Source organism: Pectobacterium zantedeschiae, assembly GCF_004137795.1.
GTDB lineage: Bacteria > Pseudomonadota > Gammaproteobacteria > Enterobacterales > Enterobacteriaceae > Pectobacterium > Pectobacterium zantedeschiae.
Genome location: NZ_NWTM01000001.1, coordinates 919,229 through 976,899, shown reverse-complemented (window position 1 = coordinate 976,899; position 57,671 = coordinate 919,229). Strand labels below are relative to the sequence as shown.

Here is a 57,671-nt window from a genome sequence, read left to right as displayed (position 1 = left end):
GGCTGGAACGTGGTCACATCGCCGCTGGAAGGATCGGCAAAGAACTTTTCCCGTGAGCAGCACCCAGAACACGCGCTGCGCTACCGTATTGCCGATGAATTTCTTCAGGTGACGAAAGGTCTATGGGATTCCTGGGAAGACGATGCCTTTATTCGTGACAAAGCCAGCGGACAGTTCTTCGATCCTGAGAAACTGCACACGCTGAATCATCAGGGAGAATTCTTCTCGGTACAGGGCCCGCTGAACATTGGCCGCTCAGCACAGGGTCGCCCGATTGTGTTTCAGGCAGGCGCTTCTGAGGACGGGCAAAAACTGGCAGCTAAACATGCCGATGCCATCTTCACCCACCAACACACGCTGGAAGACTCGCAGCGTTATTACCGCGAAGTTAAGCAGAAGCTGGAAGAAAACGGTCGCCGTGCCGATCAACTTCACGTCTTCCAAGGTGTCAGCGTGATTGTCGGCAACAATGCAGAAGACGTAGAGCGCCAGTATCAGGAAACGGCGCAGTTAGTCACGATTAAGGACGCGCTCAATTATCTTGGACGCTACTTTGAGCACTACGACTTCTCACAGCATCCGCTGGATGAGCCCTTCCCTGATATCGGCGATCTAGGGAAAAATAGCTTCCGCAGCACCACCGATGAAATTAAACGTAACGCTCAGGAAAAAGGCTTAACGCTGCGGCAAGTGGCACTGGAGGCCGCGTCACCCCGCCCTGTATTCAGCGGTACACCTGAGCAGGTGGCAGATGGCTTACAGCTCTGGTTTGAAAACGGTGCGGCAGACGGCTTCATCATTCAGGGTGGCACGCCAGATACGCTCAATCACTTTGTCGATCGCGTCGTCCCTTTGCTGCAACAGCGTGGCCTTTTCCGTCAGGATTATCCCGGCTACACGCTGCGGGAAAATCTGGCGTTGGACTATCCGGTAAATCAATTTACACGCTAGTTCGTGCCACAGGAGATTCGCCGTGAAGCATATCCCTTTTATCACTGTGACCGGTCTGGCGACGCTGTTGGGCGCAACGCTGGTGGCAAACGTGCAGGCGCAAGATGCAGGATTCGTCAGTCGTATTGATCTCAAAGCAAACCAGATTCCCATTCGTACGGGGAAAAACGCAGAAGCTATCACGCAAATTCCGGCTAATTTCAAATTCGTGACGCCGGGTAAGCTGACGATTGCCGTCTCGTCGCTCAGCTCCCCGCCTCTGTCGCTGCTGGCTGACGACAACAAAACGGTTGTTGGTAGCGATGCCGACATCGCACGGCTGGTGGCGGACAGTCTCGGGCTTGAGTTGAAGCTGGTGCCTGCTTCCTGGGAGGACTGGCCATTGGGCATCACGGCGGGGAAATACGACGCCGCTATTTTTAATATCGCCGTGACGAAACTGCGCAAAGAGAAGTTCGATTTCGCCACGTACCGCATTGATACGCTGGGTTTCTATGTGAAATCGACCAGTAAGATTACGTCGATTAACAAGCCGGAAGACGTGGCGGGACTGAAAGTTATTGTCGGTTCCGGCACCAATCAGGAAAACATTCTACTGGGCTGGGATCGACAAAACCGCGCCAACGGTCTTACTCCCGTACAGCCTGTCTACGTCACCGACGATGCTGCCGCCAATCTGAGCATCCAGTCCGGCCGTGTCGATGCATTTTTTGGTCCGCACTCCATCGGCGCTTATAAAGCGGCGTTAACGGGAAAAACTCGCATGGTGGGCAAAGGCCCGACGGTTGCTTATGTCGCGGTCACCACGCAGAAAGGCAACGGTCTGGCGCAGCCAATCAGCACCGCCATCAATGGCTCGATCCACAACGGCAGCTATGCGCAGGTGCTGGATCGCTGGGGTGAAGATGATGAAAAGATCACGCAGTCTGTGGTGAGTCCGCCGGGTATCGGTGATGAATAAAAGTGGCATAACTTTAAAAGTGACCCCACCTAAAAGTGACAATGTCACTACAATAACCTGCAAGGGAAAGATAAATGCAAAAAAAGATCGCTTCCACCATCGCACATTTGGCCGTGACATCTCGCGTGCGCCCTTCGCGTCTTACAAGGCTACTGACGGGATCGCTGCTGCTCGGCACGCTGTCCGTAACAGCTGGCGCGCAGGCGGCTATCGACCTGAAGGCCAATCAGCAGCCGATCCATGCGCCGAAGAATGCGGACGCTATCGCACAGATTCCGACTGATTTTAAATTTGTCACGCCGGGAAAATTTACCGTCGCGATTGCCGCGTTGGGCTCGTCACCGCCGCTGGCATTTCTGGCTGACGACAACAAAACGGTGGTAGGCAGCGAACCAGATATCGCCCGTCTGGTAGCAGACAGCCTCGGGCTGGAACTGAACATCGTTCCTACCTCATGGGAAGACTGGCCACTCGGTGTGGCATCCGGCAAATATGATGCCGCCATCATCAATATTACCGTCACCAAAGAACGTAAAGAAAAGTTCGACTTCGCTACCTACCGCATTGATTCACTCGGTTTCTATGTGAAATCCACCAGTAAAATTCAGTCTATTAAGGAAGCGAAAGACATTGCTGGATTGAAGATTATTGTCGGTTCCGGCACCAATCAGGAGGCGGTATTGCTGGCATGGGATAAACAGAATCGCGCCAACGGTCTACCCGCCTTCCAGCCAATTTATGTCACGGACGATGCGGCTGCCAACCTGAGTCTACAATCCGGTCGTTCTGATGCCTATTTCGGTCCAAACGTGATCGGCGCCTACAAGGCAGAGCTGACGGGCAAGGTTAAGCATGTCGGTACGGTAAACGGCGGTTATCCCAACGTCGCACATATCGCGGTCACAACGCGCAAAGGCAGCGGATTGGTACAGCCAATTAATACGGCGCTTAACGGCGTGATTAAAAGCGGTGAATACGACAAGGTGCTGAACCGCTGGGGAGAAAGTATTGAGCGTATCGACCGTTCAGAAATCAATCCGCCGGGGCTGGGCGATTAATCCCGTCCTATGGCTATCGGGGCGCTATAAGCGAAACGCTATGGTTACCGATAGCCCGTATCCCCTAATGAATCAGGAGCATTCAATGTCCAACGATATCTTTATTGTTACCCAGCCCGAAGATCCTATCGTGGCACCCATTATCGATGGCCTGTTCGCAGAATATGAGCAGCGATATGGCGATTTTTTCGGTGAGAGGGAAAGCGATCCGCCGGGAATCTACCAGCAGCCACACGGCATTTTTATTGCGCTGCTGCGTCAAGGTATCCCCATCGCAACGGGGGCGTTTAAACGCTACGACAACACCACGGCCGAAATTAAGCGGGTATGGACGGATAACTCACTACGCCGTCAGGGGCTGGCTGGGAAAGTGATGCAAGAGCTGGAGCAACACGCCAGGCGATTAGGCTATCAGCACTTTTTCCTAACCACAGGCTTCCGTCAGCCTGAAGCGGTGCGCTTATACCTGAGCCACGGTTATACCCCTCAGTTCGATACCACCGTCGATCCCGTGACCTATAGCCTTCCGCCATACGACGGGCGTTTACCGTTTAAGAAAGCGCTATTCGAAACGGCGACACCACGGGTTGCACGGCAAACAGAAGTCGAGCTGATCACCCGCCATTTGAAAGTGTGTTGACCCTTACGCACTGGCAATAACCCTATGCATTAACAAAACGACATTTTTCAGCCTCATCTCCAAATGGTATCGATCATGACGCAATCTCTACAAACGTCTTCTCAGCAACCACCGCTGAGCCAGGCGCAGGAACCGCCGTTAAACATTGTTCCAGCGCGCTACCCTTTTCGCTTTGCTGGTGCACTATTTTCACTGTTTATTTTTGCCGGGATTATTCAGTCCATCGCACTGAACCCGCGCTGGGAGTGGGCGGTTTTTGCCGAGTGGTTTTTTAACCCGGTCATCCTTGCCGGGTTGGGGCAGACGCTACTGTTGACCGCGCTTGGCACGCTATTCAGTATTTTTTTCGGTACTGCGCTGGCGCTGGCCCGGCTGTCGCCGTCTTATCTGTTATCTACTCTGTCATGGTTGTATATCTGGCTGTTTCGATCGCTACCGCTGATTCTGGTGTTGATCATCCTCTATAACTTTTCGTATCTCTATGACGAGCTGGCGCTGGGTGTACCGTTCACCTCTATCGTCTTTCTGCGCTATCCGACGATTGATTTACTGGATCAATTTTCCGTCGCCGTGCTTGGCCTAACACTGGTGCAATCCGCGTATACGGCGGAAATTATTCGCGGCGGTATTCTTGGCGTGGACGCAGGTCAGTTTGAAGCCTCCGCTGCACTCGGTCTGCCCGGCGGACGCCGCACGGTACGCATCATTTTGCCGCAAGCGCTGCGTTCGATTCTCCCGACCGGTTTTAACGAGATTATCAGCCTCGCTAAAGGCACCTCGATTGTCTATGTGCTGGCGCTGCCGGAGCTGTTTTACACCGTTCAGGTCATCTACAACCGTACGCAGCAGGTTATTCCGCTGCTCATGGTCGCGACCATCTGGTATCTGCTGATTACCACGGTGCTATCCATCGTCCAATACTACGTGGAACGCTATGTATCCCGCGGTGCGGTACGTGAAATGCCGCTAACGCCGCGCCAGAGACTCTTCCGTTTCCTGACACGCAAGCGCGCACGTTAACCCCAACTTTTGGAGATTCACTATGTCCGAAGCTATCGATTATTTTGCTCACGCCCGAACCACCGCGCAGCCACAGGCAGAAAACGCCCGCGGGTTGATCGAAATCCGCAATGTCGCGAAACATTTTGGTCAGCATAAAGCGCTGGAGGATATCAATATGACGCTAGCGCCGGGTTCCGTCACAGTGATCCTTGGTCCATCTGGTTCGGGGAAATCCACGTTGCTGCGTACGATTAATCATCTTGAACGCGTGGACGAAGGCTTTATCCGCATCGACGGCGACTATATCGGTTATCGACGCAAAGGGAATACGCTCTATGAATTGAAAGAAAAAGACGTGTTGCGTCAGCGTATCAACGTCGGCTATGTGTTCCAAAATTTCAATCTGTTCCCTCACCTTTCCGTATTGGAAAACATCATTGAAGCTCCACTGGCGCATAAACTGTATTCACGGCAGGAGGCGGAAGATATCGCCTTTACCCTGCTTGAAAGCGTCGGTCTGCGCCATAAAGCACAGTCTTATCCTCGCCATCTTTCCGGTGGCCAACAGCAACGCGTCGCGATTGCCCGTGCGCTAGCGCTCAAGCCGAAAGTGATGTTATTTGATGAACCAACGTCCGCACTCGATCCCGAATTGGTCGGTGAGGTACTGGATGTGATCAAATCGCTCGCCCGCTCCGGCGTGACATTGGTCGTCGTCACACATGAAATCGGTTTCGCCCGTGAAGTAGCCGACCGCGTGGTGTTTATGGTGGATGGCAAGATTGTCGAAAGCGGTGATTCCTGGCAGGTGTTAAACCATCCCCGCCATCCGCGGACGATCAACTTTTTGAATAAGGTGCTGTGAGACATTCAACTGAAATCTCAACATAACAACGACCTTAACAGTTATCGACACCAGGCAGCCAGATAGAATTTTCAGCGTTCTATTCTTATCTCGGCTGCCTGATTAACGACATTACAGATATATATCTTGGTAAAGATAACTCAGATCTAATCTTGACCCGCTATATTTATCTCAGCTTAAAGAATGCTTGGCTTACTACGTTTCCCTTGTGCCAACAAGCCGTTTTGCGACGGTTATCTTTATTATCTCCATCATTTAATGAAGTAGCATAAAAATACTCACCAAATTTTTTATAGTAAATAACATCACCTGCTTGTTTATCTAAATACCACATGCATGCGTCATCAATTTCATTTTGAACGCCAAGTATCCAACCGCATACCGATCTCCTATCATCTTTAACATAATAACTTGCATAGATAAATTCTTGATTGTCAGCCAAGGTTAAATTGGCTTCAACTTGAATAACGCGGTTAAATCGCGACCAGTCCCCTTACGCCGTCTTGCTCCATCGTTTCACCTCGCCCGCGCTGTATGATTTCCCCGCGTGACATCACCAGATAGCTATCTGCCAGTTCGGCGGCGAAGTCGTAAAACTGCTCAACCAGCAGAATCGCCATATCGCCACGCTGCGCCAGTTGGCGAATCACCGCGCCAATCTCTTTGATCACCGACGGCTGTATGCCTTCTGTCGGTTCATCCAGAATCAGCAACTGTGGTTTACAGGCCAGCGCCCGCCCAATCGCTAACTGCTGCTGTTGGCCGCCGGACAAATCGCCACCGCGCCGCTGTTTCATTTCATCCAACACGGGAAAAAGCTGGTAGATCTCCTCCGGTACCTGTCGCGCCTGTTTGCCCGGAAAACGTGATAGCCCCATTAGCAGATTCTCCTCCACCGTCAGGCGAGGAAAAATCTCTCGTCCCTGTGGCACATAGGCAATGCCAGATTGCACACGCTGATAGGGCTTGCGCACATTGATAGCTTCGCCTTGCCAGCGAATCGTGCCAGACTTCGCCGGAATCAGCCCCATCAAACATTTCAGCAGCGTAGTTTTCCCCACGCCATTGCGCCCTAACAGGCAGGTAATTTCGCCGGGGTTTACCTCAAAAGATAAGCCGCGCAGAATGTGACTACCGCCATAATATTGATTCAGTTCTGAAATCTCTAACATGTTAGCGCCCCAGATAAACGTCAATGACCTGCTCATTCGCCTGCACCTCGCGCAGCGAGCCTTCCGCCAGCACCTGTCCCTGATGCAACACCGTAACGTGGTCAGCAATGCTCTCGACAAAGCCCATATCATGTTCCACTACCATCAACGAGTGCTTACCAGCCAAACTGCGGAACAGTTCGGCGGTATAGGCGGTTTCTGCATCCGTCATCCCAGCGGCAGGTTCATCGAGCAACAGCAGATGCGGTTCCTGAACCAACAGCATGCCAATTTCCAGAAACTGCTTTTGCCCATGCGACAACAGCCCTGCGGGTCGTTGCCGTTCGTGACCAAGCCGCAACAGCGCCAGAGTGTCGTCAATCCGGTCACGTTGCTCACCGTTCAATCTGGCACGCAGGCTTGCCCACACCGATTTGTCGGTTTTCAGCGCAATTTCGAGGTTTTCAAACACCGTCAGCGCTTCAAACACGGTCGGCTTTTGGAATTTTCGCCCAATTCCCGCACGGGCAATATCCACTGGCGATAGCGTCGTGAGGTCAGTGAACTGATCGTAAAACACCTTACCGTTATCCGGTCGTGTTTTGCCGGTGATGACATCCATCAGCGTGGTTTTCCCTGCACCGTTTGGTCCAATGATGCAGCGCAATTCCCCCACGCCAATCTGCAAAGAGAGATCGGTCAGCGCTCGGAAACCATCAAAACTCACGTTGATCTTGTCGAGTTGCAGTACCGGGTCGGTCTGGTGCCGATGGCGATCCGATGGATGTAGCTGAGCAAACTGGGTCGGTGAAGAAACCGTCTGTGCAGACACCAGGGGTACAGATACAGGCTCAGTCATGTTTCTTCCTCGTCAGCAATCCAATCACACCACGCGGCAAAAACAGCGTGACGAGAATAAACATCAGCCCCAAAAAGAACAGCCAATATTCGGGAAAAGCCACGGTAAACCAGCTTTTTGCCCCGTTGACGATTCCCGCACCGAGCAACGGCCCGATGAGGGTTCCACGTCCGCCCAGTGCGACCCAAATAGCGGCTTCGATAGAATTGGTCGGCGACATTTCGCTGGGGTTGATGATGCCAACCTGCGGCACATACAGCGCACCCGCCAGCCCACATAGCACGGCAGAAAGCGTCCAGACAAACAGTTTGAAGCCTTTCGGATCGTAGCCGCAGAACATCAGACGGTTTTCCGCATCGCGCACCGCTGTCAACACGCGGCCAAATTTACTGCGCGCCAGCGCAAACCCCACTAACAGACTGGCAGTCAGCAACAGCACGGTGGCAACAAACAGCCCGATGCGTGTACCGGTGGCAGTTATGGGAAAGCCCAGCAACGTGGTAAAACCAGTAAATCCGTTGTTGCCGCCAAAGCCGGTTTCATTACGGAAGAAAAGCAGCATCCCGGCATAGGTCAGCGCCTGCGTCATGATGGAGAAATAGACGCCCTTAATTTTGGAACGGAACGCGAACCAGCCGAATACAAACGCCAGTACGCCCGGCACCAATACGATCAGGCACAGCGCCCAAGCGAAATACTGAGTACCGGTCCAGAACCACGGTAGCTCCGTCCACGACAGGAATGACATAAACGCGGGCATCCCCTCGCCAGCGGCCTGCCGCATCAGATACATGCCCATAGCATAGCCACCCAGCGCAAAAAACAGGCCGTGACCAAGCGATAGCAATCCGGCGTAGCCCCACACCAGATCCAACGCGACGGCAACAATGGCATAGCATAGAATTTTGCCGATCAGCGTCAGTGTATAGGTGGAGATAGCCAGCGGATTCTCCGCAGGCAACAGCGCGAAAAATGGCAGTATCAGCAAGGCCAATAGTATGCTCAAACCAAGGCCAATCATAAGTCGCGGTGCGCGCTGCGTCAGGGTTATTGTCATGGGCTGCGTAATAGGTTGCGTCATCAGTCAATCACCCGTCCTTTGAATGCAAACAGCCCCTGTGGCCGTTTCTGAATAAACAGTACGATCAATACCAGAATGACGATTTTGCCCAACACGGCGCCGATCTGCGGCTCCAGCACTTTGTTAAGAATGCCGAGACTAAATGCAGCCACCACCGTTCCTGCAAGCTGCCCAACACCGCCCAACACGACGACGAGGAAGGAGTCGATGATGTAACCCTGTCCCAGCTCCGGCCCAACATTGCCCAATTGCGACAGCGCCACACCGCCCAGACCCGCAATACCGGAGCCGAGACCAAAAGCCAGCATGTCAACGCGTCCGGTTGGCACGCCGCAGCAGTCTGCCATCGCCCGGTTTTGCGTCACCGCCCGAACGTTCATACCGAGTCGTGTTTTATTGAGTAATAGCCAGGTGAGTAACAGCACGCCGAGGACAAACAAGATCACCGCAATACGGTTATACGGTAGTACCAAATTCGGCAACAGGCGCAGCCCGCCGGACAGCCACGCGGGGTTAGCGACCTCCAGATTTTGGGTACCGAACAACATCCGCACCAGTTGGATCAGCATCAGGCTGATACCCCAGGTTGCCAGCAGCGTTTCCAGCGGCCGACCATAGAGATGGCGAATCACCGTGCGCTCCAACGCCATGCCGATACCTGCCGTGATAAAGAAGGCGACCGGAAGCGCCAGCAGCGGATAATACGCCAGCCAGGCGGGCGCAAACTGCTGGCACAGCGACTGCACCAGCCAGGTTGCGTACGCGCCCAGCATCAGCATTTCCCCATGCGCCATGTTGATGACGCCCAATAATCCGTAGGTAATCGCCAGACCCAGCGCAGCCAGCAGTAAAATAGAACCGAGCGACAGTCCGGTAAATGCCTGCCCTAACAGATCGCCGACGATCAAACTTTGTTTAATCTGATCCAGACTCTCCTGCGCTGCCGCACGCACGCCGGTATCTGATTCATTCGGTACCTGCGTCAACGGCTGTAACAGTGCCTGCATTTGCGGATCGCCGGTCTGCCCTAGTCGCTTGACCGCATCAAGACGCACCAGCGGATCGGCATCACTTAACTGGCGGGTAGCAATAGCGATATTGAGCGCATCGTGCACCTGCGCATCTTTCTCTACCCCAAGGCGTTGCACCAACAGAGGCAGTTGTTCCGCACTGCTGTCACCTTGCAATTGCCGCACCGCATTCAGACGCGTTGCGACATCATCACTGACTAACTGGTGTGAAGCCAACGCGGTGGCAATCAGCACGCGCAGGCGGTTATTCATAAACAGCTTTTTTGTCGCGCCTACCGGCTGAGCATGCCCTTCCAGCGGCGTTAACGTGCCTTGCACATCTATAAACGGCTGTTGATTTTGATCGAGTACCACCGATTCGTCGCGTAGTGCCTGTAGCAACGGCAAGCGTGCGGGCTCCGGCGCAGCGGCCCATTGTTGCAGTAACTCTGCCTGCTGCGTGCGGCTGGCGGCGGTAAAATCGGCTGCGGGCCCGGCCTGTGCCAAAACGGGAAGCATCAGACACAGCGACAGCACAAACATAGATAAGTGACGACTAATCATCGCAATGTCCGCCATATAAGAGAGGGAATATCTATTCGCACCATTTATTTTGCCTTCTATATCCGGCAGTCTCACCGCCATACCTTTATGCTGATGCAGTGAGTATTTCGTGCGCTATAACGCCGCTATTCATATGCAATATCCATATGCGCGCCCGACTTGCAGCATCCATGCCGCTCACTCGGCGGTCATACCTGCCGATGCATAATTTTTTACGCTGGATAACAAAACTATTAAGGCCAGGAACTCAACTCTACTGCGCTGCTTTTATTGGATGATCGGGCTTCTTATCATTACCGGCGATGTATGGGCTCCACGGCTGGGCACGAACCGGTTTATCGGTTTGCCAGACCACGTTAAACTGACCGTTCTCTTCGATTTCGCCAATCATGACTGGCTTATGCAGATGGTGGTTGGTGCTGTCCATCGTCAACGTAAAGCCATCCGGCGCGGCAAAAGTTTGACCCGCCATTGCGGCGCGCACTTTATCTACGTCCGTGGTGCCGGCTTTCTCTACCGCCTGCGCCCACATATGAATGCCGACATAGGTTGCTTCCATCGGATCGTTAGTCACTACCGTGCCCGCGTTAGGAAGGTTTTTCGCTTTGGCGTAGGCCTTGTAGGCTTCAACAAAATCGGCATTGGTTGGATTATCGACCGATTCAAAGTAGTTCCACGCCGCCAAATGGCCGACCAGCGGTTTGGTATCGATGCCGCGCAGTTCCTCTTCACCTACAGAGAACGCGACAACCGGCACATCGGTCGCTTTGATGCCCTGATTCGCCAGCTCTTTATAGAAAGGAACGTTGGAATCGCCGTTGATGGTAGAAACCACCGCCGTCTTACCGCCCGTCGAGAATTTTTTGATGTTGGAAACGATGGTCTGATAATCGCTGTGGCCGAACGGCGTATAGACTTCCTCGATATCCTTGTCCTGCACGCCTTTCGAATGCAGGAACGCGCGCAGGATCTTGTTGGTGGTACGCGGATAGACATAATCGGTACCCAGCAGGAAGAAACGCTTCGCCGCCCCACCGTCTTCACTCATCAGATATTCCACCGCGGGAATCGCCTGCTGATTCGGTGCCGCACCGGTATAGAATACGTTCGGCGACATCTCTTCACCCTCATACTGCACCGGATAGAACAGCAGCCCGTTTAACTCTTCAAACACTGGCAGCACCGATTTACGCGATACCGATGTCCAGCAGCCGAATACCACCGCCGCTTTATCCTGCGTTAGCAACTGACGCGCCTTTTCAGCAAACAGCGGCCAGTTCGAAGCGGGGTCGACCACCACCGGCTCCAGTTTTTTACCCAACACCCCGCCTTTAGCGTTGATCTCATCAATAGTCATCAGCGCCACGTCCTTCAGCGGCGTTTCCGAAATCGCCATCGTGCCGGACAGCGAATGCATAATCCCGACTTTGATGGTTTCCGCCGCCTGCACGCTCCAGGTCAACCCCATACCAACCACCGTCGCAGAAAGCGCAAAAACTTTTAGCAATGAACGTCTTTTCATTTATTAGCCCTTAAGTCGTGTTGAGTAAGAATGGAATCGTGTGATGTATCAGGTGAAACCGATTGAGGCCGCGCCTGCTGTAGCATGTGCAAGGTGATCTTTCTGACTTCGGCCTTACTGACAGCAATGTGGTCGGTCAGAATGCGTTGCGCCTCCTCTGTATGTTGTTGCAAGATCGCCAGTAAAATCTGAGCGTGTTCTTTATAGGTCGCGTCGATGCGATCCTCACGGGTGAAGTCGAGACGGCGAATAATGCGGATTTTCTCCGTCAGCTCGCCGTGAATCCGCGCCATTTCACTATTGCCCGCCGCCATAACCAGCCCACGGTGAAACCCTTCGTCGTAGCGGGACACGACCTTTCCGTCATCCAGACGGGGTTCATCAATCCAGAAGCGTTTCAGATCGGCCAATAACTCGGCGCAGCGTCCCGGCGGCATACCACACAGTCGCCGAATGGCTTCACGCTCCAGCACAATGCGGAAGTCATACAGTTCTTCGAAATAGGCAAAATCAAAGGGGCGAACCTGCCAGCCACTGCGGAAATAGACTTCGACATACCCTTCCCGCTCCAGCCAAAACAGCGCCTGACGCACCGGCGTGCGGCTAACCGACATCCGCTCGGCAATCTCACTTTCACTGAAGCGATCGCCCGGCATCAGGCGAAAGTCGAAAATGTCGTTTTTCAGCGTCTGATACACCCGTTCAGCCAGCGCTTCCGGGCGATCTTTGTTATTTTTTTGTGTACCTGTTCGCATCGTTTTCTCCGTCTCGCCGTTTATTCCAGCCGGTTCTTTATTCCAGCCAGTTCTTTATTCCAACCATAGTAAGGCATCACCAGGACTGACCGGACGCCCCGGCTGACAGCCGATGCGCTTCACTCGGCCAGACTGCGGCGCGCTAATCGTCAGTTCCATTTTCATCGCTTCAACGATGATCAGCGGCTGTCCGGCCTCAACTTCATCCCCTGCATTCACCAGCACTTTCCAGATATTGCCGTTCATATCTGCGCTGACCTGGAAGGCGTCTTCGTCTTCTACGGGAGCGATTAAAACCTCCTCCTGCGGCGTGCTGTCCTCCTCCTGCTGCCACAGCGCCACTTCGGTTTCAAATGCAGATGCCTGACGCTGGCGAAACGCAGCGATATCGTCGGCCTGTTCGGTCAGAAAACGCGTGTGTTCAGCGAAATCAAATTCGGTTTCCTCAATGTGGATCGCAGCACGTCCTTCGCGGAAATCCTCACGCAGCGCCGTTAGTTCGGTTTCGCTGACCGGATAAAACCGTACCTGATCGAAGAAGCGCAGCAGCCACGGTTCGCCCGCGATAAACTGATCGTTTTTGAGAAATTTGTTCCAGATCGGCAGCGTGCGTCCCACCAGTTGATAGCCGCCCGGCGAATCCATGCCGTAAATGCACATGTACATGCCGCCAATGCCAACCGTGCCTTCGGCTGTGAAGGTACGCGCTGGATTGTATTTGGAGCTCAACAGACGATGACGTGGATCGACCGGCACCGCACAAGGCGCGCCAAGATAAACGTCGCCCAGTCCCAGAATTAGATAACTGGCATCAAAAATGATGTCACGCACGTCATTACGGCTCGATAACCCATTAATACGCTGAATGAAATCGACGTTATTCGGTAGCCAAGGCGCGCTGGCACGTACGGTTTCACGGTAGCGTTCAACCGCACCGAGCGTGGCGCTGTCTTCAAACGCCATTGGTATATGGACGATGCGCGACGGTACTTTCATCTGGCTGACGTCGCCAAGCTGGTTTTCCAGATGGAGCAGCATGTCCAGTAGCGCACGCTGGCGGATAACCCGACTGTCATAACGCACCTGTAGCGAACGCACACCCGGCGACAGCTCTTCTATTCCCGCCGTCTCAGAAGCGCGGATCGCGATCATCAGCAAATGAATACGCAGTCGCAGCGCCAAATCGAGCACATTCTCGCCGTACTCGATCAGAACGTAGTTATCGCCAGCCTGACGATAGACGGCGGCTGGCGTGGTCGCTGTGGCTTGCACAGCGGCCAGTACCGTTGCGGAGCCGTGTTCTGTCACCGCCAGCGAGGGGACGTCAAACGCAGGCGTATGCGTCGCGCCCAGCGTAGAAACACAATCAGACTGCGCCTGTTCCAGTGCCAGCGCTTCCTCCGCACTGATGGGGTGGAAGCGGATACTGTCACCCGGCTTAACCTGGCCAACTTTCCACAGTTCCGCTTTGGCAATAGTGACTGGACAAACAAATCCGCCCAGACTCGGCCCATCTCGCGTGAGGATCACAGGGAAATCGCCGGTAAAATTCACCGCGCCGATAGCATATTCACAGTCGTGAACGTTGGAGGGATGTAAACCAGCCTCACCGCCGTTTTCCCTTGTCCAACTGGGCTTCGGCCCCACCAGACGTACGCCCAGTCGGTTCGAGTTGTAATGCACCTGCCATTCTGCTGCGAAAAACTCGTCGATCGCCGCGTGGGTAAAGAAATCCGGCGCACCGTGCGGGCCATAGAGCACGCCAATACGCCATTCGTTGCCATACTGCGGAATCAGTGCAGCATCCACAGCCTGTGGCGCGCTCACCGGAACAGGCGTGGTGCAGGCAGGCAATTCAGGTTGCGAAATACCCAGCATATCCGCTACTCGCAGCGTTCGTCCGGCATGACCACCAAATTCCCCGAGCGCGAACGTCGAGCGACTGCCGAGATACTGCGGCACATCAATACCGTTGCGTACCGCCAGATAGGTGCGACAGCCGGACTGTGCCCGCCCCAGCGTCAGCGTTTGCCCAGCGGTTACTGTAACAGGCTGCCAATAGGGCACGACATCTCCATCCAGCGTCGCTGGGCAGTCGGCGCCCGTCAGCGCAATCACCGCAGTACTGTGGAACCGCAGCGTTGGCCCTTGCAGCGTAAATTCCAGCCCTGCCGCAGCCTCATCGTTACCGACAATGCGGTTCGCCAGACGGAACGCGAAATCGTCCATCGGGCCAGATGGCGGCACACCAATATCCCAATAACCGAGGCGTCCGGGGTAATCCTGCACGCTGCTCCAGGTGCCAGGTTGGATGACCTCAATCACTGACGCGGACGGCGTAAAGCTGTCAAGCATCCGCGTCCACACCGTTCCGCGGCGGAACGCGTCGGTAGTGATAATCTGGCGTAGATAATCCAGATTGGTGGCAATACCGTGCAAACGCGTGGCATTCAGCGCCTGCTGCATCTTCTCCAGCGCCAGCTCACGGGTTTCTGCGTGGACGATGAGTTTGGCAATCATCGGATCGTAATACGCCGACACCTCGGTGCCGGTGCTTACCCAGCCATCGACCCGCACGCCTTCGGGAAACATCACCTCGGTCAGTACGCCGGGGCTGGGTTGGAAATTTTTCAGCGGATCTTCCGCATAGAGTCGTACTTCAATCGCGGCACCGTGCGGTGTCTGCGTCAATGTCGCCCAGTCCAGCGGTTCATCTGCCGCAACGCGCAGCATGCATTCGACCAAATCCAGCCCGGTGACACACTCCGTCACCGGATGCTCAACCTGCAAACGAGTATTTACTTCGAGGAAAAAGAACGCGTCGCGTTCGGCGTCGTAAATAAACTCTACCGTCCCCGCGCTGCGGTAACTAACCAACTCACCGAGCTTCACCGCCGAAGCTAACAGCGCCGCCCGCGTAGTTTCTGGCAAATGCGGTGCAGGCGTTTCTTCCACTACTTTCTGGTTGCGCCGCTGCAATGAACAATCACGTTCACCCAGCGCCACCACACGACCTTTACCATCGCCAAAAATCTGTACTTCTACATGGCGCGCCCGATCGATGCAGCGTTCGAGAAACACGCCTGCATCGCTAAAGAACTGCTCTCCCAAACGACGCACGCTCTCCCACGCGGCCTGTAACGCAGCGGCATCGGCACAGCGCGTCAGGCCGATCCCCCCGCCACCGGCGGTACTTTTCAGCATCACCGGATAGCCGATCTCCTCTGCCGCAGCCAACGCGGCCTCCAGCGAGGCCAGCAGCGGCGTCCCCGGCGTCATCGGCACACCGGCGGCAGCGGCCAATTCACGGGCGCGGTGCTTCAGGCCAAATTCACCAATTTGCTGCGCGGTTGGCCCAACAAACACAATACCGGCCTTCTCACACGCGGCGGCAAACGGCAGGCTCTCGGATAGAAAACCGTAACCCGGCCAGATCGCTTCTGCTCCCGTCTGCTGTGCAGCCGCCAGAACTTTATCGATGCACAAATAGCTATCGCTGGCCTTTTCCCCACCAATCGATACGGCGATATCGGCATCTTTCACATGCTGCGCATTTTTATCTGCATCGGAATAAATCGCCACGCTGGTAATCCCCAAGCGCTTTAGCGTGCGCATCGCGCGACAGGCGATCTCACCTCGGTTGGCAATTAATACGGTCTTAAACATGGGACGCCTCCTGATGGGCGAGCCAATGACGCCAGCCGCCGAACGCGGTGATATCGGTGGCATCGCTCAGCGCGGCCGGTTCGCAAATAAAGCCTTTAACCTGTCGTCCGTCGGCTAACGTCAGGGTGCCAATACCCAACGGGGCCGGAATCTCTGCGACAAACTCACCAAAACGCGCCAGAGGGATATCCCACAGTTCGACGGTGATCGCCGCACCCTCGCTGCTTTTTGCTAAACCGGGCTTGGCAGGTTGCGTATTCGCCAGCGCATAAAGGCGATAATTTTCCGCCGTGCGCGTCTCTTCGATTCTTACCGCATCACGGTTAGTCAGTTGATGATTCAGCGGCATGCCCGTCAGGTGTGCGCCGACAACGGCAAGGCGGACGTGTAATGTGGAAGGCGGTAATGTGGCCGCGCTGGCAGGCAGCGCTTTTCCTGTCGCGCCCAATGTAAGTGCGAGCTGTGCTTGCCAGCGCTGGCCAAAGCTCGCTAATGCACGGTCGTGCCACGCGGGCGCAATCAGCGTGATACCCGCAGGTAAACCGTCGCCACGGAAAGGGGCAGGCAGCGCCAGTGCCGAAAGATCGGCCAGATTGGTAAAGTTGGTATAGATTCCCAACTGGGAGTTGTTACGCACCGGCTCCCGTTTCATCGCCTCACGCGTGTGGATGGTCGGCGAGGTCGGCACAACTAACGCATCGAATAAGGCCAGCGTCTGCTGAATCTGGCGCGCCAATTCGGCCCGCAGGTATTCGGCTTTGAAAGCATCCACCGCACTAAATCGCTCACCGCTCGCCACAATACCGTGAACTACCGGATCCATCCGTTCTGGCTGGCGCAGCATATCGCCAACCGCCACCGTACGTTCCGCCACCCAAGGGCCTTGGTAAAGCTGCTCTGCCAACTGTGTGAATATACTGAAATCGATGGGGTGCAGTGTCGCCCCCGTCGCCTCTAATTCAACCAGCGCAAGCTGCCATGCAGCCTGTGCGACGGCATCATCAAAAAAGATCGGATCGCTGGGAATAGCAACGCGCGGTTTTTCCGGCAGCAAGGCTGGCGCACTCCCCGGATGACTACGCGAATAAGCATCTGCGGCATCGTATCCGCCAGCCAGTTCTGCGACGGTAAACGCATCTTCGACGGTCAGCGCAAATACGGAAATCGTGTCATTCAGGCGACAGGCTGGCACCACGCCGCTTGCCGATAGCCACCCTTTCGTCGGCTTCAGCCCGACGATATTGTTAAACCCAGCGGGAACACGCCCCGATCCAGCGGTGTCGGTGCCTAATGAAAAGGCGACCAGTCCCCGCGCCAGCACCGAGGCCGATCCTGAACTGGAACCACCGCTGATATAGTCCGCATTGAAGGTGTTTGGTACTTCACCAAACGGTGAACGCGTACCGACCAAACCAGTAGCAAACTGATCGAGGTTGGTTTTACCGACAACCACTGCGCCTGCCGCTTTTAATTTGGCAACGGCAGTCGCATCTTTATCGGCCAGATAGGTAAATGCCGGACACGCCGCGCTCGTCGGCCAGCCTGCAACATCAATATTGTCTTTAACAGCAAAGGGAACGCCGAACAACGGCAGCGCATCTGGATTTTCACGATATAGGGGCAGCATTGCCGCGATCTGCGCCTCTAGCAGCTCAGGTGTCGCCAGCACGATCCACGCCGGATCGTCCGTCGAGAAGCGAGCAAGCAGCGCATTTAGCGTTTCGCTTACGCTATCGGCCTGCTGTTGGTAATGCTGTTTCCATTCCTGAAGCGTGAGTCCCGTCATTCTTGGCATAGTGTGAATCCCATCTGGTATACAAGATTGAATTCACTAAAGCGAAAACCATGCCAGTTTTCACTTCATTGATTTATATGACATTAAATGAAATGGCTTTATTAGCATGCACAGAAAAGGAACAACCGTGCGCCATCGCGGAGCACGGTTGTTATAGATAGGTTGTTAATAAAATAAGTTGTTATAGGGGTAACTCGCGGAAAATACCGTATCAGGCAATCGTCTTCGCCGCCTGCTGCGCCAGAATTGACAGCTCTGTCGCTTTGAAGATATGCGACTGCGACATTGCATTTTCAGTGCGCTCACGGCAGTCACGCAGAAAGTCAGGAAAAAAGGTGCGTTCTACGCTGTTTGCTGGGGTAAAACGCTGCTCTCCGTCGCTATTTACCAGATAAACGACGTTACTTTCACCGCGCGTGAGGTCGACATATTTCCTGATTTCGATGTAACCTTCCGTCCCTAAAATCGTCAGACGACCGTCACCCCAGACACTCAGCCCATCCGGTGTAAACCAGTCACAGCGGAAATATCCCGTTGCCCCATTGTCACCCAGCAGCATCGCATCGCCAAAATCCTCAAAATCAGGATGGTGCGGGTGGTGATAATTCGCCGTTTGGCTGATCACCACGCGTGCATCAGTATTGCCAGTAAAATAGAGAAATTGCTCAATTTGATGGATGCCGATATCGCAGAGGATCCCGCCGTACTGACGCTTTTGATAAAACCAGTCAGGCCGCGCGCCGCGTTCACGATGTGGGCCGACGCCCATTGTCTGAATCACTCGCCCGATTTCGCCCCGTTGCACCAGTTCACCGGCAAACAGCGCGCTATCCACATTGATGCGTTCATTAAAGTACACGGCAAACTTGCGGCCAGTTTCCGCGACCCGACGTTGAACGGCATCCAACTGTTCCAACGTGGTCAGCGGCGGTTTCGCCGTAAAAAAATCCTTGTCCGCATCCAGCGTGCGCAGCGCCAGTTCGGCTCTGTCACAGGGAATCACCGCACAGGCGATGAGATCGATAGACGCATCGGTAATCAGCTGTTCCGCAGAAGCGGCAAAAGGAACGGAAGGGAAAAGCGAGGTAAATTTTGCCCGATTATCTGGGTCGGATTCAAATACGCCAACCAGCTCAGCGCCAGCATCAATGAGTTGCTGACACATGTCATAAATGTGGTTGTGTGCCAATCCAATCGCTGCAAACCGAATCTTTTTCATTTTCACCTCTACCGATCTCGCTATGCCGAGTCACTACAATAGAGTGGAAGCAAGGCTGGCTAAAGACAAAAGCCGCGCAACACGTTAGAATTTTCCCTGTTTTTTTAACATACACACATTTTTTGCAACGCAACCAAGAAAAATAGCCATGAAAAGAAAACGTATTCTGATTCCCCTCCTCATTCTGATCCTGTTTGTGCTCTATCTGAATCGCGATGCGTTGAATCCTTTTGCACCAGACTGCAAAAACCTGCCAGCGAATCAACCGAAGCCAGAAGAGTGTAAAAAACCGGTCAAAGAAGTTGCACCCGGTTTTGAGATTTAAGCTGACGCCTTAGCGCGGTTTAGGGATATTGAACTGTTCCAGTACGGGATTAACCGTCTTGGCAAAATCTTCCCGCCGATGTTTGAGTTTGCTTTTGGCGTTGAAGAAATTGACCAATTCCGCAATTCCCATACCAATACTGAGCGCCCCGCTCACGGCCCAACCTACTGGACCTGCGGCTGCGCCAACGGCAGAGGCTGCCGCTGCACCCGCGGCTTCACCCGCGATAGCGCCAACCACTTTCCCGGCAATCGCAGCCCCCGCTTTACCCGCCAGACCAATGGCCGTTTTACTCCCCGCAGCCTTGGTTAAATCCTCTGCATGCAGTGACGATTTGGCAAAGTTCATCACACTGCGTCCGGCATCTTTCACCGCTTGCGCATCGCTTTTTGCTCCTGAACCTGGATGAGACGAAACTGAAAGCGAAGTATCAAGCCCAACAGATCGCGGTGTGCTTGGTGACTCCGCCGCCAAACGTTGGCTTATTGCCGCCTGCGCTAACAGTGGGTCGGACAGTAAAATGGTGTTTATCTCGCGCGGCACCGCTCGCTCAAAATGCTGAATCACATCTCCGTCTTTTTGTAGCGCCTCAATACGTTGGTTCAGCACCTTTTCCGTTTCTTCAGTGTTCCGGTATTCGCGCCCTGCCATCACTTGTTCCAGCGTCTGTTGCAGTTTGACCAGCGTCGCCGATTTTTGCGCTCCGCTGTACTGCTGCGGCTGGGTAAAAACAGCATCATTCAGCTTGCTGATATCTGTTTTTGCCGCCAGCCCTAACGCTGCTGCATTGTGCAGCGTATCCTCCGCTTCCTGACGGTTTGTCGGGGCCTGTTCACGAATCCAGCTTTTCATGTCCTTCATCATCAGCTTGCCATCGTGCGGAACTCGCGCCAGCTTCTCGCCTTTAACATCTGCATGCTCCAGGATCCCGAATAATCCCGGATTCGACCACAGTTTAGCTGCCGCTTTAAGCTGAGGTGACAACGTCGGGTTATTAGTTATGATTGCGTTCAAATCGGCCAGCGTACTGGTGCTATCGTTCTGCTGCGGTGGGGAATCCGTGTAGGATTTTTTGGGATCGGCTGCATTAAGCAACGGCTCATTAGCCAGCAAAAGCGCCGAAGATTGTACTAACCGCAGTGACTGTGCATCGGCTGCCGGGTTTTTAGCCTGATATTCCCTCACCGCGTGGCTGGCATCGCTCGCGCGACGTTCCATATTTTTAATAAAGGATTTGGTATCTCGATTCGAGATATGTCCGTCCGCTCTGCCGCCATCTTTTGCCGTATCCATCGCCGTGTAGATGGCAGGATTTTCACGCAGATAGACCCGGGCTTTTTCCGCGCTGACACCGCCATCCTGTAGCATTTTCGCTGCGGCCAGCGGACGGTTCAATTCCTTTGCCGCCTTCTCACGTTCGTTTTCCGGCAGATCGCTCAGCAGTGCCGACCACTTTTCCAATGCCGTCGCGTTACTATGTTCAGAGCTATCGATCGCCTGAAGATCAACGAGAGGTTTCGGCTCCGCAATCAGCGAACTGTCTGCAATCTGCATGGGTGGCTGCACACGCGTGGGTGCCATCGTTATCAAATCAGAGGAAGTCGGTGGCATGCTAGACGGCACATCACCAAAATCGATAGAGCGCGAACTCGACCGCGCAGTGGGTAATGCGGCATGTTGCCCACGTTCTCTGTTGGCTTCTGCGCCATACGCAGGCACAGCGTTTCCCCAACTACTTTTGCTCTCAATACGGTTGATCATTGGCGTCCCCATTCTGCTGTCATCAGACTTAATAAACGGATGTACCGCGTCACTCGAGCACAGAAAGGCCTGCAAACGCGCCGATCGCAGCATGACGGAGTATCTATACCCTAAATAATTCGAGTTGCGTGACAAAACGCTAGCGTTTTGAACAACGCCAAAGCGTTGGCCCTTTAGGGCAAGACTCATACGCGGCAACCGCACGAATCCCCAGGAGCTTACATAGGTAAGTGATTGGGGTGAGTAAGGGAAGACAACGCACAAGCAGCTTGAAGTATGACGGGTATAAGGATGAGTGGCGTGAAAATGGGATTGGTTCCCTAAAAATCTTCAGGGATATTTGATGGCTGTCGATTACTTATTCATTTTATAGGAGTGTCACTTCCAGAAAATTATTTTCGAACTTGTGGTTGAAGTAATACAGACAACAGGTCAGTTGTTGTTCGATTACATATCACTATCATCTTTAACGTTCAAGAGATACATCCCTCAACCTGACAACAAAGATCCCTACTATACCTACTCCCTTCTCTTACAATAATCAGACGAAATGATTACAAAAAATTTCAAAGAGTAACCAAATGTGTGATCAACATAAATGAAACAGTGTTTCCTTTTCACCATAATGCCACACAGAGCCTAATTATCAAGTTTACTGATTAATTAGATTGACGCGTAAAAGGTAAAAATTATCGACACTCACTCATCAGCATAAGCCATTTTGCTGATTGAAATACTCATAAGCAAGACCGTATATAAGGAGTGGTTTATGAATTGATAGATCTTGATGTACCAGGGAGAACGCCCTGTCTGACATTTATTAATGGCGTCATCATCATTCCTGGTGATTCTATTTTTACGCCCAAAAAATGACATCAACTGTCTGGTTTTAAAGATAGAGACTGCACTCGCCAAAAATATTATTTATTCAAAAAAGAGAAAGACAGAATGAAAATATACACACGTAACCTACTTATCGTTTGTGCCGGATTCGCCCCTTTCCTTACCCAGGCAGAAACCGACGGCAAAACCACTTTCCAATATGAACATAACTGGAAGACGGAAGACCGCCGCCACTCAGATTCCATCAAACTCATTCATAAGAAAACAGACGGCTGGTCGTACGAAGTCAAATTCAGTACGTCTGCGGGCGGAAACAGCAATTACGACGTTGCCTATGATGACATGCAGGGTGGCTCAGGCGGCATGGTGATTGGTAAGGACTTCAAGCTAAGCAAGGCCGCAACCTTGACTCCTAGCTTCGAGTTCTCCATCGGGAATGCCTCCATGATGTATCAGCCGGGGCTAAAATATAACTATCGGATCAACGGCGACTGGTCCACTTATGGTCGCTATCGCTACGAATATAAAAAACCTACTCGTAGTTCACGTTATTCGACCATTTCCACGTCAGATAAATATGGTTACGCAGGGGAATCTTATTTATCAAAATCTGACACAGGGCGCCACCGTCTGGATGCAGGGGTAACCTATTCCGGGTTTGATAATATTAGCCTGACTTACGTTTTTAACTACTATATCGGTGATAACACCACCAAATCGTATAAATATAGCAAGGGTGAATTCACAGAAAGAGAATATGCTGTTTATGACAACGGTAAAACGGACTATGAGCATCAGTTCAAAGTTCAATATAAGTTAAACAAACAGCTAACTCCTTACATTGAGTATGATGATATTAGTCAATCCAGCACATCATCAAGCCGCCAAGGGAAAATCAAGGTTGGTTTCAACTACGTTTTCTAAGAAACGCAGGATTTTATAAAGAAAAAAGTCCGTATTTCGTATCGCGTTGATGAAAAATAAATCCATGAATACATTTTTGTCTATCAGCGCACAGTTTTCATAATTAACGAACAATATTAATGGTGCCCATAATGAAAAAACGCTACCTTGTGGCCGGTATTCTCTTTGCCCAAATTTATGCTATATCCGCCTCAGCCTCTGATACCAAACTCAGCTATGAACATAGTTGGGGAACAATGAATCGCTATCACGGTGATGAAATTGGTATGCGGCATTTTATGGATAATGGCCTGTACGTCGGCGTTGAACTGAATTTTTATAATAAGAATAAAGATCTGACCATCGATGATGTCGTCTCGAATTCTTATGCTTTTTATACCGGTTATGCCTATAGCTTAACGCCCGAATTAACACTGACGCCTAATCTGGAAGCGCGCTTCTACTCCGGCGGCACCAGCGGTGAAGGCACAGTGGGTAACATCGGTGATAGCCAAACTTCCGGTGCACGCTATACGCCGGGCTTAAAACTAACCTGGGCTGTTACGGATAAGACGGATCTTCATGCGCAATATCGCTATGACCTCAGAAAAATCACCCGCAGCAAGCGCACTAACACGGATGATGACACCCACCGTCATCGCTATGAAGCAGGCGTTGCCTATAAAGGCTTTGATAACTTCACGCTGGCGTACACCGCTTACTACTATCACGCGGATTACGTGCTGCAAAACAACAAAAAGCATGACTATCAGCAGGACTTCGACGTGTCTTACACCATCAACGACAACTGGACGGCACACGTTGGCGTCGAAGATGTCGCTAGCGGGCGCGATGTGAAATCGCGTGAAGGAAAAGGCAAAGTCGGCTTCACCTATACCTTCTAACGACGGCTTACTGCTACGCAATGTTTCTCGGGGATCCTGTTAATCAAGCAGGATCCCTTTATTACAAGCTATACAGGTAGATAACATGAAAAGATTTGCGCTATCGCTCCTTGCCGGTCTAGTCGCTTTACAGGCCAGCGCTGCTACACCAGACCGTCTCACCATCGTCAATCAGTATGTTGACAACGTGCTGGCGAAAGCTGGTGACCATTATCACGGCCAATCATCTACACCACTGCTTGCTGATGGCGTCGATCCACGTACTGGCAAACAGATGGAGTGGATCTTCCCTGATGGACGTCAGGCCGTATTATCCAACTTCTCCGCTCAGCAGAACCTGATGCGTGTGCTGGTTGGGCTCAGCAACCTGAGCGGCAACGCCAGCTATAAGCAGCGTGCCGAAGCAATTGTGAAGTACCATTTTCAACATTATCAGGATGAGAGCGGCCTACTGATTTGGGGTGGCCACCGCTTTGTTGATTTAAAAACGCTGCAACCAGAAGGCCCGAGCGAAAAAGAGATGGTGCATGAACTGAAAAATGCCTATCCCTACTACGATTTGATGTTCAGCGTCGATAAAGACGCGACCGCGCGCTTTATTCGCGGTTTCTGGAATGCGCACGTTTATGACTGGAAGATTATGGAAACCAGTCGCCACGGTAAATACGGGCAAAAAATGGGCGCACTCTGGCAAAGCCCGTTTGAGCAACAGCCCCCTTTCTTTGCCACCAAAGGCCTCAGCTTCCTGAATGCCGGTAACGATCTGATCTATTCCGCATCGCTGCTGTATAAATACAATAAAGAAGATGGCGCACTGGTCTGGGCAAAACGTCTGGCGCAGCAGTATGTTCTGCCACGGGATAAAGCAACCGGACTCGGCGTATATCAATTTACGCAGGCGCTGAAACGCGATGAAACCACCGACGATGCGGATACGCATTCCAAATACGGCGATCGCGCCCAGCGTCAATTTGGCCCAGAGTTCGGCCCGACTGCGTTGGAAGGCAATATGATGCTGAAAGGACGCACCAGCACGATCTATTCTGAAAACGCGCTCATGCAGATCCAACTAGGCAAAGATTTAGGTGCACAAGGCAAAGAATTACTGACGTGGACAACCGACGGCCTGAAAGCCTTCGCTAAATATGCCTACAACGAGTCCGACAACACGTTCCGTCCGATGCTGGCTAACGGCAAAGATCTTTCCAACTACGTTCTACCGCGTGACGGCTACTACGGTAAAAAAGGCACGGTGATCAAGCCTTATGCCGCGGACAATTCGTTCCTGCTTTCGTATGCTCGCGCCTATACCGTTTCACCGGACGCTGAACTGTGGCGTGTTGCACGCGGTATCGCTGGCGCAGAGGGACTGGGTGAATTAGGTTCAGCGCCGGGTAAAGACGTCAAAGTTGATCTCGCTACCAAAAACAACGATCCCTATGCCCTGTTTGCACTGCTGGATCTGTATCAGGCGAGCAAAGTGAAAGACTATTTGTCGCTGGCAGAAAAAGTGGGCGATAACATTATCAGCACACGTTATAAAAATGGCTTCTTCATGGCCGATCCCAACAGGCAGTATGCTGATGTCGATACTATCGAGCCTTATGCTCTGTTAGCATTGGAAGCTGCGGTACGCAATCAGCCACAGTCCGTTGCCCCGTTCCTGAATGGCGCAGGCTTTACCGAAGGCGGTTACCGCATGGAAGACGGTTCAACGCGTGTGTCTACTCGCGATAATGAACTCTTCCTGCTGAACGTTGGTGAAACATTGAAACCAAACAACAAGAAATAAGCGTTAATCTTCAATAAGCCAATGGCGGCTCATCGCCATTGGTCATCTCCTGTAGCCCTCTCAACGATTCATTCACAATGCTGCCCACTTAACGTGAGCAGCATTAATCATTCCAAAAAGCGGTTAATTAAAGGCACGATCAGTTAAGCAAAGGTACTATCAGTTAACCAAAGGTACTGTCGGCCGTGGGCCAAGCCAGCCCGGAGTAGGTTCTCCTTTGGCTTCCCCCACATACAGGCTCAGCTGTGCGCGAAAACGTTCTACCGCACCACGGTCGTACATGAAATCAGCAAAAGCCTGAGGACGCGTGTTACGGTATTCCCAGATATGTTTGTAACCCACTGGCGGCTCAACATCGGTACGTACTGACCACATACGTGAAACCTGAGTCTGCGTTTGCGGATCCAGTACCCAACTCAGATACAGCTTGGCGCTTTCTGGGTGTTTAGCCTGCTTGAAGATAGCTGCACGTTGCGCCCAGGAGACAAACGGATCGGATTTCGGCAGAACAAAGCGGGTTACAGCATCGGCTGCCGGAACGAGCGCGCCGGAACTGGTAAACGTTGCGCTGTATTTTCCTGTCGCGATCTCAGCCCCAGGTACGTTAGTTCCACGTACGTAGACAGGATCCTGCTCCTGCAATTTTTTAACAAAATCCCAGCCGTATTTATCTACGGCCAGTTTGTACCAGAACAGCACGGCATCGTCGTCGTTAGGATAGGCCAGAATCAAATTGCCTCTCAGACTGGGACGAAGATAGTCATTGGCTTCGCGCGGCCAGGATTTTTCATCCAGAAGCTGGGTGTTGACCAGATTGCTGAATGCAATAACATAAGCCCCAGTCCAGGCACCATCCGCATCACGAAATTCCGGGTAGATTTTGTCCCAGCCACGTGCCTTGTAATTCAGAAGCACGCCTTCCTTTTTCCAGCGTGGAAAATTCTGCACCGTTTGCAGCTGCACCACATCAGGAATCAGGGTGTCGGTCGCCAGTTGATTATCGATACGGGCATCATGGTATTTGCTGTAATCGACAATCACATTCAGTTTCATGCCAGGAAAACGCGTCTCAAATGCTCGCTTGAAGCCTGCCTGCTGTGACTGCACGTCACCACCGGCATAGACGGTTACGGTTCCACCTTCTCTCAACGCACTCTGATAGATTTGATCCAGTGAGCGCGTCTCAATTTCTACGCCCGCTTGACTTTGTCCAACGCTGAGACCGGCCATCATCGCCAACATCAGCACTGTTTTCTTCAGATACTTCCCAGTGTATTGCATTGTGATTTCCTTCACTTAATGAATAAAACCCGCGCCGACAAACGACAACTATTAGCCGTTGAAACGGCAACGGAACGACCAGCGAATCGTGAGTACCGACGCGCAGGATTGGATCGACGATGATATCGTCAAAAACAAAGTCGGAATGAAAGCACATGAGCATTCGCCATTATATCTTCCGCCCAAACACAAATAACCATAATCAATAAGTGGTCTTTGGTTGTGAGTTTACAGGATTAAATAAAAATACATACGAAGAAAAAAAGAACAATATAGTTAAAAATATTGAATGGATAAGATAGGGAATTATTCTATTTAGTGTGAACTAAACAGAGAGAGGTAGGAATTCAGAGGGGACGACATGGAACCATTTCGCTTTTATAATGATTTCAACTTTAATAATACCACTTATAAATAATGGCAACGTCAGGATATTAGGGTTGTGATAAAAGATCCCTCTCAATTATCGTCACCTTATCTGTTTCAGTATCCAGAATCAGCAAGGCCTCTTGTGTCGCATTAGCTTGTATAAGAAGTCTTCCCTCGCTATCCCAAATCGCCGACTGCCCTGCACAGATAAAATTATCTGCATGACCAACAGCATTCGACATCAGAATAAACATGTCATGCTTTCTGGCAATCTCAGGATAATGTACATAAGCCCGCACCACGCCATTAGATGATTTTGCCACACTCGCAACATACAGATCAGCGCCCAAGTTTGCAGCCTCAAGAGCATGAACCGACTGCAAAGACTCATAACATATTGCAGGTACAATCAACTTATCTTCAACGCTAACCGTCGCTTGTTGTATGCCTTGTTTAAAAAAAGGCATTTCATCAGGATGGAGTAACTGCTTTGAATAAAATAACGTCTATTTTTCAGGTTGAAAAATAATCATCGTTATCTTTATTCCATCACTAAATTTTACGGGATAACCTACCACAATAGAAATACCATATTCATCACTCATAGACTGAAAGGTATCAAAGTTTATTTCGTCAGATGGTAATGCTAATTTTTCAGCGAGCGAGGGTTCATAGCCACTTAATGAGAGTTCAGGAAAGAAAATGATATCAACAAAATGTTTCGCTGCTGTAACGATCATACTCTGATGTCTTTTAATATTGTCATCAACATTACCAGGGACCGATTCCACTTGAGCGACGCAAATTTTCATTATGATACCTTGTTCTTGTAGTGAATAATATTACAGGGGTTTTATATCACGTAATGTCAATAATAGAAAATATGAAATATTTATAGCGATGGGGAATTTAAATAATCCCTGCGTTTAAATAAATGACAAAACATCGGTGTTTCACAAAGGGGCGAACGGCACCGAATACACTGCCAATATTCTGCAAGGCCCCGGTTCACAGCCGTTGAAAACGTCACTTTCCAGATGTCTTTTCGCATCATCAAAAGAAGCCAGCAGGCAGTGCTCATTGACGTTCAACTCTTCCGCCATGTGGTTACAGGATAAGTAGGAGCACTCTGGTGATTGCTCAAGGTGAAAAGAGACAATATCAAAACCCTGCAATAATTTTTTCTCTGGTATCTTCACATTGGTGTCAAAAGACGCTTCCGGCTCGAACAGACTCTATTCTAATTTATCTTCATCATACTGATACTCGTATGCCTCGTAATAAAACATCGTAGTATCACTCATATCAATCCCTTCCTCTTTTGCCAGAGAATAAATCAGATCCGGCGAATTAAACAGCCAGTATCCGTTATGATGCCAGAACTGAATATATTCAAAAAAGGCATCAGAGACACAACAACTCACCGAGTAAATATCGTTTACTTTATCGGTTTTAAGCCAATCTGGCTTCACCGAGACTATTTTAGATAAATATCCAATTGGGATCATATCACTTCGTTCCTTTGTGTTCTTTATTATCGTTTTATACAGCCTATTAATTATAAATTTTTATTTTGGATAGGAAATCGCAACTTTATACTCATCACATATAAATCCTTCATCAGCTTCATTATGAGGAGTTCTAGCTGTGGAGAAATACCTTAATGTTGGTTCTTGGTTTTTTATTTTAAAGCATAGTTGTTGAGACATTTTTTTAGAAAAAAACACTACCGTCACAAAATCCTCAAATCCATCTGAGATCTCCTTTACTGGGTTCCCTTCGATGATTGACAAACTGATGGCATGATTTATATGAGGAGACTTTGTCATTTAACATCCTTATTTATAATATAAATAAACCACTTTCGTAAAATTGAATATCATTCAACATCATAGCAGAAACCCAACAAAAAATGTAAGCCTTCAAAAATTATTTAAAACGGCATTTTTAATACCATCTATTTTTTGACATTAGCAAAAATCAATTAACTGAAAAGTCATATTCGCTTATCTTTTTATCGATAAGGATGATGCCATCATAACAGGGGTAATTATAATTCAATATTTATTAAATAATGGTTTTTTTAAAATAGCGCAGACCTTATCAGTTATTAGGTCTATATTTCCACCATATTGCCCCCTATCTGCCATCATTCTAAAATCGCTCATAATATTCTTACTGATGTTACACATTCTATTAACATCTCTATTTTCAAGTATATTGACTGCCTTTCTCAAACAAGAATAGGCAGACTCACTACATCCATCATTCTTCAAATAAATAATAACTTGATCTAGCAAAATTATTAATTTATTCATATCGTCCATATCATTGTCTGTTAACAACTCGATTTCCTCTTGTTAATTTATTTAGGGATTTATATTTAACCTCATCATAAGTATAAATTTTACCTATCTTTCCATCTCGTACTTATTTTATTAAATCTGCTGAGTAGTTTCTTGATAAGAATATTTTCCCTACCTCATCGCTATATTTCGGATTAGCATCTACATGATATAATACGCTATTACACCAAAGTCCCAGCCAGCACCTCAAAGGTGACTGGCTAGAAACTGCGGGATTTGGGACGGATACTCCGATCATCGCCACCGTTTAGCAAGATCAACTGCTGATGATTTGGTATTTCAGTTTGAGGCCGTCAGCAAGATGTCCGAAGAAAAGCGCCGTATTATCAAGGCGAACTGGATGATACTGAAGTACCAAGCTAAACAGATTACTAAACGCGGTTAGAACAGGCGGTAACCAGTCCCTGCTACTTATCACAACCAACTAAAAGAGGTAGTTAATCATGGCTTAACGCGATTTGAAGTCAGAACCCCGCTCAACTGAAGTAAAAGAGCCCCAGCGGCATGACACCGTCGGTTACGCCCCCAATGGCGGCAAAAAACCGCCAGACCGCAGCTTAAACTCAGAGGCAAGTGCCTGGAAGATCTCGGCCAGCCGGTGATTGTGACCATTGAACACGGGCGGCTGGTAATTGAGACTGAACTGCGCTTCTGACGGTAAAGGTAAAAATACCGGTCTGTTTTACGAACTGGGATCTATCCTATCTAACCAATGTACTACTTTTTATTGATATATCTGGCCTCACTCGTATTTCAACTTTAATAATAAGCTCACCAGTAATAATTTCAGTGTGAAGATATTCACCTAATTTATCTTTTCTGATATTAAAAGAACTGACACCATCAATTGAGTTATATTGAATTTCATCCCCATTTAGCTTCATCGTGTACTGTATCCATCCTTCAACGACACTAAACGAAAAATCAATACTAAGTCCCTTGTTATCTTTAGCCATATATAAATAGCTTATATTATCTCGTTCAAAAGAGACTGGTTCACTTTCAAAAAAAGAGAGCAACTCAACCTCATCAGGTTTGTTTTCTATAAACATTATTTAGTTACTCCATTTTTCGGTATTGTGGTTATGAATCGATGGGAACCATCGCCAGTAATCTCAAAGGTACTTTCAAACATTGTTGCTTTACCAGAAGGCCCAATAAAGAAAGATTCTCTCACTTCAAAACTACCGTACTGATCAGTATATTTTTTCACAATATTGTTCGGGTCTTTTGTTGCTGCCGTAAAGTGCTCAGCAAGCATTGCATGTCCGCTCATATCATCAGTAATACCTAATCTCTTCATTTCTAAAGAAAGTTGATTTGTACGATCTAATGTATGGGCACTCCCGCTTGCTCGTCCAAAAAGATAATCAAACTTCTTCGCATCAATTACAGAGTTAGATATCGTCTGTATAGCAAGAGCATCAGGCACTTTCTTACCAGGTAAAAATATGCTCGCCAATATTCCGCCTGTCGCTTCCAGCGCAGCCTGATTGCCGCCATACGCCTGTTTTATCGTGTCGGCTACTGCTGACCAGGTTTCACTCTTCATCAGCGCTTTCACTGAGTCGGCTGCTGCCTGATTTTTACCTGCCAGATCGCTTAAAGCCTTATTACAATAACCATCTCCGACAGCACATGACGCTAGTGCCATCGCACCATCCGCAACATAATCTGTTCCACCTAATGCAGTATCACCAGTATCAGCGACTGCATTGATAATACTGTTCGCGATAGCCGATGTAGTACCTTCACCCAGCTTGTCACGTACCTGCTGCTTCCACCATTCAGCACTCTCTTTTACTGACTGACGGGCCTTATCACCCCTCAGCGAGTTATTCTCAACCGCATTACGCCCTGACTGCGCGCCGCTGGCGGCGGAGGCGGTGCTGTTGCCTGCCAGACCGGATACCAGCCCTGCGGCCAGCGTCGAGAGCGCGCTGATTGACTGTTTTTCCGCTTCCGTCAGGTCGTTCACCGTTTTGCCAGGGTATTCTTTGGCCATAATGGCGCGGGCGGCCAGCTCACCGCTGGAGGCACCTAGCGCTCCCGCTGCCGCATCCTGCCCCGACAACTGCGCGACCACCGCACCCACCACCGCGTGCGCCATCGCATTTGCCGCGATATCCGACGCCGTGGCTTTGCTCTCATCCTTCGGCATCGTGACATCTTTCACCAACTGTGCCAGATACGGGGATGCACCGCTGGCAATCGCTTTCTGAATATCCCCACCCGCCAGTGCCTGAATTGCCGCCGTCGCTGCCTGTGCCGCGCGCTGGAAATCGCTACCCGTGCCGTATTTCTGCATCTCGGCCTTGTAGGTCGGCGATTCCGTCAGCGCTTTTTTATAGTTCTCCCATAGCGCGACCGAATCACCGTCTTTCGGACGTTCTACTTTGGAATCACCTTTCGCTTCTGCGGCCTTCTGCGCTTTCAGCTCGCCTTCGGTGCGCACGATATCCATCACCTGCGCGCCGATTTCACCAATCAACTGCGCCTGTTTCAGGCGTTTCTGCTCTTTCTCTTTGTTAAAGATCGGGCTGAGCGCGTTGTTCGCGTGCTCAACGTCACGGCTCAGCGTGGCAATATCCTGCACCTGCTTCGCCGTATCCCGCAACAACAAGGTGCCATCACTCACCGCCGCATAGGTGGTGCTGGCGGCACTGCCGCTATTACCCAGCGACATCAGCGCCGAGGGTGCCGTCATCGCCAGCGTCGACAGCATGCTACCGCTCATCGATGGACTGGCGCTGAAACCAACGCCGCTGTGCTCCACCTTAAATTCGGCTTTATTGTTAAGCCCACTCCAGCCAAGCGTCCCGGTTTCCAGCCGATTTTTCTCAGCGCTAGCGGTGGAACCAATCACGGCAGCGTCAAGCTGCGTGTGTTCACCGGTTTTTATACCAAATCCGTCTTTACCGGCAAAGAGCCCTGTCTGCTGCTGCACACTATCATAATTACTGTGCATCTTATCTTTGCTGGCACTAAGGTAACCACTGCCAGTCATCGAGCCCCAGGTAAAACTCCCCCCAGCAGCCACACTGGTCTGTTTGGAATCATAGCGCTCACTGTCCTGCTGGCTTTGCAACAGTAGATTACGCCCGGCATCGACATCAATGCGCTCCCCGTTCACCTGCGCGCCAATCAACCGCGTGTCGCGATCGCTTTTTAACGTAACATGATTACCCGCATCCACCGTGGTTTCTGACCACGTGTTGCCCGTGCCGGTTTCCCGCCCTTTCGCCGCATTAACGTTAGCGAAAATGCTGAGCCCCGCGCTACCGTTGCTTAATCCCAGACTGATGCCGATATTGCCGCCGCTGCTGCTGTTCTTACCACTCAGCGCTTCACTGTTGCGGGCAGAGAGCAAGTGAATATCCTGCGCCGCGTTCATCATGACATCACCGCCCGCTTTAAGCTGGCTCCCCGCAACCGTGATATCTCCCGTGCGCGATTCAATGCCGATATCCCGCGTCGCATTCAGCGTCGAACCAAAGCTCTGCTTCTGTTCGCTCGTCTGGCTGGAACGTGAGTTCTGCGCCCCGAGAGAAATACTGACACCAATAAAAGAGGCTTCCCCTTTGTTGTTCAGCTCAGACTGACTCCCCTGATAGGCCTGATACCCAGCAAGCCCCGCCTTCATCCCCTGAAGCAGCGCCAGTCGGCCATCACTTTCGCTTTTTGCCGCCTGAATACTCTGCACCGCGCTATTGAGCGCCGACCCCACCACGCCGGAGAGCGCCACGGTCAGACCCGCACTTTTCTGCTCAAACTCCTGTTGCTGCTTACGCATGTCATAACCCGGATCGATCGTGACGTTGTTGCCTTGCAGGAGTATGTCTTTCCCCGCCACCATGTCGGTACCGCTGATCGTGACATCGTTGCCGGCCTTCACCGTCACCGAGTCTGTCGTACTACCGAGCGTGCTGATGCTCTGGCTTTGTGTTGCCGCCTGATCGCGCAGTTTTTGGCTGGTCGACGTCGAGCCGATGGTAAATCCAATCCCCCCACCGCTGAACAGGCCGCTTTTTTTCTTGCTGTGCTCTTCATAGTTCTGGTAGTTCTCTACGCTGGCAGCGGTGTTGACATCATTATTCGCCAGCAGCGTGACCTGCTTGTCGCCGACCACCGAGGAGCCTTGCAGATTGATATTCTGATTCGCCGCCATCGTGACACTGTCACCCGACAGCAGGCTGCCTTTCTCATCGGTTTGCAACGTTTCCCGCAACGTATGCGTCACCGTCTTCGAAAAGGCCTTTTTCTTGACTTTCGTTTCTTCAAAGAAGGTGTGCTGCGTTTCGGTCGCCGACAGCAGATTGATGTCGCTACCCGCCTGTGCCGTCACCGCACCACTGGCCACGCCCTGTGCCGCTTGCAGATTGATGTCTCTGCCCGCCTGCAAGTTCAGACCCTTGCCCGTCGTTAACTCAGTGCTCTGCTGAGTGATATTTTGCTGCCAGTCGGCATGACGGTTCCACCAGTTGCCGCTGTAGGTTTCTTCCTCTTCAGACAGTAGATTGAGATCGCGCCCTGCCGCCAGTGTCGCCGTACCTTTAGCATTCAGGCTGGCCGCCTCAGACAAGACATCTCGTCCTGCAACCAAAGTCAGATCGCCGCCGCTCAGTAATTGGCTGTTTGCCACCTCCTGCGTGCGACGCTGTGCCGTGCTACCGCCCTGATACAACGTCTCTTTCAGCGTATCTTGCGCAGTGAGGCGAATATCATTACCCGCCGCCAGCGACAGTGCCGAGCCGCCGGAAAGCTGGCTGGCATCGATTTGAATATCCTGACCCGCTACCGCTTTCAGCGCACTGCCTGCATTGACACTGCTGCCTTGTACGGCAGTATTCAGCGTGGTATTGCTGCTGCCCCAGCCGATATCCACGCGATTATTGGTCAGCGTCAGTGCCTCAATCGCCACATTGCCTTTGGCGTTCAGCGCCATATCCTGCCCGGCGTTAAGCGTAGCCGCCACGTTGCGGATATCCTTGCCTGCGCTGAGGGTCAAGCTGTTGCCTGCCACGATTTCAGCGGTTTTACCCAGTTCGGTGAACGTGAGCGAGCCAGTGCCGCTGCGCGAAGATGTCGGCTGCGCCGTCTGAAAATTACGCGATGCGGTCTGGTTGATGATGTCGCCGTTGATGCTGGCGAGCTGCAACGTATTGCCCTCAATCCGGCTGCCACTGTTGGTGATGTTGTTGAGCGCCACCAGATTCAGGCCACCGTCTGACTTAATCAGCCCGCCTTCATGGTTATCAATCTTGTCGCCGCTGGCAATCGCCAGCACCTCAACCGCCTTGATCGTACCGCTGTTGGTAACGCTGCCACCGGCGTTCAGCTCGACTTTATTCGCAACAATCGCGCTGCCTTGCAGGTTATTTTTATCCGCCTGCGCCAGATACAGCTTCGGCGCCAGCACGGTCTGTCCATTGACCTCGATATTTTCCCACCAGACCATACTCTGGCTGAGGTTAGCTACCTGATCCGGCGTCAAACTCACACCCAATTGCAGATTCATACCTTTCTGCGCCGCCGCAGCGTTATCCAGCAGCATTTGCATCTGTGACAGATCGGAACCAGTGCCATTCAGATGACGCTGCCCGCTCTGTTTCAGCACCGCCTGACTGATGTAGCGGGTATCAAACTCCGCATCTCCCAGAAAACGGTAGTCGTGATCCGCATCCAGATTCAGCTTATCCAGCAGGTAGGACGAGCCCAGCACTTTGTCGGTCTGCGTCCACTGTGAGCGCGTTTCAACCGGCACAACCGTTGATGGTTGTTGTCCCAGCAGCGTTTGCAGATCGCTGAACAGCGCATTGTCGACCTGCCCAAGTTGTTCCAGTTTCGGGTTGGTGTGGATCAGGTAACGGCTGTCCGCCTTGGGATCGACAACCAACAGTCCGTTATTGCCCGTCGGCAGCGGATACTCGGCGAGTGGATTAGTGCTCAGGTTTTGCAGGCCGCTGCCGATGGCGCTCAGCAAATCTGCGGCAGAAAGCGGCTGTGGCACAGAAGGCGCAATCCCACCTGGAACACTGTCTGCACTGACCGTCTGCTTCGGTGCGTCAACCGCGGCCATGCCCGGTTTCGCCAATGCGGTAGGTGACCCCACCGTGCCCGCGATCGTGACACCCGCGGCAGTATTGTCCACGGTAACGGGCGTCAGACCCTGTCCGGCATCAGGACGTTGGCCCGTCGACGTGAGCGCAACCGCATCAGGATGGGCGACAGGGCTGGCGTTGGGATCGGCTAACACCCGCGTATCATCATTTTTCAGCGTCTGCGGCCCTGCGGACTGCTGCCCCTGCGTCATCGGCGTAATGTTCTCTGCCTGCGCCCCCGCGTGCAGCGCGGTGCCAGCCTGCTGCGTCAGCGTGACCGCATCAGGATTGCTGACGTGACCGGAAGTAGAAGGCTGTAACACCACCGCATCGCCGGTTTTCAGCGTCAGTGACCCTGCGGCATTCGGTGCCGCTATCGCCGCGGTGATGTTCTCTGCCTGCGCCGCTGTTTGCAGCGTGGTGCCTGCTTGCTGCGTCAGCGTCACGGCTTTACCCGTCGCCGCTACGCCTGTGGCATTGCCCGCCAGCGCCGCCTGTCCGCTACCTGCTTTCGTAACGTCAACCGCCCCGGCGTTAAACGACGAGTCCTGGCTGGCCAACTGGCGCGTGGTCTGCTTCTGCAATGGCGATAGCGTGGTGATAGCATCCAGCACCGGTTTGGTAGACGCTGGCATAAACCCACCGCTGCCCGGCTGCAATGTGGTATTACTGATATCCTGTTTGAAATCGGCGGTAATAGTGCCGCCAGCCTGAATTAAGGCGTTATAGCTTTCGCCTTCGGTTTTTTCGATGGTTGGGGTGTTTTTCAAGGTATAAGTAAGATATGGGGAAAAATTAGCCAACATGTGATCAAAACTAGATGGTGTATATTTAACTTTTGAAAGCACACCATTTATATAATATTGTCCTGGCTTGTACTTATTATTTTCATATTGATATGTTAAATATTCTTTTATAATCCCAGTTTGATATGACTGATTACTTATACTATCTCCAATTAACTCTATGTTTTTTCCCGAAACAATCTGAGAAGCATCATTAATTAGGCGAGTTGAATTTATAGAGATATTACTTCCAGAATATATCCGACCATCATAACCTAGCACAGAGATATTAACTTCTTTATTTGCCATTATGATATTTTTAATATAAGCATTTTCGTAGGGAACATATAACGAAGATGATGGCTTCATACCATATACTATTGATTCATCACTAGAATATCCATCACCTCTATAAACAGATATGAAACTTACGATCCCATAATCCTCAGGTTTAAACCATTCGATCGGAATATTTGCCGTCGTTTTCCCCGCCCAATCAGGTACCGACTCCTCCGCCAACTTCGTTTCCGTCACCACAAATCCTTCACGCTGGTTAGTCAGCGTGCCGGTATTAATCGTGATATCGCCGGACTGGGTTTCGATGGTGCCGGAGCTGTTTAACAGCGAGGTGCTGGCCGTGCCTTGGTCGTCACGCTGAATGAGCAGATTATTGCCGGCCAGAATGGTGCCAAAGACGTTGGTGAGGGAATCGGACAGCAGGCGCATATTGCCGCCCGCATAGAGCATGCTGCTGTTATGTACTGCGCCACCCGCCTGAATCAGCAAGTCACTGGTAGTACCAATCAGTCCTTTATTATTCAGCGAATTATCGCTCACCAACGTCAGGTTACCGCCCGCCTGAACGCTGCCCGCTTCTACCTGAACGATGTCTTTCGCACTGATACGCGACTCGCCGCCGCCCGCCAAAATGTTGCCCTGATTGGTCAGCGTGCCGGTGCTAGTCAGCTGGACGGATTTGCCCTGCAACGTCCCACGCTGATCGAGGTCACCCGCGACGTTGAGCGCCAGCTGTTGCCCGGCGACCATGCTCTGGGTGAAGGTCAGCGGCCCAGTAATGTCGGCAGTCAGGTTGCCCAGCGCGACCAGTTGCCCGTCCTGTTGCAGCTCATTGGTTTTCAGGCGCAGATCCTGCGCGCTGTAGAGCTTCGCGCCCTGACGGTTAATCAGTCGCTGCGTCTGCAGCGCCAGCTGTGTTAAGCCCAGCAGCGTACCGTGGTTGTCCAGTTCGTCGGCGATAATCTCCAGTTCGCCAGCCTGCACCAGCCCGTTGTTCACCCACTGCGGGATTTTCAACGTCAGCTTGTCCTGCGCCATCAAGCTGCCCTGCTGAGTAAACTGGGCAGATTGCACTTCCAGCCCACGCCCTTGCAGCCAGCCGTGGTTTTCTACCGCCGCTGATTTCAACGTCGTGATGCCGTCGGATAGCAGTTGTCCAGACTGCTGGTTGACGATGCGGTCTGTCGTGTCCAACTGTAGCGCAGCGGTGCCCTGCACCGTGCCGCTGTTGGTTAAGGTATTGCCCGTCAGCGTGGTATTGGCGGCTTTTATCTCGCCCTGATTATTCAGCGCCGCCGCCTGCACGTTCAGCGTACCATCGCTACTCAAACGCGCCTGTGGCGCATTGCTGAACTGATTGGAAACAATCGCGTTAAGCGCGCTATTGCCACGCAGAGTGCCGTGATTAGTGAGTTCATCAGCACCTAGCGTCAGCGTGCGGCCCTGAACCTGTCCACGGTTAGTGATGTCATGCGCCGTCAAGCTGAGATCGCCGCCGCTGACAAGTTGGCTACCCTGCGCACCCTGATACGATCCGGTCAGTTGCAACGTACCACGCTGCACGCCCAGCAGATTCCCCTGCTGATCGAGGTCACGGGCTGTCAGACGCAATTCATCCGCTTGCCACAGTCCCTGATTGCTCAACACGCCAGTCGTGAGATCGCCAACGCCGCCACTGAGTAAACGTCCCGCCGCCAGATTATCGACGCGATCGGTCAATTGCAGCGTAAAGCCGCCGACCCCCGTCAGCGTGCCGCGGTTTTCCAGCGTCTTGCCCGTTAACGTCGCCGTGCCTTGCGAGAACAATTCACCTTTATTTTTTATCTCGTCACTGTTGAGCGACAGGTTGTTCAGCCCCGCCACGGTGCCATTATTGTCGAGCGATTCTCCGTTCAGCGTCAGCGTACCTGCCTGCCATAAACCGGCATTGTCTGCCCGTTTAGCATTAAGGGTAGCGACGCCTTTGCTGAGCAACTGGCTGCTTTTATCGCCGACATAACGCAGCACGTCGAGCAAACGCAACGCTTCGGTGCCCTGAATGCGCCCCTGATTGTCGATCTCACCAACCCGCAGTTGCAGGTCGTTAGCCTGTAGCGTGCCCGCGTTGGTAAGCGATCCGCTGTCAACACGGCCTGCGCCGTTGGTCAGCAGTTCGCCACCGGCGCGGTTAAGTAGTGCATCACGGTTGGTGACCGTCAGACCATTGATGCCCAGTACACGCCCGCCGTTCTCCAGTGCGCCCGTGGTCAATTGCAGCGTTCCCGCCGCTATCTCTCCGCTTTGCGTGACACGCTCAGCATTGATAACTCCATTCCCGTCGCTCAGTAGGTGGGATAAATCGGTTCCCTGATAAGTGCGCTGTAAATCGAGGCGAAGGTCATCCTGCCCAAGCAACGAACCGCCGTTAATCAGGTCGTTCGCGGACAGTTCCAGCGTTTTCCCCTGCCAGAACCCGTCGTTCACGATCTCGCCCGCCTGTGCCAGCAAGGTGTCATTGGTCAGTAGTTGACCATCTCTGCCAACCGTCAGGCCGTCTCGCAATTCCAGCGTGATGCCGCGCTCACCGACTAGCGTACCCTGATTGTTCAGCGCCCCACCGTTTAGCGCCAGTTCCCGGCTTTCCCAGCGTCCACTGTTGTTCAGTTGATTGCCGCGCAGCGTCAATGTGTCGGCCGTATGCAAGAGACCCGCGCCCTGATAGTCGCCACTGAGCGACAGTGCGCCGTCGGCAATCAGATTGCCCGCGTTGCGAATAGCCGCACTCTGCACCTCCATCTTGCCCACACCGGAGACCGTGCCCTGATTGTCGAACTGACTGGCGTTAAGCTGTGTATTACCACCAGAGAGCAGCGTGCCCTTATTGGTTAACAGGCTGGCGGGATTATTGCTATCCAGCATGACCGCTAACTCACGATCCCCCTGAATACGCCCGCGGTTGGTCAGCTGTTGTGCCTCAAACGTCAGGCGCTCTGCCTGCACGTCACCGTCGTTTATCACACTTGCTGCGCGTAAGGCGGCAATGCCCTGCGACAGGAGCGTACCGTTTTGCTGATTAGTCAGGCCGTGGGCTGTCGTCAGCGACAAGGCATTGATGCCGAAAATCTGCCCACTGTTGGTCAGGTCATTGGCGTGAAGCGTGATATCACCCGCCTGCCACTGCCCGTGGTTGTCAACCTGATCCGCCGTCAGCGTGCTGCTGCCCTGGCTCAGCCATTTGCCCTGATTGCGTGCCGTCCCGGCAATCGCCTGCGTCAGCGCATCCACACCCAGCATTTTTCCGCTATTATTCAGCGTCTGAGCGTCCACGGTCAGCGCACGGGCTTCCAGCGTGCCCTGCTGATCGAGGCCTTTCGCGATCACGCCTAACGTATTGCTGCCGCTGATGACACCGCGATTATCCAGCTTATTACGCAGATCCAATTGCAGATCGTCCGAACCCAACATCTGCCCGTGGTTGAGCACGTCCTCTGCGGTGACGCCTATCTGCTGGCTAGTCAGGCCGCCAGTGTTAGTCAGTGTACCGTCAAGCGTCAGTTGCAGGCTGCGCGTGCCGTTGATCTGGCCATCGTTAGTGAGATCGTTGGCGGTAATAGACAGCGCATGGCTGTTCAGCGCGCCCTGATTGTCGAGATGATTGCCGAGCTCCAGCGTCAGCCCGTTAACACCCATCAGAGTGCCGTGGTTGAATACGTCATTGGCCTTGAGCGTCAACGCATTGCTGCTGACGTCACGCGCGTTGTTCAGCGTCCCCGTCAGATTCAGAATCAGACTGTCCACGCCCGTGATATCGCCGCTGTTGGTCAGGTTGTTCGCGTTCAGCGTCAACGCATCACCGTACAACGCCCCCTGATTATCAAGACTATCGACGGCGGTCAGGTCCAGACGGTCGAGGCCGTTGATTTTCCCGCTATTGACCAGTCTGTCGGCCTGCGCGCTAAGCTGGTAGCTGTTCAGCGTCCCCTGATTGGTTAAGGTGTTATCCAGCGTCAGTTGAAGACCGTTAACGCCGGTGATATTGCCTTCATTAGTCAGTGTCTGTGCGGCAAATGCCGCATTTTCACTCCACAGCGTCCCCTGATTGTGTAACTCGCCGTTCGCCAGCGTCACCTTAAGCGATTTATCCCCCTGAATGTGCCCGCGGTTGTTCAGGTTTTGCGCGTCCAGCGTCAGGCTATCCGCCTGCCATTCACCGTCATTTGCTACGTGGGTCGCCTGCAATACCGCGATGCCCTGCGTGAGCAGCTTGCCGTTTTGCGCATTGTCCAGACGGTCCTTCGCCGTCAGCGATAGCGCTGACAACCCCAGTATCTGTCCGGCATTCGCGATCTCGTCTGCCGTCAATGTCAGCGTTTTCCCCTGCCAGAACCCGTCGTTAATGACCTCGCCCGCCTGTGCCAGCAAGGTGCCATTGGTCAGCAGTTGACCGTCGCGGCCTACGGTCAGGCCGTCGCGCAATTCCAGCGTGATGCCGCGCTCACCGACCAGCGTGCCCTGATTGTTCAGCGACCCACCGTTTAGCGCCAGTTCCCGGCTTTCCCAGCGTCCGCTGTTGTTCAATTGATTGCCGCGCAGCGTCAATGTGTCGGCCGTGTGCAACAGACCCGCGCCCTGATAGTCGCCACTGAGCGACAGTGCGCCGTCGGCAATCAGATTGCCCGCGTTGCGAATAGCCGCACTCTGCACCTCCATCTTGCCCACACCGGAGACCGTGCCCTGATTGTCTAACTGACTGGCGTTAAGCTGTGTATTGCCACCGGAGAGCAGCGTGCCCTTATTGGTTAACAGGCTGGCAGGATTATTGCTATCCAGCATGACCGCTAACTCACGATCCCCCTGAATACGCCCGCGGTTGGTCAGTTGTTGTGCCTCAAACGTCAGGCGATCTGCCTGCACGTCACCGTCGTTTGTGACACTTGCAGCGCGTAAGGCGGCAATACCCTGCGACAGGAGCGTACCGTTTTGCTGATTAGTCAGGCCGTGGGCTGTCGTCAGCGACAAGGCATTGATGCCGAAAATCTGCCCACTGTTGGTCAGATCATTGGCCTGAAGCGTGATATCACCCGCCTGCCACTGCCCCTGGTTGTCAACCTGATCCGCCGTCAGCATGCTGCTGCCCTGGCTCAGCCATTTGCCCTGATTGCGTGCCGTCCCGGCAATCGCCAGCGTCAGCGCATCCACACCCAGCATTTTTCCGCTATTATCCAGCGTCTGAGCATCCACGGTCAGCGCACGGGCTTCCAGCGTGCCCTGCTGGTCGATGCCTTTCGCGATAACGCCTAACGTATTGCTGCCGCTGATGACACCGCGATTATCCAGCTTATCACGCAGATCCAATTGCAGATCGTCCGAACCCAGCACCTGCCCGTGGTTGAGCACATCCTCTGCGGTGACGCCTATCTGCTGGCTAGTCAGGCCGCCAGTGTTAGTCAGTGTACCGTCAAGCGTCAGTTGCAAGCTGCGCGTGCCGCTGATCTGGCCATCGTTAGTGAGATCGTTGGCGGTAATAGACAGCGCATGGCTGTTCAGCGCGCCCTGATTATCGAGATGATTGCCGAGCAGGAACGTTAATCCGTTAACACCCGTCAGGGTGCCGTGGTTGAATACGTCATTGGCCTTGAGCGTCAACGCATTGCTGCTGACGTCACGCGCGTTGTTCAGCGTCCCCGTCAGATCCAGAATCAGACTGTCCACGCCCGTGATATCGCCGCTGTTGGTCAGGTTGTTCGCGTTCAGCGTCAACGCCGCACCGTACAACGTCCCCTGATTATCAAGGTTATCGACGGCGGTCAGGTCCAGACGGTCGAGGCCGTTGATTTTCCCGCTATTGACCAGTCTGTCAGCCTGCGCACTGAGCTGGTAGCTGTTCAGCGTGCCCTGGTTGGTTAAGATGTTATCCAGCGTCAGTTGCAGACCGTTAACGCCAGTGATGTTGCCTTCATTGGTTAGTGTCCGTGCGGCAAATGTCGCATTTTCACTCCACAGTGTGCCCTTATTGTCTACATCACCGTTTACCAACGTCGCCTTAAACGATTTATCCCCCTGAATGTGCCCACGGTTGATCAGGTTTTGCGCGTCCAGCGTCAGGCTATCCGCCTGCCATTCACCGTCATTTTCTACGTGGGTAGCCTGCAATACCGCGATGCTCTGCGTGAGCAGCTTGCCGTTTTGCGCATTGTTCAGACGGTTCTTCGCCGTCAGCGACAGCGCTGACAACCCCAGCAGCTGTCCGGCATTCGCGATCTCGTCTGCCGTCAATGTCAGCGTGTCCGCCTGCCAGTGTCCGCTATTTTCCAGCCGATTAGCCGTGAGCGTGCTGGTACCCTGACTCAACAATTTGCCCTGATTACGTGCGGTATCACGGATGGACAGCGTCAACGCATCCACGCCCAGCATCGTGCCCTGATTGTCCAGTGCATTTGCCTGCACCTGTAGATCGCGACTTTCTAGCGAACCCCGTTGATCGATCTGACTAGCGTCAAGCTGTGCCCGCTGGCTACCGCTAATCAGGCCACGATTGTGCACACCATCTTGCAGCGTCAAATGCAGGTCGTCACCGGAGACATCGCCCTGATTGAACAGGTCGGTCGCCGACAGCGTCAGCGCCGCCCCATAGAATTTGCCTTGATTCGTCAGTCGATCGGCAAGTGTCAGTTGCAACGCGTCAATCCCAGCCATCTCGCCGCCGTTGAACACGTTATCCGCCGTGATATCGACCCGTTGCCCCAGCAGCGTACCTTGATTATCCAGCGTCAGACCCTTCGCCTGAATGGTGTTTGCCCGCCAATGCCCTGTATTCGCAAGCGTCGTGCCGGACAGGGCCAACAGACCGTCCGTATTAAGCGACCCGCTTCCCTGATAATTCCCCGTCAGCGACAGCGATTTCACTGCCACCACAGCACCGGCATTATCAATCGACTCACCCGTCAAGGCCGCTGCACCGTTGCTGGAGAGCGAGCCCTGATTGGCTATTTTCGTGGCGCGCAGGTGTACGTCCCCACCTGACACCAGCGTGCCGCGATTGTCCAGAACACCACCGTTTTCCTCCACGCCCTGAGGTGAAACGCTCAGGCTAAGTTGCTGTGCATCCGCCGCCAGCGTTAACGCCATCGCCAGAAAAGACGGCTGGCGAAGAGTTCGCGTTGGCTCCACGATAATGCCGAGATCGCGATCGGCCTGAATCCGTCCCGTGTTAGTGAAACGTTCGGCCTGCAACGTCAGGTTATCCGCCAGCCACTCACCGTGGTTCTCCGCCAGAGCAGCCAGCAAGACCGCAGCCCCCTGCGTGAGCAGTTTGCCGCTCTGCTGATTGACCAGCCCATCGTGTGCCGTTATCGACAGCGCCTGAATACCGAACAGTTGCCCGGCATTGATCACCTCATCCGCTTCCAGCGTGAGACTGTCGGCCTGCAACAGTCCGCTATTGTCCAGTTGCTGCGCGGTCACCGTCGCTTTCCCCTGCGTCAGTACACTGCCACTGTTTGTGATATTCCCTGCGATAGCGAGCGTCAGCGCGTCCACGCCCAGAATTTTACCCTGATTGACTAGCGAGACTGCGTTCAGCGTGACGGCTTTCCCTTCCAGCGTGCCGAGTTGTTTGACGTCGCCTGCCTTCACTACCACCGATTGATTGCCGCTGATGACGCCCGAGTTATCCAACAGTCCAGTCGTATTCAACTGCAAATCATGAATACCCTGGATGTCGCCACGGTTGTTCATGCCTGATGCCGCGATAGATAGATTGTCGCTGCGCAACTCACCGACGTTATCCAGACGGTCAGACAACGTGATCCCCAGCGAATCAACGCCTACAACGCTACCGCGATTCGTCAGACGGTTCGCCGACAGCGTCACATCATTCCCCAACACTGAGCCCTGATTGGTGAACGACAACCCTTGCAGGGACAGCGCCCGACTTTCCCAGTGCCCGTCGTTAACCAGCGTGTCGCCCTGTAGCGTCAGCGTACCTGCCGTGTTCAGCAGCCCGCGGCCCTGATAGTCGCCGTGCAGCGACAGACCTGTCGCCGCCACCAAACGGCCGTCGTTAGTCAACGACATTCCGGTCAGTGCCGCGTGACCCAGACTGGATAGCGTGCCCTGATTATCGATTAGACGCGCAAACAACGTGGCGTCACCGCCCGTCGTCAATGTGCCACGGTTGATTAGCGCACCTTGACCTTCAGCGGCTGGTAGCGTCAGGAATAAGGCATCATCCCCCTGAATCTCACCGTCATTGGTCAGATTATTCGCCGTCAGCGTCAGGCGCTGTGCCTGCCATTCTCCGGCATTGACGACATCCGCCGCGGTGAGCACCGCCGTGCCTTGCGTGAGTAACTTGCCGCGCTGCTGATTGGTCAGCCCGTCGGTGGCCGTCAGCGCCAGTGAGGCGATACCGAAGATTTTTCCGGCGTTATCCAGCGAATCAACCTGAAGCGCGGCGTTTTTTGCCTGTAATAGCCCGGAGTTATCAAGCTGCTGTGCCGCCACCGTGCTGTCACCTTCACTCAGCAGTGTTCCCTGATTAGACAGGTTGCCGGTTATCGCCAGCGTCAGCGCGTCGGTGCCGTAAAGCGTTCCCTGATTGGTGAGATCAGCGGCCTCTACATAAAGCTGGTTACCTTGCAGAGTGCCAGTGCCTGCGTTATCCAGATTGCCGCTTAAGAAGAATGACAGGCTATTAATACCGCTGATGTTGCCGCCGTTGTTAAGCGCGCCACCGGTTGTCGTGAGGTTTAATGCCTGTAGCGTGCCTCGGTTTTCGACGTTTGCCGCCTGAATACGTAGCGTCTCACCGCTTAACCAGTCTCCGTGGTTGGTGAATGCATCAGCCACGGTCAGAGTCACCGCCCCCGGCGCCTGTACCTGCCCGTGGTTCGTGAGGGTGTTGGCCTGAATAGCCAGTGTATTACCCTGCAACGTCCCGACATTACTCATGGCATCGCTGACAATTGTCCAGTTCCCCGCCGTCAGCAAACTGCCACGGTTCTCCAACCGAGCGACCGTTATCTGCCCATCGCCAGTAATACTGGTTTTACCCGTATTGAGCCATCGTTCGGCATTCATCAGGAACTGCTGTGCCTGAATCGAGCCGTCAATCTCAGCCTGTCCGGCGTTCAGCGTCAGTTCGGTGCCCGCGAGCAGCGTACCGCTGGAGGATTGCGTCAGTTCATGGGTAGCATTGAGATGCAGCGCGTTATCGGCCTGCATCGTCCCCTGATTAGCCAGGGTTGCGGTGTGCAGTTGTAATTCAGGTGCGGTGAGCGTGCCGTTATTGCTAACGCTGTCGGCAGTTACCTGTAAGGCACTACCTGCCTGCATCAGGCCACGGTTATCCAGCGTTTGCCCCAGCGTCAGCGCCAGTTTTTCACCCGCGCTGAGCGTGCCGCTATTCAATACACTGCCGCCATGCAGCGCCAGCATCTGCTGCGCGTTGATGGTGCCGTGGTTTTCTGTCGTTTGACTGGTCAGATCGAGTTCATTAGCCATCACCTCGCCCTGATTGGTAAACTGACGACTTTGCGCGGTAAGCGCCGTAGCTTGCAGCTTCCCGCCGTTGTTGATGCTGTCGGCCAGTAAAAACAGCTGATTATCCGTCAGGATCTTGCCCTGATTGGCAAGCGCAGTTTGCAACTCAAGCCTGATATCGCCACGCGCACTGAGTAAGCCAGTATTATCCAGTCGGTTCGCATTGACCGTCAGGCGTTCTGCGGCGGCCAGCGTGCCGCCGTTAGCCAGGTAAGTGCCGCTGAACGTCAGCCCCTCCAGCGAAGCGATATCACCCTGATTATCCAGCGAATCGACAGCCAGCGAGATCGTTTTCCCCGCTAACGTGCCACGCTGAACGACATTCCCGCCGTCAACGTTCAGCACGTTACCTGCGGTCAGATTTCCCTGCCAGTCGCCGTGCTGCGTGACGCGCACCGTCGCGCTGTTTTTTGCCTGAAGCTGCGCGCTGCCTGCACCGTTGAGGTTTTTTGCCTCAAGGTGAATCGTGTCTGCGTCCGCCATTCCCGCCAGCGATACCGCATCTCCGCGCACATCAAGTCCTACATGCGCCTTAACCCCACTTTTCGCATCCTGCAACAGTGACTTACCCGCATCGACCGTGACTTTTCCCGCGGAAAGCTGGGTATTACCAAGAGTGACGCCGTCACTTTTTAGCGATAATTGATTGGCGGATTTGACAGTCCCCTGTGGATCGACGCCCGCACTGATAAGGCTATTTTGTGCAGTCAGCTCACCGCCGGATTGGAGAGCGATATCCTGCCCGGCACGCAGCGTGGCGTCCTGTAGCGCAATATCCTGTCGGGCCTTCAGCGTCAGGGCATTCCCCGCCTGCTGTTTGCCCTGTAGCGCCAGCGCGTCTGCGTCCGCCTGAATCGTTCCCTGCGCTACGGCGTCACCGAGGCTGAGTTTACCGTTGGCAGACAGCGTGATATCACCGCTGCGTGCACTGAGGTTGCCGACGTTCACACCCACGCCTTTATCACTGGAAACCAGCTTGATGCGGTTGGTATACATCCCGCCGAGTGCGCCAGTATCTAACGCGACTTTTACCCCATTAACTGAACTGCTATCCGCCGCCAGTGCCGTCACCTTACCCGTCGCGTCAACTTGATTGGCCCCTAGCACAATCAGTGCGTCGTTGGCATTCAACCCGGCATTAATCTGCGCGGTACGGGAAATCAGGCTGAGGTAGTCGCTCTTGCTCGCATCCAGCCCCTGCCCAGTCAACGTGATATCACCGCGTGTCACGTCGATACGCTGCAAATTACCCTGCGCATCCAACTGGGGTTTCCCGGTGGTCAACGTCACCTGTGGGGTATTGATAAAGCCGCAGCCGTCACAGGTAATCCCGTTCGGGTTAGCAACGATGACGCTAGCCTGTTTACCCCCCACTTCCAGGTAGCCTGCCAGCGTGCTGCGATTGGTCGACACCACTTCGTTAATAATGGCGTCAGCCGCTTTCCCATTCAGATTGGGGTTATTCTGGATCAATCCGCCAAGCTGGGTGGGATTAAGCTGTTCCGTACCGTTATTCAGGATCAGACCAGGCTTATCGACGTTAAAATCGTGGTACTGGTTGTGGGAGATCCCCGCACTGTTTGGCGTGGCAATGTTAATGACGGGCACGCCATTGCCAGCCTGATCCAAAGCAGTGTTGCCCGTTGCAACCTGCACGCCTGCAGCCATTGCGGGAAACAGCGGCTGAAACGCAATGAGGTGGATCAGCGTATACGCCAGCAGACGCTGTGTGGTTTTTATTGGTTTCATCCCTGATCCCCTTACTTACAATAAAACGTTAAAAATTAACAATTAAAAAGAAAGTCCAACGCGATAATAGGCAACGGCGTGATCCGGTTTTAGCCAGTCGGGGTGTGCCAACGGCCAGCCAACCGTGATTTGCTGTGAGAGGTATTGGTTAGCAACGCCCATTCCTACCGCCGCCCCCCACAACGTACCCGCCGATTCGCTATCTGCCTGTTGCGAAAAAAGGTGCCCGCCGTCCACCGCTGCCGTCAGGGTGACGCTGCCCAACAGCGGCAACTGTGCCGCCCGCCAGTTGACTTCGTTGCGCCAGTAACCACCGCGATTACCAGAAAGGTATTGCTCTTTGAAACCACGCACAGAGGTTTCCCCGCCCAGCGTCACCTGTTCGCTGCCATACAAGCGCTGTGGTGAATACTGACCATAGAGGTTGGTGAGGTAATGAAGATTGTTGGCGATGGGGTAGTAATAACTGGCCGCCAGCGTCACCTTGTTGAATTCGGCACGCAGCGCATCGTCAGATTTACCGTCATCGCTTTCTGCGCCAAACCAGCGCGTTCCGCGGCTATAAGCCGGATTGAGTGTCGCCAACCCGCCCCACAGTTTCTGGCTGTGATTAATACCGATAATTGCGCTGCTCAGTTTGCGACTGCTGGATTGCAGCAGAACATCGTTCAAGTAGTTTTGCCCGATGCGGTGTGACATGCCCGCCGAGAGGCTGGTTTTCATGTCGCCATTGCGAAACACCACACGTGATAGCGTGGCACGGTGCGTTTGGCTGTCGCCGGTTGAATGCCAGAGAAAATCTCGATTAATAAAATCATTGCGATAACGGCTTTGAGAATAGTCGTAGCTGAGCGTCCAGTAGCCATAGGGTAATGATATCCCCGCCTGTAGGCTTTCGGCATTGCGACTATCGCGAAATTCGCTACTGTGCCCGCCGTTGATAAACCACTGATCGGCCAGCCCCAGCACGTTATCCGCCCACAGGCCGCCGTTTAGCTGCTGATCCCCAGTACTTTTCTGTCCGCTATTATCGATACTGATGTTTGCCGTCAGCGGAATCTGATTTTTGCTGGTGAGGTTCACGATAGAATAACCAGGCTGGCTACCGGGCTGAATTTCGATACTCACCTGCTGCGTCGGCATGCGGTTAAGCTGCTCCATGCCCTGCTCAATATCGCGAAGATTGAGAATTTCGCCTTCTAGCCCAGGAAAGGCCTGCTTTATTGCCCACGTCGATTGGTTATTAATGTTAATAGATTCGAGGCGTCCTTCCAGAATATCAATTTGTAATACTCCGTTAGAAAGATCTTGCTCAGAAATAAAGGCTCGGCTGGTAATATAACCCCGTTCGATATACCAATTACTGACATCATGAATCAGCTGATTGATGTTATTAACATTAACACAACGATTAATATAATCTTTATTTAACCTGTTTTTATCCCTTTCACGCAGCAGCGAGCTATTGTGATAATTAATTTCCTTAATGCTAAAACAGTGTCCGGCATCGCTTCCGCCAACTGGATTTATCGTCGCTTGAGGCTGATTTAACTGTAATAAGTCATCACGTTGCTGCCGCGATTGATCGATCACCTCGGCCTGACGCTGCTGAATATCATTTTTGTCTGCTGGATTAAGCTGTGCGGAAAATACGGTATAAGAAAATAACGCAGGCATGATAGCAATCAGCCCAAAAAAACCACGCATGGTTTCATCCCTGATGATAATAATTTTTTCGGCATAGTAGAACCGTTAATTACCAAGCTCAATATGTCAGGTAATATATAATTTTATGACAACAGGTTTGCGTTAAGTCGAGATAAAATATCCACCTAACCAATAATTTTAGTTTTGTTACACCTCGTCATACAATACTGCGTATTTGACGACCTTTTCTTGCCAATTTTCTCCCGAGAGACGCCAGCCCCATAGCCTCGTTGATGCATCATATTGTATATTAGCGCCTCATCACCGCAGACAGTTGCGGTATCAACCCATATCGCTATCTCATCACATTACGCAGCACTTCTCTCTGGGGGAACCGTGAATTATCCAATTGGGCAGATCAATCACAGCTATCTGGGCTCCAGCGTTTATACCATGCTGCGTGAAGCGTTAATCACCGGTCAACTTAAACCGGACGATCGCCTGAGAATACGGGAGCTTGCTGCACAGGTTGGCACCAGCGTAACGCCAGTGCGAGATGCGATCCTGCAACTGGCAAAAGAACAGGCGCTGGTGCTCAAAACGCCGCGCGATATCCGCGTTCCCCAGTTGACCGAAGCCCAGTTTATCGAGATCCGCACATTGCGGTTGGCGCTTGAGGGCACGGGGGCCGAACAGGCCGCCGCACACATTACGCCGAAGATGCTGGAGCAGATTGAAGAGAATATTCGTCAAAATCGTCTGGCAATCGACGAGAAAAATCTACGCGAAGCGCTGCGGTTAAATAGCGAATTTCACCTGTTTCTGGCGCAGGCAGCGCGTATGCCGCTGTTGACACAGTTTATTGGCAGCTTGTGGATGCGCACCGGCCCGCTAATTGCGCAGGCCTATGCGCATTTTTCCGTGCAGATGGCGATCGAACATCACGAAGACGTCCTCGCAGCTCTACAGCAACGTGATGCCAGCGCCGCCCGACAGGCTATCCAATCTGACATTCTGGATGGCAGCGAAACAATGCTGGCCTTTATTGCCATAGATCAATAGGTTGCTGCGTTACGCCGCCATGAGCCGTGGTAATAAACCGCGAATCAGCAGTCGAGTCTCTTTTGCCTGGCTGATAAACGCAGGCAGCAGCGCGGTAAAGCCTGATTCGTCCAGCGATTCTGCGGTGTGCTGAGTGCACAAACGCAGCGTCGAATTCTCATCCAGCGCTAGCCAGCAGCCTTTCATCGCCGCCATTTCAAAGTTGAGCATCAGCATCAGTTGATACACCGCTGCGCCGACTTCCTCCTGAAATCGCATCACATCACTGTGCAATAGCAGTACGCTGCTGTTAGCGGGGACTTCCAAAACCACCGCCTCCTGCCCGTCGGGTTCGCTCAGCGCACAAATGCCGTCCTGCAAACCCAGTTGAGTCCGGCTGAGCGCACTATAATGGCGTAATAAGCGGGTAATATGCTGTTGTGTTGGTGTCATGCTGTTCTCCCTAATCACAATTAACTTTTCAGTTGCAGACCTTCTTGCTGTAACTGCTGCAACGCATTGGCGGTGGCAGGATTGGCTTTTGCAATCTCGCCGCTCAGTTTGTAGCTTTGTGGTACGGTTTGATCCTGTCCGTAGCTGAAGCTGACGCTGCCCAGCAGTTTATTCATGCTCACGCCCGCACTGCTTGAGGCGTTGATGATAACCGCCGGGGTATTGAACCCCTCGCTCTTCTTCACCGTCTGCGAGACATCGATGCTGGCGAGACGTAAATTATTGCCATCTTTAAACAGCGCGATAACATCATCTTTACCGTGCGTCTTGTTCTGGATGCCCTTTTCTATCTTCTCCCGCACATCGTCTTTCAGTTCTAATCCAACCGTCACCGAGGCTCTGTCACTATCCTGCAAGCGGCTCACGATATCCTTCAGCGCCGGGTTGTCCGCAATCATCTGATTGATACGGTCGGCGTTGCTCGGCGGGAGCGAAGAGAACAGATGGTTGCCAATGACCTGAAACAGCCCGTTTTCTGTCAGTTTGCTGAGATTGGTGTAGGACGTCGTATGCTTAACGCTATCCAGCGTTGCCCCATCGCGCTGCGCGACATCCTGCCGCACGTTCAGCTTTTTCAGACTCAGTAATCCCTGATGTTGATCGGTGGTTGTGGCTGTTTTATCCGCAAAATGCTCAGTCAAAATGGCCAACTGATCGTCCGGTTCCGCGATTTTTTTCACACCGTCGATCAACAACTGGCTGGCAGGATCGTTGAATGCGGAATTCAGCGTCTTGGTCAACGCGTCAATATCCTTTTTCTCCAACGGTTCGGCTTTTTTCATACCCAGACTAATAGATTGGTTAGTGCGCGAATCCGCCGCCACATTCACCCCGATGCTGGCTGAGGTAAAGAACGGAACCGTCCCTTCTGGGGTTTTTCTGGCTGCCCCGGCGCTAATGGTCGCGTTTGCCCCCATCGCTGCCTGATTCATGAAACGTAGACGGTTGTCAGATTCGGTGTAGGTGGTGGATTTTTCACCTTGTGCGACGCTGGACGAACTCGTGCCAGACAGGATATTGGCGCTCGCCGTCAGGCCGACAGAGCCGCGTAACGTGGCACTGGTGGGTGCCGCCCCTTTTTCTGTCAGGTTTATCCCACCGCGCAGTTCCAGCGCCGCATTACTATCCAGATTGAAACTGACCGTTTTACCCGCCTTCACGCTGTGCTGCTCTCCTTTATCCAGCAAGGCAAGCGGATTGATCGTACCGCTCGACAGTCCGTCAATAAAACCGGGCAGTTCTTCTTCGCTGAGGGTAAAATTCAGAGCATTTTGCTGTGCCATTTGCAGGCTGGCAGATACGCCGAATGACGCGCGGACATCCGGTGCAAAGCTGTGTTTGCTGTTAATGTTTTGCGTCATCTTCTCTGTGGTTTTCCCTGTCAGATACTGGCTGACGTCATATCCGCCGGAGTAGCTCACTTTCCCAGTGATTCCGCCCGAACGCTCAAAGGCGACATTGATGCCGTTTTCACCGCGTGAAAAACTCAGGTTGTAATTCCGTTCGCCGCTGACGCCACCGCCCGGTGCCGGAGGAAAAGGTAATGTCGTACCGCTAACCACAAACGACATGGATGCCCCGCCGCCATAGGTCCGGTTAAAAGCGATGCTTTCGTTGCTGTCCAACGACAAAACGGTCGCCTTCATTTTATCGATCATGTCCGTCTGGCTCGTCGCTTGCATCACGGTTTTAGAGGTCACGCTGACGGCATTCTCTTCTTTCCTGAACGCCTTCATAAAGGTTTTAACCGAATCGTAATCCGCTTCCAGCGACTTATGGTTGGTGAATCCCATGTCGGTCATTTTCTTCACCGGGTTGTCACCATATTCGCCTTGCCGTAGCGCATTAAGCTCCTTCATCATCGATGCCAACACCGCCTCATTCGGCGACGTGCCAGATAGCGCCTCAGCGCGGTCGGTCAGTTTGTGCAAATCGCCCAATACCAGGGTATCCAACACCAATCGCGTTTTTGCCAAAGACAGGGCATCATGGGTATCACGCTGCTGCCCAAACGCTTCGCTATTTGGCTTTTGCGCTATCGGCGTTTTGCTGTCTACAAAGGCTTTTATCAGTGTACTGGCGGTACTCGTTTTCGATGACGGATGGCTTTCCATCGCCGCTAGCAGCACCGGAGCCAAATCTTTTTCTCTGCCGTGCACGCGGGCAGGTTTGCCTTCCGGGCTCACCACACCGTTATCGTTCACCACGCCCTGCTGCCTGCCGATAAGCAGAGCCGCTTTGGCCGAGCTGCTTTCCAGTTCAGTCTGGAACTGTTTTAGCAGGTTCACCAACGGTTTCCCTTTCTCCCCCAAACCCAGTTTGTCGAGCTTACTCGCCAGATCCATCGTCGTCCCTTGCGGCTGGCTCGTCGTGGCATCCAGCTTTTTCAATAATGCAGTCTGCATGTCGTAGACGGGTTTCAGACCTTCGCGGCCGCTGATGTGGTGCTGCACACGGTCGGCAAAGGTTTTTAGCGGCCGAGGTACTTCCATGGAGAAGGAGACAACATGAGCTCTGAGCAAATCTGACAGCTTGCTTTTAACTTTCTGTGACTCTTCACCCGTTTTCCCCAGAACCTGAACATCGGCTTTAACCGACACACCGGTCAACGGTATCTTCGTTCCTTTTGTCGCCACATCAAGCCGACCAAACACCGTTTCTGCGGCACGCGCTTCTGGAGGTAATGGCGTTTCCCCTTTCGGTACTGTCGTTTTCCACGCGCTCCCTTGTTGGGTGTGGAGTTCATGATCGTCATGCGCAACCTGCAAATGATGCTGCGCATCCGTGCCCAGCGAATTCACTTTGCCCTCTGCGGGCGTTGTCACTGGCTGCCATTGTGCTTTGTCATGGTTCGCGGAATTTTGCCAGTCGTCTTTCGGCAGTTGAAAGAGCTGCCCTTCCTTATTCAGAGCAAACAACGTCTGTTGATGATCCAGCGTGATGTCTTGTATCTCGCCGGATAACCCATTTTTAGGCAATGCCAGCGGCGCGACGGCGGGCTTATCCGTTCCTGGTTTAATCTGGTGAAAATGCAGATCGCCCTGCTTATCAACCGCAATAAATTTATTGCGGTTGATCACTGCCATCGCCGATACGCCGTCGTCCTTGGTGACTCCAGGGAGCGCAGTGCCCTCAGACGGCGTCATACGCACCTGCGACAGCGCAAAAACGGTGTTGTCACCATGCGTAAACGACGCTGATTTCTGATTGATGGACAGTGGTGTGATCTCACCACCTTTCAGCGTATAAGCCTGATTGTCCAGCCCGCGCTTCAGCTGGCTTGCTTCAACGCTGGACGCTTCCCAATTTTTAGTATTGTCATTGTAAAAATGGACTTTGCCGTCACGTAGCCCAATTTGCCCCAGTCGTCCCAGATCTAAGGTGTCTTTCGCTGCTGGTGCCTCCGTCGTCAGACCCAGTTTATTATCCACCACCAGACTGTCGCTCAGGTTCCACCCCGGTGTTGGCGACAACCCATTTTGCCCCAGAGGCGCGACATGTTTTTGCCCCTGACGATCGGTGGCGAGAGCCTGTACCTGCCCGTGTTCATCGTGGGCAAATCCGGTAATACGATGATCTGCACCCAACGCCGCATTGAGTCCAGACGTGCTGACTGGCGTTAAAGTGACATGTTGCTCACCCGCTTCAGGCAGCGGTGCGCGGTAAAGTTTGCCGTCATTATCGGCAACCAGCAGATGTTCTGAGGTTAACCCCACCGATTTCGCATACACCGGTTCACCCTTTTCCAGCTTAAGCTCTACCGGTTGCGGTGTGGCATCCAATGCACTCATCAGATGCAGTTGTGTAAGGTGATCCTGCTCGGTCAGTACGGCCGATTGTCCGTTCTGGTTGGCTGAGAACGCCGTAATCTTATCGCTGAAGGTCGATGACGCCGTCCCTGATGACAAATTGCTCAACGTGTGGTCATCTTTAACCGCATACAGTTGACTATCCCCCTGCCGGGATAATTGGCTATGAGGAACATCACTGCTTTGCTGCCAGACGCCAAATTCGGTGTTCAACGAAAACAATTTGCCGTCATGCAGGCGTAATTGCTCACCAGTACCTGAAACGGTGTCGGGCTGCCGGTGGATACCGGTCAATAACTCATGATTCATCCGCCCAGATAGCGGCACGCTCGTGGATTCACCTGATTTTGTTTGCAGAGAGATATGTTGCCGCGTGGATTCCAGTTGTACGTTATCCACACCCGATTTACCCGATGGCATCGCACTGCGACCGCTGCTGTGGAGTGCAATATGCTGATTCTCATCACTTTGAATAACGAATAGCCGCCCTGATTTGTCGGCTAATGCATGCTGTTGTTCGCCCACTTGTGCCTCTTGATTTTCATGATGGGCAACGAACGGTTGGCTGTTTTTCCCTATAGTCTGTTGCAACAGCGTAGTCAGGGCTTCCGGTAAACCTTTGCCGAACTGAAGTTTACCGTGGCTATCCAGCGTGATATCGGATTTAGCGGCGGATATCGAATTACGGCTGCCGTTTATTTTGATGTCAGCATCCGCAGTGGAGACAAAACGCGGCAAACTTTGGATCGGCCCACCTGACGCCAGCGAATCGCGAGACGCGCGCGGTGAACGCTGACTCATACCTTCCAATGCAAATAGCTCGCGCAAAGTCGTCGAGCGAGAACCCTGGCTTTTCACGTGACTGCTGCCCAGCTCCAATTCGGGCGGTTTGTTTTTATCATGCAAACCTTGTTGAATCAGGGATTGCGCACCTTTCTGGCTCGCACTGGTACTACTGCCCTGCGATAACGATGTTTTCGCTAACGCGGCGGGCGTGATTTCCGAAATGGGCAGACTGGGCTGAGCATGCTGGATTTTCTGCATAACAAGTTCCAAAGGTAATGAAGTGAACGTGCCTGTTAAGTGGTTATTTCCCCCCTTCGGTTCCCGTCATCTTTCTCTTCCCGCACGGGAACCACATCACACGCCCCTTCACTTAATACGCAACAGACGTAAGCCTGTTAATAACCCATCACTATTTACTTTCAAGGAGATGTTATGGCTGATATGACGATTACGCTCAGCATACAACCCAGCGCGGGTCTGTCATCGACAGGTCTGAATTCCCCACTTTCAGGCAGCAACGGTGGGGCGTCACCACGTTCTGAGCAGCAAGATAGTCAGTTGATGGAAGCGCTGGGCACATTGTTGAGTGCCCTTCTGCCCAATTCACAAAGCAATACCCCCTCATCAACAGACAGTAGCCCGCTGGGCCAGACTGGAGCAGGCAATGGGGGAAATTCAGCGTTAGGCCAAAGCGGCAGTCCTACCGATATGCTGATGAAATTGTTGGAAGCGCTGATCCCAAGCAAGAATGCTCAGGAAGCGGGAAATCCGCTCTCTTCCGGTTCGTCAGGCGCAGCAGGTGGCAACAACGGTGCCTCACCGCTGACGGGTTCATCCGGTGCTGGAGGCGCGGGGAGCGCACAAAACCCAGAAGACTTGAGCCGTTCCCTGCTGCAAGATTCGGCAGGCAGCGCGTTAGATAACGCGATCAATCCAACGGCAGACGGTGGTGGCCAACTGAGCGGCAACGACCTGTTAAAAGCACTGCTGGAATTGATCGGTAATTTGATGGATTCACAGAAAGGTGAATTTGGTCAGCCGCAAGGCAACGGCCAGTCACAAGGTGGCGGTTCGCCGTCAACGAGCGCACCGCAGGCGTCATCCGGTGGTAATGGCGGTTCACCTGCCGCACCTTCTGGCGGCGGCGGTGGCTCACCCGCGGCACCTTCAGCGCCGTCCTCATCAATCGGGGGTAGCGGCGGAACAACTCCAGCCCCACTAACGGCCGCACCAACCGGCATTGATGGCGGTTCGGCAACATCGCCCACGGCCTCAACAGCAGGTGCTGGCTCGGTTTCCTTCCCTACTGCCAGCGCTAACCCCACCGTCGTAAATGACACCATCAAAGTTGGCCCCGGTGAGGTTTTTGATGGCGGTGGCAAAACCTTTACCGCCAGCAGCAAATTAGGTGACGGCGGTCAGGCTGAAGGCCAGAAACCGCTGTTTGAGCTGGCTCAAGGCGCAACGCTGAAAAACGTGGTGTTTGGTGATAATGCGGCAGATGGCGTACACGTTCGCGGCGATGCCAAAATTGATAACGTGCACTGGACCAACGTCGGCGAAGATGCGTTGACGGTGAAATCAAACAACGGTAAACCTGCCAACGTTGAAATCACCAACAGCAGTGCTCAGGGCGCTTCCGATAAAATTTTCCAGTTAAACGCTGATGCCAACCTGACTATCGATAACTTCAAAGCAAAAGATTTCGGTACGTTCGTGCGCACTAACGGCGGACAACAGGGAGACTGGAATTTGAACTTGAGTAACATTGATGCAG

Annotated in this window: 32 protein-coding genes and 3 pseudogenes (1 of these 35 cut by a window edge); 14 read left to right on the top strand and 21 right to left on the bottom strand. The window is 52.8% G+C overall.

Annotation, left to right across the window (positions count from 1 at the left end):
- The 6 genes from CLR69_RS04405 to CLR69_RS04380 all read left to right on the top strand — a co-directional run.
- Positions 1-951 carry the 3' portion of an LLM class flavin-dependent oxidoreductase gene (locus tag CLR69_RS04405; protein ID WP_129708271.1) on the top strand. It extends 378 nt beyond the left edge of the window, so only the last 951 of its 1,329 coding nucleotides appear in the window; its start codon lies off the left edge, out of view; it ends in the stop codon at positions 949-951.
- A 22-nt stretch (positions 952-973) separates the two neighbouring features.
- Entirely contained in the window at positions 974-1,912 is a 939-nt protein-coding gene (locus CLR69_RS04400) for a transporter substrate-binding domain-containing protein (protein ID WP_129711172.1), read from the top strand.
- A 74-nt stretch (positions 1,913-1,986) separates the two neighbouring features.
- Positions 1,987-2,970 carry an ABC transporter substrate-binding protein gene (locus CLR69_RS04395; RefSeq protein WP_129711171.1) on the top strand — a complete coding sequence of 328 codons (984 nt, stop codon included), beginning with the start codon at positions 1,987-1,989 and terminating at the stop codon, positions 2,968-2,970.
- Between the two features lie 85 nt (positions 2,971-3,055).
- Entirely contained in the window at positions 3,056-3,610 is a 555-nt protein-coding gene (locus CLR69_RS04390) for a GNAT family N-acetyltransferase (RefSeq protein WP_129711170.1), read from the top strand.
- 75 nt (positions 3,611-3,685) lie between these two features.
- A complete protein-coding gene (locus CLR69_RS04385) occupies positions 3,686-4,630 on the top strand; it encodes an amino acid ABC transporter permease (protein WP_129711169.1) in 945 nt (314 codons plus the stop codon).
- Between the two features lie 22 nt (positions 4,631-4,652).
- Entirely contained in the window at positions 4,653-5,477 is an 825-nt protein-coding gene (locus CLR69_RS04380) for an amino acid ABC transporter ATP-binding protein (RefSeq protein WP_129711168.1), read from the top strand.
- A gap of 166 nt (positions 5,478-5,643) precedes the next feature.
- Here CLR69_RS04380 and CLR69_RS04375 read toward each other — a convergent pair whose 3' ends face one another.
- From CLR69_RS04375 to CLR69_RS04330, 10 genes are all read right to left on the bottom strand, one after another.
- The gene (locus tag CLR69_RS04375) at positions 5,644-5,919 is read right to left on the bottom strand and encodes a hypothetical protein (protein WP_129711167.1); all 276 of its coding nucleotides are present in this window, start codon (positions 5,917-5,919) and stop codon (positions 5,644-5,646) included.
- 31 nt (positions 5,920-5,950) lie between these two features.
- A complete protein-coding gene (urtE, locus tag CLR69_RS04370; RefSeq protein ID WP_129711166.1) occupies positions 5,951-6,649 on the bottom strand; it encodes an urea ABC transporter ATP-binding subunit UrtE in 699 nt (232 codons plus the stop codon).
- Position 6,650: 1 nt separating this feature from the next.
- On the bottom strand, positions 6,651-7,487 hold the full coding sequence (urtD, locus tag CLR69_RS04365; protein WP_242451544.1) for an urea ABC transporter ATP-binding protein UrtD: 837 nt from the start codon (positions 7,485-7,487) through the stop codon (positions 6,651-6,653).
- A complete protein-coding gene (urtC, locus tag CLR69_RS04360; protein ID WP_129708369.1) occupies positions 7,480-8,556 on the bottom strand; it encodes an urea ABC transporter permease subunit UrtC in 1,077 nt (358 codons plus the stop codon). The genes urtD and urtC overlap by 8 nt, the downstream gene beginning before the upstream one ends.
- A gap of 11 nt (positions 8,557-8,567) precedes the next feature.
- Positions 8,568-10,157: an urea ABC transporter permease subunit UrtB gene (urtB, locus tag CLR69_RS04355; protein WP_129711516.1), complete on the bottom strand. Its 1,590-nt coding sequence runs from the start codon at positions 10,155-10,157 to the stop codon at positions 8,568-8,570.
- A 238-nt stretch (positions 10,158-10,395) separates the two neighbouring features.
- Positions 10,396-11,664 carry an urea ABC transporter substrate-binding protein gene (gene urtA, locus CLR69_RS04350; protein ID WP_129708294.1) on the bottom strand — a complete coding sequence of 423 codons (1,269 nt, stop codon included), beginning with the start codon at positions 11,662-11,664 and terminating at the stop codon, positions 10,396-10,398.
- On the bottom strand, positions 11,661-12,419 hold the full coding sequence (locus CLR69_RS04345; RefSeq protein WP_129711165.1) for a GntR family transcriptional regulator: 759 nt from the start codon (positions 12,417-12,419) through the stop codon (positions 11,661-11,663). The genes urtA and CLR69_RS04345 overlap by 4 nt, the downstream gene beginning before the upstream one ends.
- A 54-nt stretch (positions 12,420-12,473) precedes the next feature.
- Positions 12,474-16,085 (bottom strand): urea carboxylase, encoded by a 3,612-nt coding sequence (gene uca / locus CLR69_RS04340; RefSeq protein ID WP_129711164.1) that lies wholly within the window; start codon positions 16,083-16,085, stop codon positions 12,474-12,476.
- Positions 16,078-17,880, bottom strand: coding sequence for an allophanate hydrolase (atzF, locus tag CLR69_RS04335; protein WP_129711163.1), 1,803 nt, complete (start codon positions 17,878-17,880; stop codon positions 16,078-16,080). Before atzF ends, uca begins: the two co-directional genes overlap by 8 nt.
- A gap of 211 nt (positions 17,881-18,091) precedes the next feature.
- A complete protein-coding gene (locus CLR69_RS04330; RefSeq protein ID WP_129711162.1) occupies positions 18,092-19,099 on the bottom strand; it encodes a Gfo/Idh/MocA family protein in 1,008 nt (335 codons plus the stop codon).
- A gap of 148 nt (positions 19,100-19,247) precedes the next feature.
- Here CLR69_RS04330 and CLR69_RS22835 point away from each other — a divergent pair, with 148 nt between their 5' ends.
- Entirely contained in the window at positions 19,248-19,424 is a 177-nt protein-coding gene (locus tag CLR69_RS22835; RefSeq protein WP_165345942.1) for a hypothetical protein, read from the top strand.
- 9 nt (positions 19,425-19,433) lie between these two features.
- Here CLR69_RS22835 and CLR69_RS04325 read toward each other — a convergent pair whose 3' ends face one another.
- Positions 19,434-21,185: a type III effector HrpK domain-containing protein gene (locus tag CLR69_RS04325; RefSeq protein WP_129711161.1), complete on the bottom strand. Its 1,752-nt coding sequence runs from the start codon at positions 21,183-21,185 to the stop codon at positions 19,434-19,436.
- A 948-nt stretch (positions 21,186-22,133) separates the two neighbouring features.
- Here CLR69_RS04325 and CLR69_RS04320 point away from each other — a divergent pair.
- From CLR69_RS04320 to CLR69_RS04310, 3 genes are all read left to right on the top strand, one after another.
- Complete coding sequence (locus CLR69_RS04320; protein ID WP_129711160.1) at positions 22,134-22,952, top strand: oligogalacturonate-specific porin KdgM family protein; 819 nt, start codon at positions 22,134-22,136, stop codon at positions 22,950-22,952.
- 131 nt (positions 22,953-23,083) lie between these two features.
- A complete protein-coding gene (locus tag CLR69_RS04315) occupies positions 23,084-23,836 on the top strand; it encodes an oligogalacturonate-specific porin KdgM family protein (RefSeq protein WP_129708317.1) in 753 nt (250 codons plus the stop codon).
- Positions 23,837-23,921: 85 nt separating this feature from the next.
- The gene (locus CLR69_RS04310) at positions 23,922-25,628 is read left to right on the top strand and encodes a pectate lyase (RefSeq protein ID WP_129711159.1); all 1,707 of its coding nucleotides are present in this window, start codon (positions 23,922-23,924) and stop codon (positions 25,626-25,628) included.
- A 159-nt stretch (positions 25,629-25,787) separates the two neighbouring features.
- On the opposite strand, the gene CLR69_RS04305 is transcribed toward CLR69_RS04310, so the two are convergent.
- The 5 genes and pseudogenes from CLR69_RS04305 to CLR69_RS04285 form a co-directional block, all read right to left on the bottom strand.
- Positions 25,788-26,909: an ABC transporter substrate-binding protein gene (locus tag CLR69_RS04305; protein WP_129708323.1), complete on the bottom strand. Its 1,122-nt coding sequence runs from the start codon at positions 26,907-26,909 to the stop codon at positions 25,788-25,790.
- 434 nt (positions 26,910-27,343) lie between these two features.
- Positions 27,344-28,090: pseudogene (locus CLR69_RS23115) on the bottom strand (carbon-nitrogen hydrolase family protein).
- Positions 28,091-28,513: 423 nt separating this feature from the next.
- Positions 28,514-28,786, bottom strand: coding sequence for a hypothetical protein (locus CLR69_RS23110; protein ID WP_242451542.1), 273 nt, complete (start codon positions 28,784-28,786; stop codon positions 28,514-28,516).
- 60 nt (positions 28,787-28,846) lie between these two features.
- Positions 28,847-29,107: a hypothetical protein gene (locus CLR69_RS04290; protein WP_129711158.1), complete on the bottom strand. Its 261-nt coding sequence runs from the start codon at positions 29,105-29,107 to the stop codon at positions 28,847-28,849.
- Positions 29,108-29,335: 228 nt separating this feature from the next.
- Positions 29,336-29,623: a hypothetical protein gene (locus CLR69_RS04285; RefSeq protein WP_129711157.1), complete on the bottom strand. Its 288-nt coding sequence runs from the start codon at positions 29,621-29,623 to the stop codon at positions 29,336-29,338.
- 197 nt (positions 29,624-29,820) lie between these two features.
- Between CLR69_RS04285 and CLR69_RS23290 the strand changes: the two are divergent.
- A pseudogene (locus tag CLR69_RS23290) lies at positions 29,821-29,895 on the top strand (SymE family type I addiction module toxin); the annotation flags it as partial.
- 8 nt (positions 29,896-29,903) lie between these two features.
- Positions 29,904-30,029 (top strand): annotated as a pseudogene (locus CLR69_RS23345) (helix-turn-helix domain-containing protein); the annotation flags it as partial.
- A 316-nt stretch (positions 30,030-30,345) separates the two neighbouring features.
- Here the strand turns inward: CLR69_RS23345 and CLR69_RS04270 are convergent.
- The 3 genes from CLR69_RS04270 to CLR69_RS04260 are packed head-to-tail and all read right to left on the bottom strand — an operon-like array spanning position 30,346 to position 49,805.
- Positions 30,346-30,696 carry a hypothetical protein gene (locus CLR69_RS04270; protein WP_129711156.1) on the bottom strand — a complete coding sequence of 117 codons (351 nt, stop codon included), beginning with the start codon at positions 30,694-30,696 and terminating at the stop codon, positions 30,346-30,348.
- Positions 30,696-48,098, bottom strand: coding sequence for a hemagglutinin repeat-containing protein (locus CLR69_RS23285; protein WP_165504373.1), 17,403 nt, complete (start codon positions 48,096-48,098; stop codon positions 30,696-30,698). Before CLR69_RS23285 ends, CLR69_RS04270 begins: the two co-directional genes overlap by 1 nt.
- A 42-nt stretch (positions 48,099-48,140) precedes the next feature.
- Positions 48,141-49,805 carry a ShlB/FhaC/HecB family hemolysin secretion/activation protein gene (locus CLR69_RS04260; RefSeq protein WP_129711155.1) on the bottom strand — a complete coding sequence of 555 codons (1,665 nt, stop codon included), beginning with the start codon at positions 49,803-49,805 and terminating at the stop codon, positions 48,141-48,143.
- 336 nt (positions 49,806-50,141) lie between these two features.
- Here CLR69_RS04260 and CLR69_RS04255 point away from each other — a divergent pair, with 336 nt between their 5' ends.
- Positions 50,142-50,807: a GntR family transcriptional regulator gene (locus CLR69_RS04255; RefSeq protein WP_129709523.1), complete on the top strand. Its 666-nt coding sequence runs from the start codon at positions 50,142-50,144 to the stop codon at positions 50,805-50,807.
- A 9-nt stretch (positions 50,808-50,816) separates the two neighbouring features.
- Here CLR69_RS04255 and CLR69_RS04250 read toward each other — a convergent pair whose 3' ends face one another.
- Both CLR69_RS04250 and CLR69_RS04245 read right to left on the bottom strand, forming a co-directional pair.
- On the bottom strand, positions 50,817-51,239 hold the full coding sequence (locus CLR69_RS04250; RefSeq protein WP_129709525.1) for a type III secretion system chaperone: 423 nt from the start codon (positions 51,237-51,239) through the stop codon (positions 50,817-50,819).
- A gap of 20 nt (positions 51,240-51,259) precedes the next feature.
- Positions 51,260-56,152 carry an AvrE-family type 3 secretion system effector gene (locus CLR69_RS04245; RefSeq protein ID WP_129711154.1) on the bottom strand — a complete coding sequence of 1,631 codons (4,893 nt, stop codon included), beginning with the start codon at positions 56,150-56,152 and terminating at the stop codon, positions 51,260-51,262.
- Between the two features lie 174 nt (positions 56,153-56,326).
- Between CLR69_RS04245 and CLR69_RS04240 the strand changes: the two genes are divergently transcribed.
- Positions 56,327-57,671, top strand: a 1,345-nt coding sequence (locus tag CLR69_RS04240; RefSeq protein ID WP_242451540.1) for a pectate lyase, incomplete at its 3' end; no start/stop codon positions are given.

Excerpts from the sequence above, each read along its gene's own strand:
- CLR69_RS23285 (WP_165504373.1), bottom strand. The coding sequence starts at position 48,098 with ATGAAACCAATAAAAACCACACAGCGTCTGCTGGCGTATACGCTGATC.
- CLR69_RS04310 (WP_129711159.1), top strand. The coding sequence starts at position 23,922 with ATGAAAAGATTTGCGCTATCGCTCCTTGCCGGTCTAGTCGCTTTACAG.
- CLR69_RS04260 (WP_129711155.1), bottom strand. The coding sequence starts at position 49,805 with ATGCGTGGTTTTTTTGGGCTGATTGCTATCATGCCTGCGTTATTTTCT.
- CLR69_RS04250 (WP_129709525.1), bottom strand. The coding sequence starts at position 51,239 with ATGACACCAACACAACAGCATATTACCCGCTTATTACGCCATTATAGT.
- CLR69_RS04325 (WP_129711161.1), bottom strand. The coding sequence starts at position 21,185 with ATGATCAACCGTATTGAGAGCAAAAGTAGTTGGGGAAACGCTGTGCCT.
- CLR69_RS04380 (WP_129711168.1), top strand. The coding sequence starts at position 4,653 with ATGTCCGAAGCTATCGATTATTTTGCTCACGCCCGAACCACCGCGCAG.
- CLR69_RS04270 (WP_129711156.1), bottom strand. The coding sequence starts at position 30,696 with ATGTTTATAGAAAACAAACCTGATGAGGTTGAGTTGCTCTCTTTTTTT.
- CLR69_RS04315 (WP_129708317.1), top strand. The coding sequence starts at position 23,084 with ATGAAAAAACGCTACCTTGTGGCCGGTATTCTCTTTGCCCAAATTTAT.
- CLR69_RS04245 (WP_129711154.1), bottom strand. The coding sequence starts at position 56,152 with ATGCAGAAAATCCAGCATGCTCAGCCCAGTCTGCCCATTTCGGAAATC.
- CLR69_RS04390 (WP_129711170.1), top strand. The coding sequence starts at position 3,056 with ATGTCCAACGATATCTTTATTGTTACCCAGCCCGAAGATCCTATCGTG.
- CLR69_RS04395 (WP_129711171.1), top strand. The coding sequence starts at position 1,987 with ATGCAAAAAAAGATCGCTTCCACCATCGCACATTTGGCCGTGACATCT.
- urtA (WP_129708294.1), bottom strand. The coding sequence starts at position 11,664 with ATGAAAAGACGTTCATTGCTAAAAGTTTTTGCGCTTTCTGCGACGGTG.
- uca (WP_129711164.1), bottom strand. The coding sequence starts at position 16,085 with ATGTTTAAGACCGTATTAATTGCCAACCGAGGTGAGATCGCCTGTCGC.
- CLR69_RS04345 (WP_129711165.1), bottom strand. The coding sequence starts at position 12,419 with ATGCGAACAGGTACACAAAAAAATAACAAAGATCGCCCGGAAGCGCTG.
- atzF (WP_129711163.1), bottom strand. The coding sequence starts at position 17,880 with ATGCCAAGAATGACGGGACTCACGCTTCAGGAATGGAAACAGCATTAC.
- CLR69_RS04385 (WP_129711169.1), top strand. The coding sequence starts at position 3,686 with ATGACGCAATCTCTACAAACGTCTTCTCAGCAACCACCGCTGAGCCAG.
- urtB (WP_129711516.1), bottom strand. The coding sequence starts at position 10,157 with ATGGCGGACATTGCGATGATTAGTCGTCACTTATCTATGTTTGTGCTG.
- CLR69_RS04320 (WP_129711160.1), top strand. The coding sequence starts at position 22,134 with ATGAAAATATACACACGTAACCTACTTATCGTTTGTGCCGGATTCGCC.
- urtD (WP_242451544.1), bottom strand. The coding sequence starts at position 7,487 with ATGACTGAGCCTGTATCTGTACCCCTGGTGTCTGCACAGACGGTTTCT.
- urtE (WP_129711166.1), bottom strand. The coding sequence starts at position 6,649 with ATGTTAGAGATTTCAGAACTGAATCAATATTATGGCGGTAGTCACATT.
- CLR69_RS23110 (WP_242451542.1), bottom strand. The coding sequence starts at position 28,786 with ATGATCCCAATTGGATATTTATCTAAAATAGTCTCGGTGAAGCCAGAT.
- CLR69_RS04330 (WP_129711162.1), bottom strand. The coding sequence starts at position 19,099 with ATGAAAAAGATTCGGTTTGCAGCGATTGGATTGGCACACAACCACATT.
- CLR69_RS04305 (WP_129708323.1), bottom strand. The coding sequence starts at position 26,909 with ATGCAATACACTGGGAAGTATCTGAAGAAAACAGTGCTGATGTTGGCG.
- CLR69_RS04290 (WP_129711158.1), bottom strand. The coding sequence starts at position 29,107 with ATGACAAAGTCTCCTCATATAAATCATGCCATCAGTTTGTCAATCATC.
- CLR69_RS22835 (WP_165345942.1), top strand. The coding sequence starts at position 19,248 with ATGAAAAGAAAACGTATTCTGATTCCCCTCCTCATTCTGATCCTGTTT.